Raw genomic sequence first — 52,004 nt, 5'->3', positions numbered from 1 at the left:
CAAAATGATCGCCGAAAACCCGATGTCCGGGCGCGGCTGCCATGCCGGGATCGCGAACGGGTTTTGACAGCGCCGGAGGTTCCGGCGAATGTCGCATTCGTGACGCGGCAGGGGGCAGGACCCGGAATGCAGGCAGACAATGAGGATCCGATCTCCTTGTGGGATCGTACCGCGCCGGCGGATGCGATTGCGGGGGGCATGGCGGCCTCGGCCGATCTGGCCATCGTCGGTGCCGGTTTCACCGGGCTTTCGGCGGCCCTGCACGCAGCCGAGCAGGGGCTGAGCGTGCAGGTGATCGAGGCGCGGCGGATCGGTCATGGCGGTTCGGGGCGCAATGTCGGGCTGGTCAATGCCGGCCTGTGGCTGCCCCCGGATCAGGTTCGCGCCGCCCTGGGCGAAGAGGCCGGAAGCCGCTTGATCGCCGGTCTGGGGGACGCGCCCGATCTGGTCTTTTCGCTGATCGAACGTCACGGCATCGCCTGCGAGGCGTCCCGAAACGGCACCATCCATGTGGCTCATTCGGCAGCCGGGCTGGCCGATCTGCGCGACCGCGCATGGCAATGGCAGCGTTTGGGCGCACCCGTCGAACTGCTGTCGGCCGCCGAGGCCGCGCGGCGGACCGGGACCCGCGCCTTTCACGGCGGATTGCTGGATCGCCGCGCCGGCACGATCAACCCGATGGGCTATGCGCGCGGTCTGGCGCGCGCCGCGCGCGCGGCCGGGGCGCGGATCGTGGAAAACGTCCGCGTAACGAAGCTGACGCGCGAGGGTCCGGCCTGGCGCTTGCGCAGCGATGCGGGCGAGATCAGGGCGGATTCGGTGATCCTGGCCACCAACGCCTACAGCGACGGCCTGTGGCCGGGACTGGCGCGAAGCTTCATCCCGATCCGGTTCTTTCAGCTTGCGACGGCGCCGCTGGGGGATCGGGCCCGTTCGATCCTGCCCGGCGGTGAGGGCGTGTGGGATACGGCGCGCGTCATGTTCTCGTTGCGGCGCGACGTGGCGGGGCGGCTGATCCTGGGGTCCATGGGATCGCTGATTGGCGGCGATGCGGGCCTGTCGCGGCGATGGGCGGCCCGGCGGCTGCGGGTCCTGTTTCCCGATCTGGGTCCGGTCGAATTCGAGGCGGGCTGGGACGGACGCATCGCCATGACCGGCGATCATCTGCCGCGCATCCTTTGCCCGGCCGAGGGGCTGTTCATTCCGATCGGCTATAACGGGCGAGGCATCGGTCCGGGCACGCATGTCGGACGCGGACTGGCCCGGCATCTGGCGGGCGGGGCGTTGTCGGATCTGCCTCTGGCGCCATCCGCGATGCCGGTGGCCCGGGGCGGCAGGGCGGTGGCGCGGTTCTGCGATGCGGCCTTTGCGGCTCATCAATTGTGGCGATCGCTGTGACCGGCGGGGCCGGGGCACGGGATGATGGACGCCGGGCGCGGGCTGACCTATGACGGATCGCGAAGTGTTGATAAGGGGTGGACGTGATGAAGATTGCCGTGGCCGGACTGGGATATGTCGGATTGTCGAACGCGGTTCTGCTGGCCCAGCGTCATCAGGTGGTGGCGCTGGACATCGATGCCGAGCGCGTCGCGTCGGTGCAGGCGCGGGTTTCGCCCATCGAGGATGACGAGATCGCGGAATTCTTCGCCGGCCGGGCGCTGAACCTGACGGCGACGACCGATCCGCGCGAAGCGATGTCCGGGGCCGATTACGTGATCGTGGCGACGCCCACCAATTACGATCCCCGCAGCAATTACTTCGACACGTCCTCGGTCGAACAGGTCGTGGCCATGGCGTGCGAGATGGCGCCCGATGCGACCATCGTCATCAAATCGACGATTCCCGTGGGCTTTACCCGCAGCATCCGCGACAGGTCGGGTTGCGAGCGGATTCTGTTCTCGCCGGAATTCCTGCGCGAGGGCAAGGCACTTTACGACAATCTCCATCCCAGCCGGATCGTGGTCGGCGACAGGACGGCGGCGGCGCGCCGTTTCGCCGACATGCTGGTGGCGGCGGCCGAGGACCGCGATGTGCCGGTCCTGCTGACCGATTCGACCGAGGCCGAGGCGATCAAGCTGTTCGCCAATACCTTCCTTGCCATGCGGGTCGCGTTCTTCAACGAACTGGACAGCTATGCGCTGAGCCACGATCTGGATCCGCGCGCGATCATCGAGGGGGTGTCGCTGGATCCACGGGTGGGCGATTACTACAACAACCCGTCCTTCGGCTATGGCGGTTATTGTCTGCCAAAGGATACCAAGCAGTTGCTGGCGAATTATGACAGCGTGCCGCAGAACCTGATCGCGGCCATCGTGGAATCGAACCGGACGCGCAAGGACTTCATCTCGGATCAGGTCCTGTCGCGGCGGCCCAAGGTCGTGGGGATCTACCGGCTGGTGATGAAGGAAGGCTCGGACAATTTCCGCGACAGCGCGATTCAGGGCATCATGAAGCGGATCAAGGCCAAGGGTGTCGAATGTATCGTCTACGAGCCGGCGCTGGATGCCGAACAATTCTTCAACTCGGCCGTGATCCGCGATCTGGAGGCATTCAAGGCCAAGGCCGACCTGATCATCGCCAATCGCCGCCATGACGATCTGGACGATGTGGCCGGCAGGGTCTTTACCCGCGATCTGCTGAGACGCGATACCTGAAACGATTTCAGCGGTCGCGCCAGGCATACCACGCATAGGCCGCGCGCAGCAGGTGGCGGCGCAGGCCGCCACCCTCGAACCGGGGCGGAGGACGGGCGAAAAAGCCGGGCAGATCCGCGGTCTGGTCCATCGCCAGCCGGGCCATCTGCTGCCCGGCGAAGCTGCCCATCGCGACGCCGTTGCCGTGATAGCCGAAGGCCGCAAAGGCGCCCGGCCAGGTGTCGATGGGGCCGGTGAAGGGCACCAGGCTGCGGGTCAGGCAGGCGAGGCCGGACCAGAAATGCGTCATCCCGACCTGACGCCAGGCCGGGAACATGGCCTGGAAATCCGCGATGATCCGGTGGCGGATGGCGCGATGGGTGCGGGGCGTCCAGGCAATGCCGCCGCGCATCCCGAACAGGAACCGGCGGTCGGGCAGCAGGCGGAAGTAATGCAGCAGGCTGCGGCTGTCGAAGGCCATCAGATCGGTGCTCCAGCCCTGCGCGGCGATCTGGGCATCGGTCAGCGGCCGCGTCACGATCACCGAGGACTGCACCGGCAGATAGCGGCCGCGCATCCAGTCCGGCAGGTCTTCCGCGGAATAGCCGTTCGTGGCCAGCAGCAGCCGGCGCGCGCGCAGGTGTCCGTATGGCGTGGCCAGCACATAACTGTCCCGCCGCCGCGCGATCCGCAGAACCGGGCTGTCGGCGTGAAGGCGCGCGCCGTGATCCTGCGCGGCATGGGCCAGGCCCAGCACATATTTCCGCGGGTTCAGCGCAAAGCCCAGGGGCAGCACCAAACCGCCGTGAAAGCCCGTGCCCGCGGCGCCCTCGGCGGGCAGATCGGCGGCGGGGATCAGGCGCGGCGTGATGCCATAATCGCGCGCGGCCAGCCCGGCCTCTTGCTGAAACGCGGCCCAGTCGCGCGGGCGATGCGCCAGTTGCAACTCGCCACCCCGCGAATGGGTGTCGGCGTCGATGCGGTGATCGTCCAGAACCGCGCGGACATGGGCGATGGCGGCCATCTCGGTGGTGCGATAACGGCGGTGCTCGGCCTCGCCATAGCGGCGGATCATCGCGTCACGGCCCAGCTTTGCGCCGCCGAGGCAGCAGAAGCCGCCATTGCGGCCCGAGGCGCCCCAGCCGGGCCGGTGCCGGTCCAGCACCGCCACATCCTGCCCCGACCGGGCCAGTTCCAGCGCCGCCGACAGCCCGGTGACGCCTGCCCCGATCACCGCGAAATCGGCCTGGGCCTCGCCGTGCAGGGCCGGATAGGTGCACGGATCATCCTGCGTGCCGGGCCAGAAACAGCCGTCCAGGGCGGCCGCGCCGTAGGCTGCGGGTTCATAGAGGCGCGACCGACTCATGCACGCACGCCGGCCAGTTCCTCTTGCCGCTGACGGATGATGGCGCGCTTTGACACCAGCGAGGCCGAGACGACGCCCACGGCCACGATGGAGATCATGATCGTGGACAGGGCGTTGATTTCGGGGCTGACGCCAAGGCGGACCGAGGAAAAGATGCGGATCGGCAGCGTGGTCGAGGACGGGCCGGCGGTGAACGAGGCGATCACCAGATCGTCCAGCGACAGGGTGAAGGCCAGAAGCCAGCCCGAGATCACCGCCGGCGTGATGATCGGCAGCGTCACCGACCGGAAGGCGTCGAAGGGCGTGCAGCCCAGATCCAGCGCGGCCTCTTCCAGCGAACGGTCGAAGGTCATCAGCCGCGACGAGACGACGACCGAGACATAGCACATGGAAAACGTCGTATGCGCCAGGACGATGGTGAAGATGCCGCGGTCAAGGTTGATGGCGATGAACAGCAGCAGCAGCGAAAGGCCGGTGATCACGTCGGGCATGACCAGTGGCGCGTAGATCATGCCGGAAAACAGCGTCCGCCCCGGAAAGCGCCCCGCCCGGACCAGCACATAGGCCGCCATCGTGCCCAGAACCGTCGCCAGCGTCGACGAGAAGAAGGCGACCCGCAGCGTCACCCAAGCCGCGTCCAGGAACTGCTGGTTGCCCATCAGAGAGACATACCACTGCGTCGAGAAGCCCGCCCAGACCGTGACCAGCTTCGAGGCGTTGAAGCTGTAGATGATCAGGATCAGCATCGGCAGATACAGGAAGGCGAAGCCCAGGCTCAGCGTGGTGACGTTGAACCAGCTCAGGCGGCGATTCATTGGCTGGCCTCCTGCTGGCGTTGTTGGTTGCGCTGGAACAGCACGATGGGAACGATCAGCAGAATCAGCAGGACCACCGCGACCGCAGAGGCCACCGGCCAGTCGCGGTTCGAGAAGAATTCCTCCCACAGGACCTTGCCGATCATCAGCGTGCGCGAGCCGCCCAGCAGCGAGGGAATCACGAATTCGCCTATGACCGGGATGAAGACCAGAAAACAGCCCGCGATGATGCCCGGCCGCGACAGCGGCAGCGTCACCAGCCAGAAGGCCGACAGCCGCGAACAGCCCAGATCCTCGGCCGCCTCGATCAGGGCGCCGTCCATCTTTTCCAGCGTGGCGTAGATCGGCAGGATCATGAAGGGCAGGTAGGTATAGACGATGCCTATATAGACGGCCGTCGTCGTGTTCATGATCTGGAGCGGCATGTCGATGATGCCGGTCCAGAGCAGGAACTGGTTCAGGAACCCCTCATTCGCAAGGATCCCGATCCACGCATAGACCCGGATCAGGAACGAGGTCCAGAAGGGCAGGATCACCAGCATCATCAGCGTGGGCCGCCATTCGTCGGGACTTTGCGCCATGCCGTAGGCGACGGGATAGCCGACCAGCAGCGTGATGAAGGTCGAGACGGCCGCGATCTGCAAGCTGGACAGATAGGACCGCCAATACAATTCGTCCTGGGTCAGCCAGATGAAATTCTCGAAATCGAGCTGGCCGAAGAATTCCTTGATCGACGCCCAGCCGCCCGACAGATCCAGCGTCGGCGTGTAGGGCGGAATCGCCACCGCCGTATCCGAAAGCGAGATTTTCAGCACGATCAGGAATGGCACCAGGAACAGCCCCAGCAGCCACAGATAGGGAATCGCGATCAGCAACAGGCGGCGCAGGTTCATGACTGCCTCCCTATTCGGTCAGGACGACGCCGGCGGTCTCGGTCCAGGACAGCCAGACCTCGTCGTCCCAGGTAAAGTCGCGCCGCGCCAGGCGTCGCGCATTGGTCATCTGGGCCGAGAATTTCTGCCCGCCCGGCAATTCCAGGTGATAGGTCGAGACATTGCCGAGATAGCCGATATCGACGATCCTGCCGCGAACCTGATTGGTGCGGTCGGGATCGGGTTCGGTTCCCACGACGATCTTTTCCGGCCGGATCGCGAAGGAGACGCGCTGTCCGTCCGGGATGTGGTCGGCTGCGGCGATGATCGGCTGCGCGCCTTCGGCGTAGTGGATCGACACCCGGCCCTCGCCGGCAGGCGAGGCATTGCCCTCGATGATGTTCACATCGCCGATGAAATCCGCGACATAGACGCTGTTCGGGTTCTCGTAGATGCCGGCGGGCGTGTCCACCTGGACGATGCGCCCGTGATCCATGACCGCGACGCGGCTGGCGACCGTCATCGCCTCTTCCTGATCGTGGGTGACGATGACGAAGGTCGTGCCGGTCTTTTCCTGAATGTCCATCAGCTCGAACTGCGTATCTTCGCGCAGCTTGCGGTCCAGGGCGCCCAGCGGTTCGTCCAGCAGCAACAGCTTGGGCGCCTTGGCCAGCGACCGGGCCAGCGCCACCCGCTGCCGCTGTCCGCCGGAAATCTGGTGCGGCTTGCGTCTGGCGAATTTCTCGAGCCGGGTCAGGCGCAGCATCTCGGTCACGCGCGCGGTAATCTCGTCCCGCGACATCTTCGATCGTTTCAGCCCGAAGGCGATGTTGTCCTCGACCGTCAGATGGGGAAACAGCGCATAGCTTTGGAACATCATGTTCACCGGCCGCTTGTTGGGCGGGATCGGCCCGACATCGACATCATCGACGGTGATCTTGCCTTCGCTGGGCGTCTCGAACCCTGCCAGCATCCGCATCAGCGTGGTCTTGCCGCAGCCCGAGGGGCCGAGAAGGGCGAAGAATTCCTTGCGGTAGATGTCCAGATCCAGGCTGTCGATGGCGGTGAAGGTCCCGAACCGCTTGGTGACGTTGCGGAACCGGATCAGCGGCACCTCGTTCGGATCGTCCCAGGGGGCGAAGACATTCTGCGGCTTGGACTGCGCCATCGAAACCTCTGACGGATGAGCGGCAAGGAATGCGCCGCGCCCGAACAGGGCGCGGCGGCGGCGTTCCGGATCAGGTGCCGGACTTGATCTTGGTCCAGAGCCGGGTGACGATCCGCTGCACCTTGGGGTCGTAGGGCGTGAAGGTGTAGAGGTTCTTCATCGTCTCGGCCGAAGGATAGATCGCCGGATCGCCGATCACGTCCTCGTTCAGGTATTGCTGCGACGCCTTGTTGCCGTTGGCGTAATAGACATAGTTCGACGCGGCCGCCATGTTCTGCGGATCCATCATGAAATTCAGAAACTTGAGCGCGCCGTCGGGATTGGGTGCATCGGCCGGGATGGCCATCTGGTCAAACCACATCAGCGCGCCTTCCTTGGGCGCGTTATAGGCGATCGTGATGCCGTTGTCGGCCTCGGCGGCGCGGTCGCGGGCCTGCAGGATGTCGCCCGACCAGCCGAAGGCCACGCAGATGTCGCCATTGGCCAGCGCGTTGATGTATTCCGAACTGTGGAACTTCGAGATATAGGGTCTGACCGGCATCAGCACCCCCTCGACCTTGGCGATCACGTCGGGATCCTTGCTGTCGGGATCCTCGCCTAGGAACTTCAGCGCCGCAGGGATCACCTCGGTCGGCGCGTCCAGAAACATGACGCCGCAGGAGGCCAGCTTCTCCATGTTCTCGGGCTTGAAGATCAGATCCAGGCTGTCGATCGGCGCATCCTCGCCCAGGGCCTGCCTGACCTTCTCGACATTCACGCCAAGCCCGGTCGTGCCCCACATGTAATTGATCGAATATTCGTTGCCGGGATCATATTTGGCCGTGCGTTCCTTGATCACGTCCCACAGGTTCACCGCGTTGGGCAGCTTGTCGTAATCCAGCTTCTGGAAAACGCCCGCCTGGATCTGGCGCTGAAGAAAGGATCCGGTCGGCACGACCACGTCATAGCCCGACGATCCCGCCAGCATCTTGGTTTCCAGCACCTCGTTGCTGTCGAAGACGTCGTAGATCAGATCGATTCCGGTTTCGTCCTCGAATTTCGCCAGCAGCGATTCGTCGATATAGTCGGACCAGTTGTAGACGCGGACCTCCTCGGCCTGCGCGGCGGTCCCGGCGGCGATAAGGGCGGCCAGCGGCATCCATGCCTTTTTCATTGCGAAACTCCCCTGTTGGTGGTTCTCATTGTCTTTCGCAGCCCAATTTGATCAAAAGCGAATGGGCGTCGCAACATGATAATCGGGACAGGTGGCGGCGATCCTGTCAAGACCAAGTCACCGGCCCGTTCGAAAAGAGGAATGCCCGGAATTTGAACAATCCCGAACCGAAGCCTCCGGAACATGTCCGCGTCCACCACCGCCTGCGCGAGATGATCCTGTCGGGCGACCTGGCGCCGGGCCAGCCGGTCACGATCCAGGGGCTGGTGGCGATGCTGGGCGCCGGCATGACCCCCGTGCGCGAGGCGATCCGGCGGCTGATCGCCGAGGGCGCCTTGCAATTTCAGGGCAACCGGCGGGTTTCGGTGCCGATCCTGTCCGAGGCCCAGATCGACGAATTGCTGTTCGCCCGCCTCGCCCTGGAACCCGAACTGGTGCGCCGCGCCGCGCCGCTGCTGACCACTGCCCAGATCGCCGGTCTGAACCGGATCGACGATGTTCTGAACCAGGCCATCGCCGGCGGCGACATCACCGGCTACATGATGCAGAACCACCGCTTTCACATGACGCTTTACGCCGCCTCGGCCTCGCAGGTCCTGCTGCCGCTGGTCGAGGCCCTGTGGCTGCGCGCCGCGCCATCGCTGCGGGTCATGTGCGGCCGATTCGGCACCCGCAACCTGCCCGATCTGCACCAGCAGGCGCTGGCTGCGCTGGCGCGCGGAGACGGGACGGCCGCCGGCGTGGCCATCGCCGGCGACATCAGGCAGGGGATGGAGAACGTTCGCGCCATCCTGCGCGAAAAGATTTGATCAAATCGGGTTGACGCCATTCGGCGAAGCTCTATCTTGTCCGCAAAGGGTCGCCATGCGCGGCCATTTTTTCGTTCCGATCCGCGTGCGAGGAGCCTGACGATGATCCAGAACCACCTGCCCACGGCCGAATTGCAGGCCATCGACGCGGCCCATCACATGCATCCCTTCACCGCCGGCGCGGAGCTGAGCGCGAAGGGCGCGCGCGTCATTACCCGCGCCGAGGGCGTGTTCCTGACAGACAGCGACGGGAACGAGATCCTGGACGGCATGGCCGGCCTGTGGTGCGTCAATATCGGCTATGGGCGCGAGGAATTGGTGCAGGCCGCCGCCGAACAGATGCGCCAGCTGCCGTTCTACAACACCTTCTTCCAGACGACCCACATTCCGGCGCTGAGCCTTGCCAAACGCCTGGCCGAGCTTGCGCCCGGCGATCTGAACCACGTCTTCTTCAACGGTTCGGGATCGGATTCCAACGACACCAACCTGCGGATCGTGCGGCACTTCTGGGCCGCGCAGGGCCAGCCCGAAAAGCAGGTCGTGATCTCGCGATGGAACGGCTATCACGGGTCCACCATGGGCGCGGCCAGCCTGGGCGGGATGAAGGGGATGCACGCGCAGGGCGGCCTGCCGATCCCCGGCATCGTCCATATAGACCAGCCGGACTGGTGGTCGGAAGGCGGCGACATGACGCCCGAGGAATTCGGCCTCGAACGCGCCCGCCAGCTTGAGGCGAAGATCGAGGAAATCGGCCCCGACAAGGTCGCGGCCTTCATCGCCGAGCCGGTGCAGGGTGCGGGCGGCGTGATCGTGCCGCCCGAAACCTACTGGCCCGAGATCAACCGCATCCTTGCCAAATACGACATCCTGCTGATCGCGGACGAGGTAATCTGCGGCTTCGGGCGGACCGGCAACTGGTTCGGCTCGCAGACGATGGGGATGACACCCGACATCATGACCATCGCAAAGGGCCTGACCTCGGGCTATGCGCCAATGGGCGGATCCATCCTGTCGGACCGGGTGGCGAAGGTCATCAACGAGACGGGTGAATTCGCCCATGGCTATACCTATTCCGCCCATCCCGTCGCCGCCGCCGTGGCGCTGGAAAACCTGCGCATCCTGGACGAGGATGGCATTGTCGATCGCGTGGCCAAGGTGACGGCGCCTTATCTGAAGGCCAGGTGGGAAAGCCTGACGGATCACCCGATGGTGGGCGAGGCCAAGATCGTCGGCATGATGGGGTCAATCGCGCTGACGCCGGACAAGGACAGCCGGGCGCGCTTTGCCGCGGATGCGGGGACCGTGGGGCTGATCTGCCGCGAACGCTGTTTCGCCAATAATCTGGTCATGCGCCATGTCGGCGACAGGATGATCATCTCGCCGCCGCTGGTCATCAGCGAATCCGAGATCGACCTGCTGATCGAACGGGCGCGAACCTCGATCGACCAGGCCTGCCAGCTGGTCCGGGAACAGGGGCTGTGGCAGGCCGCATGATCGGGCGCCTGCCGCGCCGAAGCCCGGCCCGCCTGCGGACCCTTGCGCCGTGGCGTGGGCGTGAGGATCGGTTCGACGCCGATGCCGTGCGACGCACCGTCATCTTCCTCGCGGGGCGCGGCGATTCTTCTGGAATGCCGCGACGGTTTCTGGTCAGAGAGGCGCAAAACCGGAACCCAAGCAGAAAAAGGCCGATGAGCATCCATCTTTATCCGAACGACCTGCCCGACGACGTGAACCTTGGCCCCGTTGTGGCCATCGACACCGAAACGATGGGGCTGGATCCTCGCCGCGACCGGTTGTGTCTGGTGCAGATGTCGGCGGGCGACGGCGATGCCCATCTTGTCCAGATCGAGCGCGGTCAGACCGAGGCTCCCAACCTGTGCCGGATCCTGACCGATCCCAAGGTGGTGAAGCTGTTCCATTTCGGCCGTTTCGACATCGCGGCGCTGGAAAACGCTTTCGGCGTCGTGACCTCGCCGGTCTGGTGCACCAAGATCGCCTCGAAGCTGGTGCGCACCTTCACCGACCGGCACGGGCTGAAATACCTGTTGAACGAACTGGCGGATGTCGATGTCAGCAAGCAGCAGCAGACCAGCGACTGGGGGCAGCCGGATCTGACGGACGCGCAACTGGAATACGCGGCCTCCGACGTCCTGCACCTGCACAAGCTGAAGGCCGCGCTTGAGGAACGGCTGAAGCGCGAGAACCGGATGGGGCTTGCGCAGGCCTGTTTCGATTTCCTGCCCGCCCGCGCCCATCTGGATCTGCTGGGCTGGGGGGATGAAAAGGACATCTTCCAGCACTAGATGGAAGACGACGGCCGGGGGCGCTTTCCCCCCGGACCCCCAACAGAGACGTGGCGACCAGAGCAGGGGTCAGGGGTTTGGCAGATTACATCGAGACCGCGCGGCGCGTGATCCGCACCGAGATCGCCGGGCTGGAGCGGCTGGCCGACGGACTTGGCGACAGTTTCCAGCGTGCAATCGAGGTGATCCTGAGCGCCCGAGGCCGGGTCATCGTCTCGGGCATGGGCAAGTCGGGCCATGTCGCGCGCAAGATCGCGGCGACACTGGCCTCCACCGGCACGCCGGCGCAATTCGTCCATCCGGCCGAGGCCAGTCACGGCGATCTGGGCATGGTGACGCAGGGCGATGCGGCGCTGATTCTGTCCAACAGCGGCGAAACGCCCGAACTGGCCGATCTGGTCGCGCATACCCGGCGGTTCGCCATCCCGCTGATCGCGGTCGCTTCGCGCCCCGAATCGACGCTGTTGCGGCAGGCGGATGTGGCCCTGGTCCTGCCCGCCGCCGAAGAGGCCTGCGGGCGCGGCATCGTGCCCACCACCTCGACCACGATGACGCTGGCCCTGGGCGATGCGCTGGCCGTTGCGCTGATGGAGCATCGTCAGTTCACGGCCGAGCATTTCCGGACCTTTCATCCGGGTGGCAAGCTGGGCGCGCTGTTGTCGAAGGTCGGCGATCTGATGCATTCCGACATGCCCCTGATCGGCGAAAGCGCACCGATGGCGGACGCGCTGCTGGTCATCAGCCAGAAGGGATATGGCGTGACCGGGGTCACGGACGGGTCCGGCGCCCTGGTCGGAATCATCACCGATGGCGACTTGCGGCGCCACATGCAGGGATTGCTGGACTACCGCGCCGACGAGGTGATGACCCGCGATCCGCGCACCATCGCCCCCGACGCCCTGGCCGAGGCGGCCCTGGCCGAGATGCAGGACCGCAAGATCACCTGTCTTTTCGCCGTCCGGGGCGGCAGGCCGGAAGGCATTCTGCATATCCACGACTGCCTGCGCGCCGGACTGGTCTAGGCGGATGGGGCGCACCCGCATCGTCCGCTGGCTGCGCGTGCTTCTGCCACTGGCGGCGCTGGCGATCCTGTCCACGCTGTTCCTGTTCTCGCGCCGACCCGAAGAGGATTCGCGCATTCCCTATGCCCAGCTCGATGCCGAACAGATGGCGCGCGAGCCGCGCCTCGTGGCGCCCGATTATACCGGCGTGACCGATGACGGTGCCGAATTGTCGCTGAGCGCCAGCGAGGCGACGCCGCCAGGCCAAGGGGCCGGCGCCGCGCGCGACGTGCGGCTGGACTGGCGGCGCAAGGACGGCCTGACCGCCGATCTGACCGCGCCCCGGGCCGGGCTTGCCGATGGCCTGATCGGACTGCGCGGCGGCGTGAGGATGACCACCTCGTCGGGCTGGCGGATGGATGCGCCCAGCGTCGATGCCGCGACTGACCGTTCGCTGATTCGCGCGACCGGCGGGGTCGAGGCCGAGGCGCCGTTCGGCAGCATCCGCGCAGACCGCATGGATCTGCAGCCAAAGCGCGAAGACGGGGCGGGCGCAGCGGTCTTGAATTTCTCGGGCTCCGTCCGTTTGATATACCAACCCTGAACCCCGGACGAGGATGCCCGCCATGCTGCGCCCCCTGACCATCGCCCTGACCCTCCTGGCCGCGCCCGCCCTGGCGCAGAACGTGGCCTTCGGCGGCATGACGGCCGACACCTCGGCCCCGGTCGAGGTCGCCGCCGACAATCTTGCCGTCGATCAGGCGGATGGCAGCGCGGTCTTCACCGGCAATGTGGTGATCGGCCAGGGCGAGATGCGGCTGGCCGCCGACAGCGTGACGGTAATCTATGCAGAGGGCGGGCAGAACCGGATCCAGGCGCTGAAGGCCCAGGGGAACGTGACCCTGACCTCGGGCAAGGATGCGGCACAGTCCGAAACGGCCGATTACGACGTTGCCAGTGGCAATATCGCGCTGGCCGGCGCGGTGGTGCTGAAACAGGGCCAGAACGTGCTGACCGGCGACCGCATGATCGTCAACCTTGCCGACGGCACCGCCAGGGTCGATGGCCGGGTGCGATCCGTGCTCCAGCCCGGCGGCAATTGATGGCGCGGGACACTCAGGTCAGGGCAGGCGGGCTGCGGGTCGCGGGGCTGCGCAAATCCTATCGCAACCGGCCGGTGATCCGCGATGTCTCGGTCACGCTGGACCGGGGCGAGGTGGTGGCGCTGCTGGGGCCGAACGGGTCCGGCAAGACGACCTGCTTCTACTGCATCGCGGGGCTGGTCGCGCCGGATGCCGGGCAGGTCATGATCGACGGCCGCGACGCGACCGCGCTGCCGATGTTCCGCCGTGCACGGATGGGCATCGGCTATCTGCCACAGGAAATGTCGATCTTTCGGGGCCTGACGGTCGAGCAGAACATCATGGCCGTGCTGGAGGTGACGCTGGACGATCCGCGCCACCGCCGCGACCGGCTGGAGGAGTTGCTGGGGGATTTCTCGATCGGTCATCTGCGCGGCGCGCCGGCCCTGGCCCTGTCGGGGGGCGAGCGGCGGCGATGCGAGATCGCGCGCTGTCTGGCCTCGGATCCCGGCTATCTGCTGCTGGACGAGCCCTTTGCGGGCGTCGATCCGATCGCGGTGGGCGAGATTCGCGGGCTGGTCCATGATCTGAAATCGCGCGGCATCGGGGTGCTGATCACCGATCACAACGTTCGCGAGACGCTGGGCATCGTGGATCGCGCCTATATCCTGCATGACGGCAACGTGCTGATGTCCGGCTCGACGCAGGAGATCGTTGCCGACGCGCGGGTCCGCAAGGTCTATCTGGGCGACAGCTTCAGCCTGGCCTGATTGCCGTTCCACGGGACGACCTTGAATGCGAAGTGGCGGACCCGCGATCCGGACTGCGCTTGCGCGGCGATTGCGGGCGGCTTTCGCCGCAAGACCCGGCCCCCGACAGCACGCTGCTCACCAGCTCGTGCGGCGCGGGTCGTCGGCGATCCTCCGCCGCCCCGTTGACAGCCAAGCCGCTCTGTCACCAAATGTTCAGGTGGCGGCACGGAATGCCGTCTCAAACCCGGGCCTGGCTTTCTGCGTCGGGCAGGCGTGTCAGACCGGGCAACCGAAGAGGAACGACGATGCGCTATACGATCAGCGGAAAACATATCGATGTGGGCGATGCCCTCAGCACTCATGTCGAGACGGAACTGGGCGAGACGGTGACCAAATATTCGCAGCGGCCCACCGATGCGACCGTCACCTTTTCCCGCGACGCGCATCAGTTCCTGTGCGATAGCGTCGTGCATCTGTCCACCGGCCTGACCGTGCAGGCGCGCGGGGCCGCGGTCGAGATTTATGATGCCTTCGAGGCCTGCCGCGAGAAGATGGACAAGCAGCTTCGCCGCTACAAGCGCCGTCTGAAGGATCATCACAAGGACCGCTCTGATCCGGTTGAATTCGGCCCCGCGGGCATGTATGTGCTGTCCGCCGACGAGGATGTGTGGGAGACGAAGGATAGCGGGCTTCAACCCATCATCATCGCCGAAATGGAGGCGCGTGTGCCCACGCTTTCGGTAGGGGATGCCGTGATGCAGATGGAACTGGCCGGAACGCCGCTGCTGGTGTTTCGCAACGAGAAACACGGCGGCGTCAACGTCGTCCACCGCCGCGACGACGGCAATGTGGGTTGGATCGATCCGCGCGGCAATGGCTGATCGTCGCCCGCGACATGGCTGAACCGACGGACCGCCCCCGGCGTTTTCGCGCGGGGGCGCATCCATTGAGAGAGACGCAAGCATCATGCAACTCAGCGAGATCCTGAAACCCGGCGCCGTTCGTTCTCTTGGGCAGGTCACCTCGAAGAAACGGCTGTTTCAGGAACTGGCCGATCTGGCCAATGCCGAATACAAGCTGAACATCTCGGAGGTTGTGGATGCTCTGCAGGAGCGCGAAAGCCTGGGGCCGACGGGTGTCGGCCATGGCGTCGCGCTGCCCCATGCCCGCCTGCACGGGCTGGACAACGTCGTGGGGCTGTTCCTGCGCCTCGAGAAACCGCTGGATTTCGACGCGGTGGACCGCCAGCCGGTCGATCTGATCTTTGCGCTTCTGGCCCCAGAATCCAGTGGCGTCGATCATCTGAAGGCGCTGGCGCTGGTCTCGCGGACGCTGCGCGACAACGATTTGCGCGCGAAGCTGCGTGCCAACGACGACGCGACCGCCCTGCATGCCGTTCTGTCGGCGGCTCAGGGAATCAAGGCCGCCTGACGGTTCCAATCGGTCTGTTCCGGTCCTATATTGATGGTCCAGAAGGCCAGAGGAGGGCCGGATCATGAACAAGCATGTCAGCGATCAACCCCGCAGCCAGAACGGAACGCGCCTGCGCGAATACGCACGCCAGGAACGCGAGGCCGGCACCCATCCCGCCATCAAGACCCTGCGCGCCCGCCCGAAGATGCGGGGTGACGAGAACCGCAAGACCGCCGAATTCCTGCGGATCGAACGGGATCAAACGGCCTAGCCGCGCAGGTCAGCCGGCCTCTGCGGGGCGCTGGATCAGATCCCGGAGATTGCCGTAGAGGTCGGCGAAAACCGCCGCGATGCCGCAATCCGCCAATCTCGGTTCGCGGATGATCCGGATGCCTGCCCGGCGCAGTCGGGCCAGGTCCGCGCGTAAATCGTCGGTTTCCAGAAAAAGAAAGACACGGCCGCCGGTCTGATCGCCGACGACCGCGTTCTGGGCGTCGCTGGTCGCGCGCGCCAGCAGCAAGGAAACGCCGCCACCCGACGGTTGCACCAGAACCCATCGCTTGTCCTGTTCCGGCTGATGGACACCTTCAAGCAGCCGGAAACCCAGGACATCGACATGGAACCCGATCGCCTCGTCATGATCGCGCACCACCAGCGCGAGATGGGCGTCGGTGATTCAAGCGCGGAGATTCAAGCGCGGACCAGCGTCTCGTAATCCTCGGCGATCTTGCGCGTGGTTTCGCCAACCTGGAAATGCCAGTCGCCGATCTGGCCGACCGGCGTCACCTCGGCGGCGGTCCCGGTCAGGAAACATTCCTGAAAACCTTCCAGTTCTTCCGGCCTGATCCGGCGCTCGTGAACCGAAACGCCGTTGTCCTTCAGCATCCCGATGATGGTCTGCCGCGTGATCCCGTTCAGGAAGCGGTCGGCCAGCGGCGTGTGCACCTCGCCATCCCTGATGAAGAAGATGTTGGCGCCGGTCGCCTCGGCGACGTAGCCTTCCCAATCCATGAACAGCGCGTCCGAACAGCCCTTGGCCTCGGCCGCGTGTTTGGACATGGTGCAGATCATGTAGAGGCCGGCCGCCTTGGCCGCGGTCGGGATCGTTTCCGGGCTGGGCCGCTTCCACTTGGCCACGTCCAGCTTGGCGCCCTGCCATTTCGCATCGCCGTAATAGCTGCCCCATTCCCAGGCGCAGACGGCCATCCGGACCGGGTTCCGCGCGGCCGAAACGCCCATGTCCGGACCCGACCCGCGCCACATCACCGCGCGCACATAGGCGTTGTCGAACCCGTTGGCCTTCAGCACGGCGTCCTTCGCTGCGTCGATTTCCTCGGCCGTATAGGGCGAGGTCATGTCCACCAGCCGTGCCGATTCGATCAGCCGCAAAGAATGTTCGTGCCCCTTGAAGATCTTGCCGTCATAGCAGCGTTCGCCCTCGAAGACCGAACTGGCGTAATGCAGCGCATGGGTCAGGACATGAACATTCGCGTCGCGCCATTCGACCAATTCGCCATCCATCCAGATCTTGCCGTCGCGATCGTCATATGCCGCCGTCATCATTTCCCTCCATCACGTCCGGAATTTGCGATTCTTGCGCCAGCCGTCCGGAAAGGGCCGTTTTGTTGCGCGAAGCCCTTGACGGCTAGCAATCGAATCTTGGAAAGTCAACAACGCTGCCCTATCAAGACGCAAACCGCCGAAAGGACGATCGAATGGCCGAGAAGCTGCGACTCCAGACCAAGGTCGGGGAAGATCTGCTGTTTCTCACCGATGATCAGTTGCGCAGGGGGATCGAGGCGATGTTCTTCGCCTATCGTGCCTTCACCGCCGATCCCGACCTGATTCTGACCGAACTGGATTACGGCCGCGCCCACCACCGCGCGCTGCATTTCATCAACCGCGATCCGGGCCTGACGGTGACCTCGTTGCTGGCAGTCCTGGGCGTGACCAAGCAATCGCTGAACCGGGTGCTGCGGACGCTGATCGCGGACGGGCTGGTCGAAAGCCGGGTCGGCCGCCGTGATCGGCGCGAACGGCAATTGTTCCTGACCGGCAAGGGAACGGCGCTGGAACGCCGCCTCTCCGAGGCGCAGCGGGTGCGGATGCGGACCGCCTATCGCAATGCCGGACCTCAGGCCGTGGCCGGTTTCCGGCAGGTTCTGGAAGCGATGATGGACCCCGAGACGCGGGCGCAGTATCAGGCGATGAAGGACCTGCCCGAGGACCGCTGAGCCCGATGACCCATCCTGCCGCCCATCTTCTGATCGTCGATGATGACGAACGTATCCGCGCGCTGCTGGGAAAGTTCCTGCGCAAGAACGACTTCATGGTCACGATGGCGCGCGACGCGACGCAGGCGCGGCGGCTGCTGGCGGGGCTGGAATTCGACCTGATCGTGCTGGACGTGATGATGCCCGGCGAGGACGGCATCTCGCTGACCCGCAGCCTGCGCGGTGCACTGGACACGCCGATCCTGCTGCTGACCGCGAGGGGCGAGACCGAGGATCGCATCGCCGGGCTGGAAAGCGGCGCCGACGATTATCTGGCCAAGCCTTTCGAGCCGCGCGAATTGCTGCTGCGCATCGCCGCGATCCTGCGCCGGGTGCCGGCGGCCGAAGCCTCTCAGCCGAAATTCCTGACGCTGGGGATGCTGCGCTACGATACCGACAAGGGTGAATTGTGGCAGGGCGATGCCCCGCTGCGGCTGACCGGAACCGAACAATCCCTGTTGCGCCGGCTGGCGGCGCGGGCCGGCCAGCCGGTCAGCCGGTCGGATCTGATCGAGGATCTGGGGCGCAGCGGCAATGGTGACGAGGCCGAGAACAGCGAACGCGCCATCGATGTCCAGATCACCCGCCTGCGCCGCAAGATCGAGCCCGATCCGAAAGAGCCGCGCTTTCTGCAAACTGTGCGCGGCACCGGCTACATGCTGGTCTGCGACTGACTTGTCCCGCCCGCGCGCGCGGCCTAGCCTGCGCGCGGATGGACGCGAACCCGACATATCACGGAATCGAGCTGGATGCCGAAACCGCGCTGGCGCTGCTGGAATGGCAGGCCGAGATGGGCGTGGACGAGCCGATCCTGGACGCGCCCCTGGACCGGTTCGACCTGGCCGCGCGCCCGAAACCGGCCACGGCCAAGCCACCGCTGCCGCCGCCGCTGCAGGCCCGGGCGCCGGGATCGTCGCCTCCGCAATCGACCGATGACGCCGCCGCCCGTCTGGCCGAGGCCGAGGCGCTGGCTGCAGGGGCCGGGACGCTGGCGGCGCTTGCGGCGGCGCAGGAGGCTTTCGACGGGATCGAATTGAAGAAGGGCGCTCGGAATTTCTGCTTCGCCGACGGCGATCCCGGGGCCCGCGTGATGATTCTGGGCGAGGCGCCGGGCGACGAGGAGGACCGTCAGGGTCGCCCCTTCGTCGGTCGCGCGGGGCAGTTGCTGGACCGGATGTTCGCCGCCATCGGGCTGTCCCGGACGGCGGTCGATGCGGCGCAGGCGCTGTATGTCGTCAACGTGCTGACCTGGCGTCCGCCGGGCAACCGCGACCCCAGCCCCGATGAAATCCTCGTGAGCATGCCTTTCGTGCGGCGTCATGTCGAACTGGCCGCGCCCGATCTGATCGTGCTGATGGGCAACATTCCCTGCCAGGCCGCCCTGGGCCGCCGGGGCATTCTGCGCCTGCGTGGGCAATGGGTTGAGGCTTTCGGCCGCCCCGCGCTGCCGATGACCCATCCGGCCTATCTGCTGCGCAACCCGGCCGCCAAGCGCGAGGCATGGGCGGATCTTCTGTCGCTGTCCGCGACGCTGGAAGGCCTTTCCGTTTAGGTTTCATTTCCGCATCATGGGTTAGGACGACCCTTCACAGACGGGATCCCCGCCGGATGCGCTTTCTCTTCCGCAGTCTTTCGGGGCTGTTCATCACCTTTCTGACCCTGGCCCTGCTGTTTCTGGCGGGCTTTCAGTTGTGGCAGGCGGTCGCCTCGCGCGGCGAGGACGGTGGACCGGGGCGCGGCGGCGGCGGCGAACAGGTCTATTCGGCGCGGTTGCTGACCCTCATCCCGCAACAGGTCCAGCCGGTGATGCGCGTCTTCGGCAGCATCGACTCGCGCAGGCGCCTGGAATTGCGGGCCGGCGCGGCGGGCCGGATCGTCTATCTGGACCCGAGCCTGCAAGAGGGCGGTCAGGTCGAGGCCGGGCAATTGCTGGTGCGGATCGATCCGTCCTCGGCGCAGGCGGCGCTGGACAACCAGATCGCCGCCCGCGACGACGCCGAGGCGACCTTGCGCGATGCCCGTCGCAACGTGCAGGTCGCGACCGATGATCTGGCGGCGGCCGAGCGGCAGGCCGAACTGCGCCGCGCGGCGGTCGATCGCCAGGAATCGCTGGCCACGCGGGGGCTTGGCACCAGCGCCGACCGCGAAACGGCACAGCTGGCGGCATCATCGGCCGAACAGGCCGTGATCGCGGGCCGCTCCGCCCTGGCCAGCGCCGAAAGCGCGGTCACCGCGGCCCAGAACGCGCTGCGCCGATCCGAGATCGACCTGTCCGAGGCTCGCCGCGCTCTGGCCGATACCACGATCACCGCGGGCTTTTCCGGCCGCGTCACCGCCGTCACCGCGGTCGAGGGTGGCCTGGTCAGCCTGAACGAACAACTGGCCGAGATCATCGACCCGGACGCATTGGAGGCGCAGGTGCCCCTGTCGCTGGATCAGTTCTCGCGGCTTGTGGACGAGGATGGCAGGCTGGACGGGACGGCGGCGATGATCGTGCTGGACGGCTCGGCCGGGCGGCTGACGGCCGAGGCGCAGATCGACCGCGCGGCGGCCTCGGTCGCGGAGGGTGCGTCCGGCCGCGTGGTCTATGCCAGGATCATCCGGGGCGGCGCGACCTTGCGTCCGGGCGATTTCGTCAGCGTCGAGATCGCCGAACCCGCGCTGGCCGATGCCGCCATCATCCCAGCCATCGCGATCGGTGCGGATGGCGGCGTCCTGGTCGCCGATGATCAGGGCCGCCTGACCGCGACGCCGGTCGAGATCCTGCGGCGGCAGGGAAATGACGTGGTGATCCGCGTCTCGGACGAGCTGGCGGGCGCGCGGATCGTGGCCGAACGTGCGCCGCAACTGGGCACCGGGATTCTGGTCCGTGACAGCCAGGCCGAGGCCCCGTCCGACGAGCCACGGGCACCCGCCACGGATCAGAGCGCCCGGAACCGGCGCGGGGCCGGCAATGGCTGAGCGTCGCGGTTTCCTGTCGATCTTCACCCGCCACCGGACGCTGGCCAATCTGATCCTGATGGTGATGGTGGTCGGCGGTCTGTATTCCGCGCCCAGGATCCGCGCGCAGTTCTTTCCCGATACCGTCGTTCAGGAAATCGACGTGCGGGTGCAGTGGGACGGCGCCGGACCCGAGGATGTGGACCGTTCCGTGGTGGCGGTGCTGGAACCCTCGCTGATGGGGGTCGAGGGCGTGGCCAACGTCACCTCGCGCGCGGTGCAGGGATCGGCCGAGATCGAGATCGAGTTCGAACCGGGCTGGGACATGGCGCGCGCCAATTCCGACGTGGAAACCGCCATTGCCAGCGCCGGCGATCTGCCCGAAGGCGCGGAAGACCCCGAAACGGTGCGATCCTCCTGGCGCGACAGGGTCGCCGATGTGGTGATCTCGGGACCGGTCGGACTGGACCAGCTGTCGCGGATCACCGACGATTTCAGCAACCGCCTTTACGCCGCCGGGATCACCCGGCTCAGCATCACGGGTCTGGCCGCCCCCGAGACGCTGGTCGAGGTGCGGATGGCCGATCTGGTCCGGTACGACATCACGCTGGAACAGATCGCCGCAGCCGTCGGCGCAGCGGCCTCGGCCAGCCCGGCGGGCGACGTGTCGTCCGGCGCCGCGCGGGTGCGCACCGGCGCCGAGACGCGCGATCCGGCCGCCGTCGCGGCCCTGGCGCTGAAGGCCCAGCCGGACGGAACGACCCTGACCGTGGGCGATGTCGCCGATGTGCGGCAATCGGGCATGGATCGCAACACGGCCTATTATGTCGGCGGCAATCCGGCGGTGATCGTGCAGGTCCAGCGCAGCGCCGCCGGCGACGCGATCGGGATGCAGCGCAGCGTCGAGGACATCGTGGCCCGGATGACGCCCGCACTGCCCGGCGGCGTCACCATGGAACTGGTGCGGGCACGGGCCGAACTGATCGCGGCACGGCTGGAATTGTTGCTGGACAATGCCGTTCTGGGCCTTGGGCTGGTGCTGGCGCTGCTGTTTCTGTTCCTCAATGCCCGCACCGCGATCTGGGTGGCGGCGGGGATTCCGGCCTCGCTGGCGGCGGCGGTGGGGCTGATGTATGCGACCGGCATGACGCTGAACATGATCTCGTTGTTCGCGCTGATCCTGACGCTGGGCATCATCGTGGACGACGCGATCGTGGTGGGAGAACATGCCGATTATCGCGCCCGCAAGCTGGGCGAGCCCGCGGTCGTCGCGGCGGAACGCGCGGCGGGGCGAATGGCCGCGCCGGTCGTGTCGTCTTCGCTGACCACGATCATCGCCTTTGCCGGGCTGATGTTCATCGGCGGTCATTTCGGCGAACTGATCTCGGATATTCCGATGACGGTGATCCTGGTTCTGGCCGCATCCCTGATCGAATGTTTCCTGGTCCTGCCCAGCCACATGGCCCATGCCCTGACCCGCACGGCGCGGCGCAACTGGTACGACCGCCCCTCGAAGCTGGTCAATCGCGGGCTGGACTGGTTCGTGGCTCGCCTGCTGCGACCGCTGATCCGCTGGGCGATGGTGCTGCGCTATCCGGTTCTGGCCGCGACGACGGCGATGTTCGCCTGGTCGGCCAGCGCGCTGGTCACCGGGCAGGTGCCCTGGCGCTTTTTCGACGCGCCCGAACGGGGCAGCGTGGCGGGAAACTTTGCCATGCTGCCCGGCGCCACGCGCGAGGATACGATCCGGGTGATGGGACTGGTACAGGACGCGGTCGATCGCGTCGGCGCCGAATACGAAACCAGATACGGCGCCAACCCGATCACCCATGCGATGACCATGGTCGGCGGAAATTCCGGCCGTCCGCTGCCCGGCGCCGACACCAAGGACACGGATCTGCTGGGCGCGGTGCAACTGGAACTGATCGAGCCGGATGTGCGGCCCTATTCCAGCTTCGACTTCGTGGCTGCGCTGCAAGAGGCCATGCCCAGCGATCCCCGGCTGGAGACGATCAGCTTTCGCGGCTTCCGATCGGGTCCGGGCGGGGATGCGATCTCGGTCCGCATGACGGGGGCGGAGGCACAGCGCCTGAAGGACGCGGCCGAGGCGCTGAAGCTGCGCCTGTCGGGCTTTGCCGAAGTCTCGGCGCTGGAAGACAGCATGTCCTATGACAAGGACGAGTTGAACCTGCGGCTGACTGCGCAGGGCGAGGCCCTGGGCTTCACGACCGACAGCCTGGCACGGCAATTGCGCCAGCGCCTGGCGGGCATCGAGGCCGCGACCTTTCCGGTGGGCACCCGCACCGGCGCAATCCGCGTGGAACTGCCCGAGAACGAACGCCAGGGCGATTTTCTGGACCGGATGATGATGCGCACGCTGTCGGGGCAGTGGGTGCCGCTGGGCGATATCGTGACGGTGGGCACAGAGGCGGGCTTTTCCGTGATCCGGCGCGAGAACGGCGAAAGGATGATCTCGGTCACCGGCGATATTTCGGGCGATGATCCGGCGCGCGCGGCGCAGATCACGCAGGCGCTGGAAACCGAGATCATGCCGCAGATCGCGGCCGAATTCGGCATCAATTACGAGACCACAGGCCTGGCCGAGCAGGAACGCGATTTCCTGGGCGACGCGGTCGTCGGTTTCGCGCTTGCGCTGACCGGGATCTACATGGTGCTGGCCTGGATCTTTGCCAGCTGGAGCCGGCCGCTGGTGGTGATGTCGGTGATCCCCTTCGGACTGGTCGGCGCGGTCTGGGGCCATGCCCTGTGGTCGCTGCCCCTGTCGATGTTCTCGATCGTGGGTCTGATCGGGATGTCGGGAATCATCATCAACGATTCGATCGTCCTGATCTCGACCATCGACGAATATGCGAGGGATCGTGGTCTCCGGCCCGCCATTGTCGATGCCGTCTGCGACCGCTTCCGTCCGGTCCTGCTGACCACCGCGACGACCGTTCTGGGTCTGGCGCCGTTGCTCTACGAGCGTTCGTCCCAGGCGCTGTTCCTGAAACCCACGGTGGTGACGCTTGCCTATGGCCTTGGCTTTGGCATGGTCGTCGTGCTTCTGGTGGTGCCCGCGGTTCTGGGTATCGGCGAGGATATCGGCCGCGCCCGCACGGGTTTCCGGCGCGGGCTGCGCAGCCCCGGCCTGCGCTGGCCGGTGCGGCTGGCGGCCGGGCTGGCGGCACTGGCCTTCGTGGCGATCCTGCTGCCGGTCACGCTGTTGCCCGCCATGAAAATCGCGCTGCCCGGCTGGTGGCCGGTCGCGTCCTCGGCCTGGATGGCGCTTGGCTGGTATGCCCTGGCGCTGCTGATCATCGCCCTGGGTGCCGGGCTGGCGATGCTTGGCCTTGCGGGGCGCGGCCTTGCCTCGCGACGGCGCCCGACGGCGTGAGGATCGCTGCTGGCCGGCCGTGGCCTGGGGTCACGTTTGCGCGCAGGACTTGCAACGATCCCGCCAAGCACCGATCTTGAGCGTGAAGGAGATTCGATGAGCGAATTCGACAACGATCCCGGCGATCCCGGCGAAGCCAATCTGACCGGCAAGGTCCTGATCGCCATGCCGGGGATGGCCGATCCGCGTTTTCAGCGATCCGTGGTGCTGGTCTGTGCCCATTCCGAGGAAGGCGCGATGGGGCTGGTGCTGAACCGGCCGTTGCCCGAAATCGGCTTCGGTGACCTTCTTGAGCAGCTCGGTATCGAGGCCGACGAGGACGCCCGCCCGATCGAGGTCCGTTTCGGCGGCCCGGTCGAGCCCGGCCGCGGCTTCGTGCTGCACAAGGTGCCCGAACACGGCAATGATCCCGAGGGCCGGCTGCGCATCGGCGGTGCCATCGCCATGACCACGACCCGCGACATTCTCGAGGATCTGGCCCATGGTCAGGGCCCGGAATCGGCCGTCCTGGCCCTGGGCTATGCCGGCTGGGGACCGGGGCAGCTGGAAGACGAGATGCTGCAGAACGGCTGGCTGACCGGCGAGGGCAGAGAGGATCTGATCTTCGGCGCGGATCACGACGGCAAGTGGCAATCCGCGCTGCGCGCGCAGGGAATCGACCCCTCGCTGCTATCGGCAGCGGCCGGGCGTGCCTAGGGGCGTCGGCCGCGCCGCGTGATGCGAGGAAAGGGCCGAGAGGGACCGGCGATGTCCGCCTGACGGTCAGAAATCGGGAAAGAACCTGTCCGAGGGCGTGAAAATCTCGAACCCCTGGGAGGTCACGCCGATGGAATGCTCGAACTGCGCCGACAGCGATTTGTCGCGCGTCACGGCTGTCCAGTCGTCGGCCAGAACCTTGGTATCGGGGCGCCCCAGGTTGACCATCGGCTCGATGGTGAAGAACATGCCTTCCTCCAGCACCGGGCCCTTGCCGGCGCGGCCGAAATGCAGCACGTTCGGCGGCGCATGAAAGACGCGGCCCAGCCCGTGCCCGCAGAAATCGCGCACGACAGACATGCGCTGGCCTTCGGCATGGGCCTGAATGGCCGCGCCGATATCGCCGAAGGTGGCGCCGGGGCGGACCGCCTCGATCCCCTTCATCAGCGAATCGTAGGTGACCTGGATCAGTCTTTGCGCCTTGATCGAGGGTGTGCCGGCCACATACATGCGGCTGCTGTCGCCATACCAGCCATCCACGATCACGGTCACGTCGATATTCAGGATATCACCGTTCTGCAGCACCTTGTCGCCCGGAATCCCGTGGCAGACGACATGATTCACGCTGATGCAGCTTGCATGCTGATAGCCGCGATAGCCGATCGTGGCCGAGGTCGCGCCCATCTCTTCGATCCGCCGGCGGATGAAATCGTCCAGCGCGCCGGTGGTCACGCCCGGTTCGACCATCACGCCGACCTCATCGAGGATCTGGGCCGTCATCGCGCCGGCCTTGCGCATTCCGGCGAAATCTGCCGGGACGTGAATGCGGATGCCTTCTCGTGTGATGTGGCTTTCGTCCATCGCGGATCCTTTCTGATGGCGCATAGATAGACCCGAGCGGCCCCTTGTTCCAGCCCCGCGCGCGGGCTTAGAACGTCACGGCATCCTTCGGAGGACGGCATATGCAATCGGATAATCCAAGCGCGGCGATCCTGGTCATCGGGGACGAGATCCTGTCGGGCCGCACGCGCGAGGGCAACGCGCATCATCTGGCCCAGGTGCTGACGGCGACCGGGTTTGACCTGCGCGAGATACGAATCGTGGCCGACGATCAGGATCAGATCGTGGAGGCCGTGCGGGCACTGGACAAAAGCCTTGGCGGCGCCTTCGATCTGCTGTTCACCTCGGGCGGGATCGGTCCGACCCATGACGACATCACCGCCGATTCCGTCGCGATCGCCCATGGCACCACGGCCGAGGTCAACGAAGCCGCGCGCGCGCTGTTGCAGGAACGCTGCGAACGGATGGGAACGGAACTGACGCTCAACCGGCTGCGCATGGCGCGCATCCCGCTGGGCGCGACGCTGATCGACAACGCCGTCTCGGCAGCGCCGGGCTTTTCCATCGGAAACACGCATGTCATGGCCGGCGTACCCGAGGTGTTTCGCGGCATGGTGGACTGGCTGATCCCCCGATTGGCCGCCGGGCGCCCGGTGCGGTCCGAGACGGTCGAGGTCCGGCGCGGCGAAAGCGATGTGGCCGAGGAGCTGAAGGCGGTCGCGGCCGAATTCCCCGATGTCTCGATGGGATCCTATCCCTATCACGATGAACGGGGCTGGGGCACCAACCTGGTCGTGCGCGGGCTGGACGCGGATCGCGTCGCCGTGGCCATGGCCGAGTTGAAGCGGCGGCTGTCGCTGTGATGGACGCCGCCCTGGCCGAGGCTTTCGAGATCAGTTGGCCGGCATCCGAATATGCCGATGCGGGCGGTTTCCGGGTCGGGCGCGGCCTGGGCGCGGGCGGCCGGGTCAGTTCGGCCCGCGCCGTGGGCGCGTGGCGTGGCGATCACATCGACGCTGCCATCGCCATCCATCGGGGCTGGGATCAGCGGCCGGTCTTCCGGGTTGCCGATGACGATGCGGCGCTGGCCGGGGCGCTGGAATCGCGGGGATTTCGTCGCGAGACGCCCACCGCGGTGATGGCGACCGCCACCCGGGCCCTCACCGACATCGCGATTCCGTCGGTGACCACCTTCACCCTGTGGCCGCCGCTGGCGATCCAGCGCGAAATCTGGGCTGCGGGCAATATCGGACCTGCCCGGCAGGCGGTGATCGAGCGGGTGGCGCAGCCCAAGACCACGATCCTCGGCCGGACCTCGGATCGCGCGGCGGGGGCAGCCTTCGTGGCGGTCCATGACCGGATCGCGATGGTGCATTGCGTCGAGGTTCTGGGCGCGTGGCGGCAGCGCGGTCTGGCCGGCTGGATGATGCGGCAGGCGGCCTTCTGGGCCGACGCTCAGGGGGCATCGCGGCTGGCTCTGGCGGTCAGCCGGCCGAACATGTCGGCGATGGCGCTTTACCGAAAGCTGGGATTTCGCGAGGTGGCGGGTTATGGCTATTTCGCCCCGCCATCGGAGCGGGCCGATCTGATCGCGGCGGCGATGAGCGCGGGAACCTCGGCGGCAAGTCCGATCGGATCGAGGCGCGGGCCGGTGAACCCCGCCTGATCCAGGGCCCGAGGCAGATCGTCGGTCACATGTTCCGCCCTCAGCGCGAAGAAGGGCAGGTGCACGGCGCGGTCCAGATCGCGCGCGGCATCGGCAAGCCACGGGGCCTGTTCGACGAAGCCCGTCACCACGCGGGCGAAATGCGGCGCGATCTGCGCCGCGATCGCGGTGGTGATGGCAAAGCTGGCCGGCGAGCGTTGCGAGCCATGGGCGCTGAGCAGCAGCGTCGTCTCGGACGGGGTCCAGCCCTCGTCGGCGGCGGCAGCAAGCGCGATCCGCACGATCAGCGCAGGCAGGGCCGGATCGGCTCCGAAGGGGGGCAGGACGCGGGCGCCGGCGGCCCCGGCGCGGTCCAGCCGGCGCGGCAATTCGGTGCGCGTGAACCACCCCTCGGCCATGAACATCGGATAGATCAGGCTGTCCGGTTCGCAGGTTTCGGCCAGCGCGCCGGGCATCGCCAGCGTTGCCCCCCGGACTTCGCAACCGGGATCGTTGCGAGCGACGGCGGCCGCGAGATCCTCGATCGCGCGCTGCTGCGGCACGGGATCGCCCGGCTGCCCATGCGAGACGATGACCGCTCGCGCCTCCGTCATTGGCGGAAATGTCGCGCCAAGGCGTCGGGCATGTCGAATTCCGTCAAAGCGCGGGCGCGGCCTTCGGGCGACATCTTCTTCGCGGTCCTTTCGATGATGCGCGGCATCTTGTCGTCGGGTTGTTCCGCCATGAAATCGCCCAGATACCAGCGGATGAAGGTGAAGCAGATCACGTCCTCCAGGGCCTGAACCTCGGGGTCGCGCTTCAGTCCCTGCTTGGTCAGCATCCTGCGGGCACGGTCGATCTGGTCGTCGTCATAGCCCGCGTCCTGCATGATCCCGGCGATGCGGTCGGCATGGCGGCGGCCCTGTTCCTGCCGCCATCGCAGATAGCCCGCGCGATCCATCGGATAGGCGTCGCGGGGCAATGTCCAGCGTTCGACATGCTGGCCGCGGCAGGCGATGCGCAGGGGTTCCGACGCTTCCGGAAACAGGCGCTGCTGTTCCTCGGTCATCCGCTGGCCATAGAGAAGATTGGCCGGTTTCCCGTTCTCGAGGCCGGGATCCCTTGCATTCGCCGCGTCGATGGCGCTGAAGGCCTTGTCGAGCCGTGTGGTCATGCGCTTTCTCCGTGTTCTCGGCCAGTTTCAACCGTCTTCGGCCGCGTTTGCAAGCGGCGATGATGGCGCGCGGCGACCGTGGTCGGGGCCGCCACGCGCCGGAAATGCCTCAGATCAGGCGGAAGTCGGGTGGAACCTCGTCCCTGCCGTCAAGGATCAGCCGGGCCATGACCCGGGCGATCATCGGCGCCATGCCGAAGCCGATCTTGAACCCGCCATTGGCGACATAATGTCCAGAGCGGCCGGGCCAGGCGCCCAACAGCGGCGCCCGCGATCCGGCGCGCGGGCGGATCCCTGCCCAGCATTCGAGGATCGGGGCGTCGCGAAGGCCGGGGCAGATTGCGCGGGCGCGGACCACCAGCCCGTCGCACCGATCATCCGGATCAGGATGCGTGAAATCATTTTCCGTGGTTGAGCCGACCGCCGTCGTGCCATCGGCCTGGGGCACGACGTGCAGCCCGTCGGCAAAGATCTGTGCCGCCTCGGGGGCGGCATGGCCCAGCAGGACCGACTGCCCCTTGACGCCCTTGCCGACAGGGCGGTCCAGGGCTTGCGACAGATGCGCCAGCCCTTCGGCGCCGGTCGCCCAGAGGATGGGGCCGGTCTGGGGCCGGACCGACGTGCCTTCGCTGATCCGGCCACCGCTTGCCCGGATCGCATGGGCCAGCGCCTGCAGCGCGGCCCGGGGGTTCAGCCGCGCGGACAGCCCGTCTTCCAGCCACAGGCCCGAGGGGCTGTCAGGGATCAGGCTGGTCGCCGGGGCCTGCGTGATCCGCATCGCCATCGCGGCCGGCCAGCGGATCGCCGAGGCATCGAGGCGCGCCTCCAGCAGTTCGGCGGCCCCCTCCGCCAGGGGCTGGACCCGCCCGGTTCGCGCAAAGCCCGCGCAACGCCCCGAAGCGGTCTCGACCGCGCGCCAGAAATCATCGGCCATCAGCAGGCTGTCCAGCTGGAACTGTTTTTTCCGGTTCCAGTTTTCGGGCGCATGCGGCGCCAGCGCACCGACATGGCCGCCCGAGGATCCGGCCCCGATGCGGCGGGCCTCGATCACATGGACCCTGGCGCCCCGGCGTGCCATTTCCCAGGCGCAGGACAGGCCGAAAATCCCCGCCCCCATGATCGTGACGCTTGCCAAGACGCGAGCCTTTCCCCTAGTTCGGCGCATGGGTGATCTAGACGAAATCACGCCGGGCAGCCAGCCGGGACTGGATTGGCGCGAGGGGGGCGTGCCGGTCTCGACACGCTTTGACGATCCCTATTTCAGCCTGGCCGGCGGGTTGGCGGAAACGCGCCACGTCTTTCTGGCGGGCAACGATCTGCCCGCGCGTCTGCGCCCCGGTTTCCACATTGCCGAACTGGGCTTCGGGACCGGGCTGAACTGCCTCGCGCTGGCCAGGGTGGCGCAGGTGCCGATGCGAATGACCAGCTTCGAGGCGTTTCCGATGGCGCCGGAGCAGATGGCGCGCGCCCATGCGGCCTTTCCCGAATTGGCCGCGCTGGCGGCCGATCTGCGCGCGGGTCTGTCGGACGGCACGGCGATCCGCGTCGGCGCGGTCGAATTGCAGCTGGTGATCGGGGATGCGCGCGAAACGCTGCCGCGATGGCAGGGCTGCGCGGATGCTTGGTTCCTGGACGGGTTTTCGCCCGCGAAGAACCCCGAGATGTGGTCCGCCGCGCTGATGGCCGAGGTCGGCCGGCACACATCGCCGGACGGCAGCTTCGCCACCTATACCGCGGCGGGATCGGTGCGCCGCGCGCTGACGGCCGCCGGTTTCGCGGTCCGGCGTCAGCCCGGTTTCGGCACCAAGCGGCACATGATCGCGGGGCGGCGCGTCCCGGACTGATGCGCGCGCGGGTTGCCGCCGGGGCGGCTGGCGGGATAAGGCTGGGGCACCCTTGCGAAAGGCATCCGCGGACGTGAGCAAGCCCGATACGACATCCATGTTGTTCCGCCGCTTCTGGTCGGATTACCTCTATGTCCATCGTGGGCGGATGCTGGCGGCCTTCGCGCTGATGACGATCGAGGGCTCGACGCTGGCGCTGATCTCCTGGATGCTGAAGCCGCTGTTCGACCGGGTCTTCATCGGCAAGGAAACCGGGGCGATCTGGTGGGTCGGCACGGCGATCTTCGCGATCTTTCTGACCCGCGCGATCACCCTGGTCTCCAGCCGGGCGCTGCTGAGCCGGATCTCGCTGGACATCTCGACGCTGATGCAGACCAACCTGCTGGCCCATATCCTGACGCTGGACGGCCGCTTTTTCCGCGAGAACGCGCCGGGCGCGATGATCGAACGAATCCAGGGCGACACGCAGGCCGTTCAGGGCATCTGGGCCACGCTGCTGACCGGGGCCACGCGGGACGCGATCTCGCTGGTGATGCTGTTCGGCGTCACCTTGACCATCGATCCGGTCTGGACCCTGGCCGCGCTGATCGGCGCGCCGATCCTGATCGCGCCGGCGGCCGTCGTGCAACGCTATATCCGCCGCAAGATGCGCCAGAATCGCGTCAGCGCCAGCGCGCGCGCGACCCGGCTGGACGAGATCCTGCATGGCATCGCCTCGATCCGGCTGAACCGGGCCGAGGCCGACCAGACCCGACGCTTTTCCACGATCGTCCGCCGCATCCGGCAAGAGCAGGTCAAGCTGGCCGCGACCTCCAGCGTGATCCCGGCGCTGACCGATATTGTCACCGGCATCGGTTTCGTCGCCGTGCTGTCGCTGGGCGGCAAGGAGGTGATGGAGGGAAGCCGCAGCGTCGGCGATTTCATGTCCTTCTTCACCGCGCTTGCGCTGGCCTTCCAGCCGATGCGTCGGCTGGGCGGGCTGGCCGGAAGCTGGCAGACGGCGGCGGCCAGCCTGGAACGGGTCTATCAGGTCTTTGACACCAGGCCGACGGTTGTATCGGGCACGCGGACCGCGCCGCCCGATGACTGCGACATCCGGCTGTCGGATGTCTGGCTGTCCTATGACGGGCAGATGATCCTGCACGGATTGTCCTTCGCGGCCGAGGCGGGGCGAACGACGGCGCTGGTCGGTCCTTCGGGGGCGGGCAAATCGACGGTGTTCAACCTTCTGACACGGATGGTCGATCCCGACCGCGGCGAGGTGCTGCTGGGCGGTGTGCCGGTTGCGGATTACGACCTGGGCGTGCTGCGCGACCAGTTCTCGACGGTTTCGCAAGAGGCGGCGCTGTTCGACGAAAGCCTGCGCGACAACATGCTGATGGGCCGGCCCGATGCGTCCGAGGACGATCTTCGCCGTGCGATGGATGCAGCCCATGTCACCGATTTCGTCGATGCCGAAAAGCGCGGACTGGACAGCGCCGCGGGGCCAAGGGGGTCGTCGCTGTCGGGTGGCCAGCGTCAGCGCATCGCCATTGCCCGCGCCGTCCTGCGCGACGCCCCGATCCTGCTTCTGGACGAGGCGACCAGCGCGCTGGACACCGCCAGCGAACGGCTGGTGCAGGATGCGCTGGACAGGCTGGCGCGCGGGCGCACGACGCTGGTCATCGCGCATCGGCTGTCCACGATCCGCAATGCCGACAAGATCGTCGTGATCGAGGCTGGCCGGGTTGTGGAACAGGGTAGTCATGACCAGTTGATGGCAAGGCGCGGCGCCTATGCCCGCCTTGTCGCGCTGCAATTCGGAGAGAAACAATGAGCCGCCAGATCATCCGTGTGACCGGCGAGGATCGGCTGGATTTCCTGCAGGATCTGGTCACGAACGACGTGACCCGCGCACCCTGCTGGGCCGCGCTGCTGACGCCGCAGGGCAAGTATCTGGCGGATTTCCTGATCCTGTCCGATGGTGACGCGCTGCTGCTGGATGTCGATGCGGGGCTGGCCGAGGATCTGCTGCGGCGGCTGGGCATGTACAAGCTGCGCTCGAAGGTCGCGCTGGAGGCGGTGGCGATGCCGATCGCGCGCGGCACCGGCCCTGCGCCCGATGGCGCCATCGCCGATCCGCGCCACGACGCTTTGGGCTGGCGCCTTTACGGCCAGCGGGGCGATGACGGCAGCGACTGGGACGCGATCCGCGTCGCCCATTGCATCCCCGAAAGCCTGATCGAACTGATCCCGAACGAGACTTTCATCCTCGAGGCCGGATTCCAGCGTCTGCACGGCGTCGATTTCCGCAAGGGCTGCTATGTCGGTCAGGAAGTCACCGCGCGGATGAAGCACAAGACCGAATTGCGCAAGGGTCTGATCACCCTGCGCGTCGAGGGCGAAGCCCCGGTCGGCACCGCCATCACCCGCGAGGGGCGCGAAGTCGGCACCCTGTTTACCCAATCGGGCGGTCGCGGCATCGCCCATGTCCGCTTCGACCGGCTGGGCGCGGGGATGGAGGCAGGCCCGGCCCGAATCGTCGCCGAATGAGCGTCGGGGCCGGCATGGCCCCCGACGCGCAGCCACCGCTGCGCAAGATCATCCATATCGACATGGATGCCTTCTATGCCTCGGTCGAGCAGCGCGACGATCCGGAATTGCGCGGCAAGCCGGTCGCTGTGGGCGGCGGTTCGATGCGCGGGGTGGTGGCGGCGGCCAGCTACGAGGCGCGGGTCTTCGGGATCCGCTCGGCCATGCCCTCGGTCACGGCGCGCAGGCTGTGCCCCGATCTGATCTTCGTAAGGCCCCGGTTCGAGATCTATCGCGACATCTCGGGCCAGATCCGCGACATCTTTGCCGATTACACGCCGCTGATCGAGCCCCTGTCGCTGGACGAGGCCTATCTGGACGTGACCGACCACCTCTGGCCCGGCCAGACGGCGACGCAGGTGGCCCGCGAGATCCGCGCCCGCATCCGCGAGGCAACCGCGCTGACCGCCAGCGCCGGGGTCAGCTACAACAAGTTTCTGGCCAAGCTGGCCTCGGACCAGAACAAGCCCGACGGGCTTTGTGTGATCACGCCCGATCGGGGACCGGATTTCGTGCTGGCCCTGCCGGTGGGCAAGTTTCACGGCATCGGCCCGGCGACGGCGGGCAAGATGCGCGCGATGGGGATCGAGACCGGCGCCGATCTGCGGGCGCAGGACCTTGATTTCCTGACCCGGCGTTTCGGCAAGTCGGGGCGCTATTACTGGAACATCTCGCGCGGCATCGATCACCGGCAGGTCCGGTCCGACCGCATCCGAAAATCCGTCGGGGCCGAAAACACCTATTTCACCGACCTGATGGACCTGGCCCAGGCGCATGACGCACTGGCGCCCCTGGCCGGTAAGGTCTGGCGCCATGTCAGCCGCCATGGCTTGCGGGGACGGACGGTGACGCTGAAGGTCAAGTTTTCGGATTTTCAGCAGATCACACGGGCGCGGACCCTGCCGCGCGCCGTGGGATCCGAGGCCGAGATGCTGTCCATCGCCCGCGAACTGGCCGGCGCTGTCCTGCCCGATCCGCGCGGCGCCCGGCTGTTGGGGATCACGCTGTCGGGTTTCGATCGTGACGAAGATAGCGATCCGGTGCAGCTGAACCTGTTCGGGTAGAAATCGGCATGCCACCGCGCCGGGCGGCGTCCCGACCCTCCGACAGGGCGCGCCATCCTGCCGGACAGGGCCCGGGAAGTCCGATCCTCACCCGGTCAGGACGTGGCGCGCGTCAGGCCCGTTCGCTGTATTCGAAGACCTCGGTATTCACCACGATATCCTCGCCCTCGCCCACGAAGGGCGGGATCATGATGCGAACGCCGTTGTCCAGCATCGCGGGCTTGTAGCTGTTGGCGGCGGTCTGGCCCTTCACCACCGGCTCGGTCTCGGCGACCTTGCAGACGACCTTCTGCGGGATCGAGACCGAAAGCGCCTCGTCGCCGTAATATTCGATGGTCGCGGTCATGCCGTCCTGCAGGAAGGGGCGACGATCGCCCAGCAATTCGGCGTCCAGTTCGGTCTGCTCGAAGGTCTGGCTGTCCATGAAGACCAGCTTGCCGTCCATTTCATACAGGAATTGCTGATCTTTCTGGTCCAGCCGGACACGCTCGACCTTGTCCTCGCTGCGGAAACGTTCGTTCAGCTTGCGGCCGTCGCGAAGATTTTTCAACTCGACCTGGGCGAAGGCGCCGCCCTTTCCCGGCTTGACGTGATTGACCTTCACGGCGGCCCAGAGGCCGCCGTCATGTTCCAGCACATTGCCGGGCCGGATTTCGTTGCCGTTGATCTTGGGCATGGGATTCTCTTGACGGATGATGAGAGGTTCGCGCCGTCCAGACGTTGAATGGCGTTGAAGCGCCCCTATATCGGGACAGGCCGTGGCTGGCAACCGGAACGGTATGCGGGCGTTGTCAAGCTGATATCCGTGGCGGAAGGCCGCCGCCGTCCGGCGGGCCGTCGAAATTTTGCGTGTTTTTGCCCGCCTTGCAGGCTACGCATGGCTGTCATGCAGTCGAAGTAATATCGAATCGGGGTCAGGATGGTCTAAGCCAAACGGCACCGTCGGAGAAACGGAAGAAAAAACGAAGGGTTGACCCAGAGTCTTCCCGCAAGGGCCTCGGTGGTATCATCGGGCCAGAGGAAATGGACGAACGATATGCGCGATTTTGTTGACGGCTCGGCTTTCAATTTCGAGCAGGGCCAGCGTGCCCGCAAGCTGTTTGCGGCGGTGGTTCTGGCTGCTTTGGATGACGCCATTGCAGATGACAAGAAATACGGCAACGGCCCCGAGCAGATCGCCCGGTGGGCGCGTTCGCGCGACGGACGCGAGGTTCTGTCCTGCGCCGGGATCGACCCGAACGAGCGGGTCGTCAAGGGATTGATGGACTTCGTCTCGAAGGGCGTCCGGACCTCGGTGGCGCTGTCGCGCGAGGAAAGCGAACGGCGCATGGCCGCCGAGGCCGAGGCCGAGGCGGCGTGACCCCTCTGCGGATCGCTCGCAGACAAGACTGAAACCGCACGGATCGGTAACAAGGCCCCCGCCATCTGCGGGGGTTTTCCATTTTCCTGCGGACCGGGTGCGACGGCTGGTGGCCGGCGCAGCCGGTTCCAGCGCTGTATCCGGCGTGCAGGACAGGGCCGGGCCGGCGACCGGCGCCGGCTTCCGTGGCGGCCTGACCGGCCTGGCCGCAGCGCGGTCGCAAAACGAAACCCCGCCGGAATGACGGGGTTCGTCGGCTTTCAGGCGGGCCGCGATGGCCGCCGCGTCGCGGACATCGCTTCGGTCAGCGCTTGCGGAACAACTGCCAGCCGCCGGCGACAGCCATCGCGGCGATTGCGGCCTTGACCAGCGCGCCGGCCAGGAACGGCATCACCGCCAGCGCGGCGGCCTCGGACAGGGATTTGCCCAGCACCAGCGACAGCGCCAGGGCGCCCGGCACGAACAGCATCAGTCCCGGCACGAGACCGGCGACAAACAGGCGCAGGAAGCCGCGGTCCAGCCCGCGTTCGACCAGCCAGCCGGTCAGCCAGGCCATGCCGACAAAGCCCCACAGGAAGCCCGCCGTCGGCCCCATCAGCGGCGCGATCCCGCCCGAGGCATTGGCAAAGACCGGCAGGCCCACGGCGCCTTCGGCCAGATAGGCCAGCATCGTCGCCGCCGCCAGACGCGAGCCATAGGTCAGCCCGATCAGCGTGATGGCCAGAGTCTGCAAGGTCATCGGCACCGGCCACATCGGTACGCTGGCCTGGGCGGACAACGCGACCAGAGCCGAGCCGGCCAGAACCAGCAGGATGTTCGTTCGGGTCGAGCGGGCCGGCAGCGCGGCTTGGGTCAATGTCATGGCGGGGCCTCTTCCTGGTGCGAAATTCGTGGCCGAATGTTCACGCAGCGGGCGCGAAAGTCAATCGGCCGGTCGGCGAAAGGGTCTTGCGCGGGCACCGCTCTTTTGCGAAAGGCTGCCGCCATGACACAGGATCAGACCACCGAGGAAACAGGCAGGATCGCGCTGGTGACAGGCGCGTCGCGCGGTCTTGGCGCGGCCCTGGCCGAGGGGCTGGCCCGGCGCGGATTTCATGTGCTGGCCGTGGCCCGGACCGTGGGCGGCCTGGAAGAGCTGGACGACCGCATCCGGGCCTCGGGCGGCAGCGCGACGCTGGCGCCGATGGATGTGACCGACGCGGCGGCGATGCAGCAGATGGTGCAGGCCGTGGCCGAACGATGGGGCGGTCTGGATCTGTGGGCACATTGTGCGATCCACGCCGCACCGCTGTCGCCGGCGCCGCATATCGACGGCAAGGATTGGTCGAAATCGCTGCTGGCCAATGTCGAGGTCGTGCGCGGCCTGATCGCCCTGATCGAGCCGCTGCTGCGCATACGCCAGAGCACCGCCCTGTTCTTCGACGATCCTCGCGCCGGACAGAAATTCTTCGGCGCCTACGGCGCGACGAAGGCCGCGCAGATCGCGCTGGTGCGAAGCTGGCAGGCCGAGAACGCAGCGATCGGCCCGCGCGTGGTCATCGCGGAACCGGCCGCGATGCCGACCGCCACCCGCGGACGGTTCTTTCCCGGAGAGGATCGCGCGGTGCTGACGTCCTGTCGCCACGAGGCCGAGCGGATCCTGGACGCGCTGTAGCCCCGCGTCCCGCGACCGCCGGGGGACCTTGCGTCCCCCGGACCCCCTGCAAGGTATTTGGAAAGAGGGCGAGGTCAGGCGATCGGGGCCGTGGCCCGGTCCAGCCATGCGCCCGTGTCCTCGTCGAGCAGCGGCGACAACGTTTCGCGGACCTGCGCGTGATAGCCATCCAGCCACCGGGCCTCGGCCGGTGACAGCGCGGCGCGGTCGATGCAGCGCGTGTCTATGGGGCAGAGTGTGATCGTCTCGAACCCCAGCATGGTGCGGCCTTCCTCGGACGGGGCCTCGATCACGGCGATCAGGTTTTCGAGACGGATGCCGAAGCTGCCCTCGCGGTAATAGCCCGGCTCGTTGGACAGGATCATGCCGGGCTCCAGCGCGATGTCACTGGTCCGGCTGATCCGGGCCGGGCCTTCATGGACGCACAGCGCGGCGCCGACGCCATGGCCGGTGCCATGGTCGTAATCCAGCCCCTGTTGCCACAGGAATTGCCGCGCCAGCGCGTCCAGATGCGCGCCCGCCACGCCCCTGGGAAAGCGCGCCCGGCTAAGCGCGATCAACCCGCGCAATACGGCGGTATAGGGGGCGACGGCGTCGGGCGGAGGCTGGCCCAGCGGCAGCGTGCGGGTGATGTCGGTGGTTCCGTCGGGATACTGGCCGCCCGAATCGATCAGCAGCATCGTGCCGGTCGAGAGGCGGCGATTGGTGGTCTCGGTCACGCGGTAATGGACGATGGCGCCGTTGGGGCCCGCGCCGCAGATCGTGTCGAAGCTGATATCCGTGATGCCCTGGTCGGATCGCAGGGATTCGAGTTTTCGGACGACATCGATTTCCGTCAGCGACGCCGGATCCCGCGCCTCCAACCATGCCAGCAGCCGCACCATCGCCACGCCGTCGCGCAGATGCGCCTGGCGCATTCCGTGGAGTTCGGCGGAATTCTTGCGGGCCTTGGGCAGGATCGCCGGGTCCGGGGCGCGGGCGATATCGGTTCCGGCCTGTTCCAGCAGGCGGAAGACGGCCTCGGGCGCCGTTGCGGGGTCGAGGCGCACCGGGCCTTCGAGGTCCAGCAGGGCGGCGGACAGGCTCTCGGGGTGCAGAATCGAAACCGCGTTGCCAAGCGTCGTCCGCAAGCCGTCGTCGAATTTCGCCGGATCGGCGAACAGCGCCAGATGGCCGTCATCGGACAGGACGGCAAAGCCTTGCACCACGGGGTTCCTTGGCAAATCCTTGCCGCGGATGTTCAGAAGCCAGGAAATCGAATCGGGCAGCGACAGAAAGGCCGCCGCCTGACCGTCCTTGCGCAGCGCGGCAGCCAGACGGGCGCGTTTGCCGGCGGCGCTTTCGCCCGCCAGTGCCTCGTCATGGGCACGGGCCCGGCCGACGGGCGGGGCAGGGCGGTCGGTCCAGACGGCATCGAGCGGGTTGCGGTCCATCGCGATCAGGCCGATGCCGCTGTCGGCAAGCCCCTTTTCCATCGTCTCGATTTCCTTGCGCGTGTGCAGCCAGGGATCGAAGCCGGCCCGCCCTCCGGCCGGCAGGGCGTCGCGCAGCCAGTCCGAGGGCCTCGTATCAGGCCAGGGGACAGGGGTGAAATGCGCCGGATCGACCTGCGATTTCACCTGCACCCGGTAGCGGCCGTCGACGAAAACACCGGCCTTGTCCGCCGTAACGATGGCGAAGCCCGCGCTGCCGGTGAAGCCTGTCAGCCAGGCTAGCCGCGCATCGGCTTCGGCCACATATTCGCCCTGATGCGAATCGGCGCGTGGCACGATGAAGGCATCGAGACAGGCGGCCTTCATCCGCTGCCGCAGCGCGGCCAGCCGGCCTGCGTGATCGCCGCCACCGGCCCGGTCGTCAAAGGACTGAAAGCTCACAATTCGATCGCCTTCATCACTTCGGGTTCGATCACCATGACCCCCGGCAGATCCGCCACCAGCGCCTCGGCCGATTGTTCAAGCAGGGGGAAGGTCTTGTAATGACAGGGAATCACGGTCTTGAAGGCGAAATAGCGCCTCGCAGCATAGGCCGCCCGCTTCATGTCCATGGTGAAATGTCCGCCCGCGCAGAGGATGCCGATATCGGGCTTGTGGTAATCGCCCATCCATTCCATGTCGGCCATGATGTCGGTATCGCCGCTGACATAGATCACCTGCCCCTCGCCGGCGATCATGTAGCCCGATTCGTGGCCCGCATAGATCGGCCCGTCCGCCCCGTCCAGCGAACTGGAATGGGCCGCGTTCACCATCGTCACCTTTGCCCGGCCCAGATCGACGGTGCCGCCCTTGTTGAAGCCGATCCCGTCGATTCCGTGATGCGTGCTCCAGCCGTTGATCAGGTCATAGATGCCAGCGACCGGTATTTTCAGCTCTTTCGCAATGGCCAGCGTGTCGCCGGAATGATCGCCGTGCCCGTGGGTCAGCAGGATGTGGGTCGCGCCCTGAATGGCCGCGTCACGGCCGTTTTCGGGAAAGACCGGATTTCCCGACAGCCAGGGGTCGATGAGGATCACGGCATCCTCGATTTCAAGGCGAAAGCCGGAATGTCCAAGCCAGGTCAGTTTCATCGAGACCTCCTTTGCGATGTCGGTCGAAGCCTAGCGGCGCCTTGTCCGACTGACCAGAGCGGGCGCGGCTGTTGATTTCCTCTGGCCGACCGCTTACGCGCACGAACCAGTGCCGGTCCCGCGCGGCTCGCCGACGACAGGATGGGCCGCCACGGCAAGGAGAGGAGCGGATGACGATCTTCGTCTCGGGCGATTCCAATTCGGTCCGTCGCGATGGCTGGGTCGCCGGATTGATCGCCCATCCCGACACGCCGGCCGAGGTGCGCAACATCTCGATCGGCGGCGCGCCCTCGCATATGAGCTTGCTGCGGGCGATGCGCGAAACCGGCATGGGGCGCGGCGACGTCCTTATCTGGGCCTATGGCATCAACGACGCGCTCTATATCCGGAATGCCGGCTATACGGTTGACGAGATGATCGGGGTCTTGCGTCAGATCATTGCGATCTGCGCGGATCGCGGCGTCGTCTTCGCGCCGATGATCTTCCAGCCGCGCCGACCCTCGCAAATCCGGCGGAAATCGCCCTATCGTGCCGCGCTGCACGATCTGTTCGGGGCAAGCGGCATCCCCTATTTCGATGTCGATGAAGCCTATCTCGCCGTCCATCCCGACAGCGCGACGCTGCCAGTGGAGTTTTACCAGGACTATCTGCATTACGCGAATGATCCGGCGGTTTTCGGCCACATCGTCGCCGGGGCGCTGGATCTGATCCGGCGCGGCAGGGTGCCCCACCATCCCGGCGCCGATCTGCCCTCGATCCGCCTCGTGACGGATTTTCCGGGGGCCGGGCGGGGCGTTCTGGAAAACAGCGCCGTGGGACGCGTCACGACGTGGGATCCGGGTCCGGACGGCGTTCAGGTCCGGCTGCCCGGCCCCGGCAGGATTGTCGGGCTGTTCGTGACCACGACGCGGCAGGGCGGGGTCTGGAACCTGACGTTCCAGGGCGCGTCCGATCAGGTTTCGGTGGCCTTCGCCGACCGGGATTTCAATCGCACGATGCTGAAATTCATCTCTCCGGAAGCCGTGACCGGGCGCTCTTTCGCGCATGACGGCCCGGAGATCCTGCGGATCGGCTGGTCGGACGAACCGGGCAGGGTGCTGGCCGATTTCTGGTTCCTGTCCGAACCCGATCCGCAGGATCGTTCGGGTCGCGAAGCGCGGCTGGTCGCCGTCATGACCGAAAATCGTGGACAATGCCGCGAAGGCGGAACGGGATGCGCCTGACCCGCGGCTAGACCGGGGCCGCGTCGTCCAGCCGCAACCGCAATCTTTCGCGCCCGCCCCAGGTGGACAATTCCAACTTGCCCGCCAGATGAAAGCGCCGGCCCTTCGCACCGATCAGCGCGGGCCCGAGGGGGCCGTTCATCGCGCCCCAGGCCACGGCCTCCAGCGAGGGGCCGCCCGGGCTGCGGAAGGACAGCCGCAGATGGCTGTCGCCCATGGTCGCGGCGCTGTCGATCAACTGGTCGGCAAAGGCGAAACGGGGCGCCGGGGCGGCCTGGCCATAGGGTCCGGCATCTTCGAGTTGGCGGAACATCTGCGGCGTGGCCCCCGCGCCCTCCAGCAGCCCCGAAACGCGCAGGTCGCGGCTGCCGCTGCGCTGCGACAGATCGCGCTCGATCAGGTCGGCCAGCCGTGCCATCGCGTCGGGAATACGGGCGGCCTCGACCGTCAGACCGGCGGCCATCGCGTGCCCGCCACCTTTCAGCAGCAGGCCCTCCTGCGCCAGCCGCTGGACCGCACGGCCCAGGTCGACGCCGGGAACCGAACGGGCCGATCCCTTTCCGATTCCGCCCTCGATCCCGATCACGACCGAGGGCAGGTCGCTGGCCTCCTTGACCCGCGCCGCGACGATGCCCACGACGCCCGGATGCCAGCCATCGCCGGCCGCCCATGACAGGCGCGCATCGCCGCGCGCCTCGACCTGGGCCAAGGCTTCGTCGCGCACCGCCGCCTCGATCGCGCGGCGATCGCGGTTCAGCCCGTCCAGATCCGCGGCCAGCCGCCCGGCCTCGACGGGATCGGTCGCCGACAGGCACAGCGCGCCCAGATCGGCGCGCCCGACGCGCCCCCCGGCATTGATCCGTGGGCCCAGAAGGAAACCCAGGTGAAAGCTGTTGGGCGGCCCGTCCAGCCGCGCCACGTCGGACAGCGCAACCAGTCCCGGCCGCTGTCGCCGTGCCATGATCGCCAGCCCGGTCCTCACGAAAGCCCGGTTGACCCCCACCAGGGGCGCCACGTCGGCCACCGTCGCCAGCGCCACCAGATCCAGCATCGACAGCAGATCGGGCTCGGGCCGGCCCATCCGGCGCAGCACGCGCCCGGCCTGAACCAGCGTCAGGAAGACCACGCCGGCGGCGCAGAGATGGCCCAGCGATCCGTCCTCGTCCGCCCGGTTCGGGTTCACCACGGCCAGCGCGGGGGGCAGGGTCTCGCCGCCCAGATGGTGGTCCAGCACGATCACGTCGCGGCGCCCGGCGGCGGCAAGCGCATCATGGCTCAGCGTGCCGCAATCGACACAGATGATCAGATCATGCGCGGCGGCCAGTGCCTCGATCGCCGGCGCGTTCGGACCATAGCCCTCGTCGATCCGGTCGGGGACATAGAGGGTCGCGTCCCGGCCCTGTCGCCGCAGCCAGTCCAGCAGCAGCGCGGCCGAGGTGCCGCCATCGACATCGTAATCGGCGAAGATCGCGATCCGCTGTCCGCCGACAGCAGCCGCCACGATCCGCTCGGCCGCCGTCTCCATGTCGCGCAGGGTCAAGGGATCGGGAAGAAGATCGCGCAGCCTCGGCGTCAGAAAGGCCTCGTGGGCGCCGGCCTCGATTCCGCGTTCGGCCAGAACCCGCGCCACCGCCAGCGGCAGGGCGGACTTCTGCGCCAGCCCCTCGGCCAGCCGCTCCAACGCGGCATCCGGACCGATCCAGCGCCGCCCGCTCAGCGATTGCTCGATCCCCAGAAACGCCACGCGGCTCCTTTCGACTTGCAGAAATCCTCCCCAGGCGGGCCCGGGGCCGGGCGGCGCGGCCTACCTTACCGGGTTGCGATACAGCATCCGCCTGACCGAGCCGGTCTTGGACCGCATCAGGATCGTCTCGGTCTCGATATAGCCGGGCCGGGTGTGAACGCCGCGCACGATCGAGCCGTTCGTCACCCCGGTCGCGGCGAAGATCACGTCCGCCGTCACCAGATCGTCGCGGGTATAGATGCGGTCGAAATCGCTGATCCCGGCCTTGCGTGCGCGGCCGCGCTCGTCCTCGTTGCGAAACAGCAGCCGACCCCACATCTGTCCGCCCATGCATTTCAGCGCCGATGCGGCCAGAACCCCCTCGGGGGCGCCGCCGGAGCCCATATACATGTCGATCCCGGTCAATTCGGCCTCGGCGGTGTGGATGACCCCCGCCACGTCGCCATCGGTGATCAGCCGGATCGCGGCGCCCGTCTCGCGAACCTCGGCGATCATTTCCTCGTGGCGCGGACGCTCGAGGATGCAGACGGTGATGTCGCTGTCGCGGCAGGCCCGCGCACGGGCCAGCGCCCGAACCCGTTCGGCCGGGCTCATCCGGAGGCTGACCACATCCTTGTCATAGCCCGGCCCGATGGCCAGCTTGTCCATGTAGACGTCAGGCGCATGAAGCAGGGTTCCACGCGGCGCCATCGCGATCACCGTCAGCGCGTTCGGCATGTCCTTGGCGGTCAGCGTCGTGCCCTCCAGCGGGTCCAGCGCGATATCCACCTGCGGCCCCTGACCGGTGCCGACCTCTTCGCCGATATACAGCATCGGCGCCTCGTCGCGCTCGCCCTCGCCGATGACGACCACGCCCCTGATGTCCAGCATGTTCAGCTGATCGCGCATGGCATTGACGGCGGCCTGATCAGCGGCCTTTTCGTCGCCGCGCCCGATCAGCAGGGCCGAGGCATGGGCCGCCGCCTCACTGACGCGGGCCAATCCCAGGGACAGCATGCGGTCGTTGAAATCCCCGGGCGCATTCATGATCGGTTCCTCGTCACCTGCCTCGTCGCTGGGCTTCTACGCGGCGCTCGCCGGGCGGGCAAGCCTTGACGGCGCTAACAGCGCTCAGGCCTCGGCCAGATCCAGCGACAGGGCGTGGATCCGCGGCACGATATCGCCCAGCGTGCGGTGAACAAGCCGGTGCCGCTCGATCCGGCTCAGCCCGGCAAAGGCGGCCGCGGTCATTCGGATGTGAAAATGACTCTCGCCGCCCTCGCGAAAACCCGCATGTCCGCGATGGGATTCGCTGTCGTCCACGATCTCCAGCCGTTCGGGGCGCAGAGCTTCCAGCCTGTTGCGCATCTCGTCCGCGATCATCCGCACATCCTTTCGTCAAGACCTTTCATGTCGCCCGAAATAGCCTAAACTGCCGCCTCCGAGTCGCAAAGGTGCCCGAGAATGAGCAGCAAAGACCCCTTCGGATTCGACATTTCGGCCGCGAAGGACAAGAAGCGCAAGAACAAGGGACGCCGCGGCATGTCGGGCGCCTTCGAAACCTCGACCCGCATCTGCGAACGGGAAGGATGTGACGAGGCGGGGCAATACCGGGCGCCCAAGAACCCGCGCAACCTTGATGATTATTTCTGGTTCTGCAAGGAACATGTGCGGGAATACAACGCCAACTGGAACTATTTCCAGGGCCAGTCGGAAGAGGAATTCCAGCAGTTCATCGACAATGCGACGGTCTGGGAAAGGCCGACGAAACCCTTCGGCCGCGCCGCCGAGGAACAGAAATGGGCTCGCCACGGCGTCAGCGACCCGCACGAGATCCTGGGTGCCAACGGCACCGCGCCCGAGGCCCGCGCCCGGGTCGCGGCCCGCAAACTGCCGCCGGCCGAACGCAAGGCGCTGGAAATCCTTGAAGCCCGCGACGGCTGGTCACGGACCGAAATTCGCCGCCAGTACAAGTCGCTGGTCAAGGATCTGCATCCGGACATGAATGGCGGTGACCGCTCGGACGAGGATCGTCTGGCCGAGGTCGTCTGGGCCTGGGATCAGGTCAAGGACAGCCGGTATTTCCGCGACTGAGGCGGATCACGCCGCGCCGGTCCCTCGCCCTCTTTCCAAATACCTCCGGGGGGGGCGCGTCAGCGACGGGGGGCGGCGCCCCCCTTGCGACGGAACAGCCGGGGCGCGGCGGCCGCCATCAGCAGCACCAGCGCCACCAGCACCACCACCGGCATCGAGCCCCACCTGATCCAGACGGTCGGCGGCAGCGCGCCGGGCAGCTTGGCGTCGATCTTGCCGGCGACGCCAAGGCCAAGGGACTGGCGAACCGCGCCGCGGGCATCGATCACGGCGCTGACGCCGGTATTGGCCGCGCGCATCATCGGCAATCCGGATTCGATGCTGCGCAGGCGGGCCTGGGCAAGATGCTGATACGGACCCAGGAAGCGGCCGAACCAGCCGTCATTCGTGGCCTGCAACAACCATGCCGGACGATTGTCCAGACCGCGAAGATGCTGGGGAAAGATCGCCTCGTAGCAGATCAGGGGCTGAAAGGGCGGCAGCTTGCCGGCCTGCATCGAGGCCGGGCCGGAGCCGGACGAATAGCCGCGTCCCGATTGCGCTGCAAAGGCCGAGATGCCGAACCTTGCCAGCGCATCGCCCCAGGGAATGTATTCGCCAAAGGGCACCAGGTGGAACTTGTCGTAGACCGCTTCGGGTCTGCCCTGCGCGTCCAGCGCGACGAGACTGTTGAAATAGCGGCCGCCCTCTCGCCGCTGGATGCCGGTGACCAATGGGGCACCCGCTGACCCGGCCAGGACCGGCAGCACGCCCTCGGCATCGTTCAGCAGGAAATTCACCGCCGTCTCGGGCCAGATCACAAGATCGCGGGGGCCCGGCTCGGCCGACAGATCCAGCAGGCGGCGGAAAAAGACCGCGGACCATTCCGGGTCCCATTTCAGCTTTTGTTCGGCATCGGGCTGGACGATCCGGATGGTGAAATCGGTATCGGGCGGCAGGGGGCGCGACAGCCGGTTCAGGCCCAGAGCCCAAAGCCCGCCGGTTGCAAGGATTGCCAGCCCGATGCCCGGCAGGAAACCGGTCGCGCGGCGTTCGAAGGGTCGCCACAGCGCTGCGGGCAGGACGGCAAGCGCCATCGTTATCGCCGACAGCCCGATGGCGCCCGTGCTCGAGGCGATCTGCGCAATCGGGGTCGAGATCCAGGTATGCCCGACCAGGTTCCAGGGCAGGCCGGTGAAAAGCCAGCCGCGCAGCCAGTCCGACAGAACCAGCGCCGCCGCGATGGTCAGGCTGCGGCTGCGCCAGCCGGGTGCGGCAAGTGCGGCCAGCCAGCCGGGAATGGCCCAGAACAGGGCGCCGCCAAGCGCCATCAGGATCAGCGCGAAAGGCGCCATCCAGCCATAGATCTCGGGTTCGACCAGGAAAGGCTCGACGATCCAGCTCATGCCCAGGCCGAACCAGCCCAGCCCCGCCGCCAGCAGATGCCAGAACGCGGCCTGCGGGTTGGCGCGGCAGGCGCGCCAGATCAGGATCGCGAAGGCCACCGGAGCCAGCCCCCAGACATCGAAGGGCGCAAGGCCCAGCGACGCGATCATGCCAAGCGCCAGATCGGGCAGAAGCTGGCGCAGCGGCGGTCGCCGGCCAGAGCGCAGGCGCGGCGGGGTCAGGCGGTCGCGCATCGTCGAGGCTCAGGCGTCAGCGTCGGCATTGTCCCCGGTTGCGGGGGCATCGGCCTTCTTGCGGCGGGGCCGCCTGGGCTTGGGCATGGGCGTCTCCTCGGCCCCGGGCTTGGCCGGCTCGGCCTCGGCCTCTGCGGCAGGGTCGGCCTTCTTGCGGCGACTGCGGGCCGGTTTCGCGGCCGCGTCGCTGTCCGCGGCGCCGGTATCGTCCTCGGCCGCGCTGTCCTTCTTTGCGGTCTTGGCGCGGCTGCGGCGCGGTTTTGGCGCGTCCGCCGCCGCCTCGGCGGTCTCGGACTTGGCGGCCGCAGCCTTGCGACGGGTTTTCCTCGGCTTGTCGTCCGGCGTTTCTGCCTGTGCCTCGGCGGGGGCTTCGGCCGCCGCGGGTGTCTCGGCCGGCGTTTCGACCATGGCCTCCGTCGGCGGCGCCGATTCCTCCGGCTGCTCGGGCGACGCGGGCCCGGTCGCCGTCTCGGCCTCGGCGGTCGAGGATTTGCGGCGCCGGCTGCGCTTTGGCCGGGGCTGTTCCTGCGGTTTCCCGGCATCGTCGTCGCTGGTTGCCGGGGGCTCGTCACGGGTGGCGCTGTCCAGCGCCGACCGGATCGGCACCAGCATGAAGTCCGGAACGTGATCGCCCATGCCCTGCACCGGCTGGCCGCGATCCTCGCCGCGGCCCCTGCGTCCTCCGCGCCGGTCGTCGCGCCGGTCCTGCTGGCCGGATTGTTCGCGGCGTTCGGGCTGCTGCGGTGCGGTTTCGGCCTCTGGCGCGCGCGTCTTCTCGGGTTGATCGACGCGCGGGCTGTCCTCGCGCGGGCGATCCTCGCCGCCGCGACGGCTGCGGCTTCGGCCGCGCCCCCCGCGACCGCGGTCGTCGCCATCCCTGCGAGACGAGGATGGCGCCGCGTCCGTCAGCGAAAATCCCGTTGGCGCCTCGGCGCGCGGCAGGCTTTGCTTTACCAGGCTTTCGATGGCCGAAAGATATTTCTCGTCCGAGGGCGTGGCGAGGCTGATGGCGGTGCCCTGACGGCCCGCCCGGCCGGTGCGGCCGATGCGATGGATATAATCCTCGGCATGGCTGGGCAGATCGAAATTGAACACATGGCTGACCGCCGGAATGTCCAGCCCGCGTGCCGCCACGTCCGAGGCGACCAGCAGTTTCAGGCTGCCGTCGCGGAAACTGTCCAGGGTCCGGGTGCGGTGGCTCTGTTCCAGATCGCCGTGGATCGGGGCGGCATCATAGCCGTATTTGGCCAGCGACTTGGCGACGATGTCCACATCGGTCTTGCGGTTGCAGAAGATGATCGCGTTCTTCAGCCCGCCGGTTTCGGTCGCGAGACCCTCGGCATCGATCAGGGCGCGCAGCAATTCGCGCTTCTGCTTGGCGGCCTGATCCTTGCGGGTGGGCGTGAACTGGATCAGCTTCTGGGTGATGGTTTCGCTGGCGGTGGCCTGGCGGGCAACCTCGATCCGTTCGGGGGCGTGCAGGAAGGTGTTGGTGATCCGTTCGATCTCGGGCGCCATCGTGGCGCTGAAGAACAGCGTCTGGCGGGTGAAGGGGGTCAGTTGGAAGATGCGTTCGATATCGGGGATGAAGCCCATGTCCAGCATCCGGTCAGCCTCGTCCACGACCATGATCTGCACGCCGGTCAACAGCAGCTTGCCGCGTTCGTGATGGTCCAGCAGGCGGCCCGGCGTGGCGATCAGCACATCGACGCCGCGATCGATCAGCTTGTCCTGTTCGGCAAAGCTGACGCCGCCGATCAGCAAGGCCTTGGTCAGCTTGGTGTGCTTGGCATAGGTATCGAAATTTTCGGCCACCTGCGCGGCCAGTTCGCGCGTCGGGCACAAGACCAACGACCGCGGCATCCGCGCGCGGGCCCGACCACGACCCAGCAGCGTGATCATCGGCAGGGTGAAGCTGGCAGTCTTGCCGGTGCCGGTCTGGGCGATGCCCAGAACGTCGCGGCCTTCCAGCGCGGGCGGAATGGCCCCTTCCTGGATGGGTGTCGGGTTCTCGTAGCCGGCCTCTTCGATGGCCTTCAGAACCTTGGGGTCGATTTTCAGATCGGAGAATTTCGTCATGCGGGGGCTTTCCATTGGCCGCGCCAATCGCGCGCCGCGTTCCATGCCGTGCGCCCGAATGGCGCATCAGTCGGCTGTCATGGGACGCAGTTCCGCACGCCCCTTCGGTCGTTCCGCCGGATGCGGACCCGCCTCGCCTAAACCAACCGGGCAGGAAGGTCAATCTTTCCGGCCGAAAACCTGCCACAATGGCAGTCGACAGGGAACCTTTCGGCCGGCAGACGCTTGGACGCGGGACACCGGCGCACAGAACGAGGGACAGGAATGGAGATGGACGTGACCGGCGGGCTGAGCCCGATCCAGGCCTTCGCCGTGGTCGGTATCGCGGGGGTGGGCGCGCAATGGCTGGCATGGCGGTTCCGCCTGCCCGCGATCGTGCTGATGCTGGCCGCCGGGTTGCTGCTGGGCCCGGTCACGGGAATTTTCGTGCCGGCCCGCGATATCGGCGATCTGATCAAGCCGATGATCGCGCTGGCCGTTGCCGTGATCCTGTTCGAGGGGGGCCTGACGCTGAGCCTGAAAAAGCTGGCCGATGCCCGGCCGGGCGTCAGGCGGCTGGTCTATATCGGGGCGCCGCTGGGCTGGATCCTGTCGTCGCTTGCGCTGGTTTTCGGTGCCGGGCTGGGCTGGGAATCGGCCATCGTCTTCGGCGGGGTCATGATCGTCACCGGACCCACGGTCATCGCGCCCCTGCTGCGACAGGCCAGGCTGACCTCGCGGCCGGCGCAGGTCCTGCAATGGGAAGGCATCGTCAACGACCCGATCGGCGCCCTTGTCGGCGTCATCGCGCTGGAAATCGTGCTGGTCTATCGCACCGGTGTCACCGCCGGCGAGGCCATCGGACAACTGGTTCTGGGCGTCGGCTTCGCGGCGCTGATCGGGGCCGTGGCGGGCTACATGCTGGTGCAGGCCTTCCGGCGCGGCTGGGTGCCCGAATACATGAAGGTTCCGCTGCTTTTCGTCGCCGTGCTGGCGATCTTCGCGGTATCGGACACGCTGTTGCAGGAAAGCGGGCTGCTGGCGGTGACGGTCATGGGGCTGGTCGTCGCGAATGCCGATCTGCCCAGCTATCACGAACTGCACCGCTTCAAGGAACATGCGACGATCCTGCTGGTTTCGGGGGTGTTCATCCTTCTTGCGGCGGGTGTGGAATTCGACACGCTGGCGCAACTGAACTGGCTGCGCGCGGGCATCTTCGTCGCGCTGGTGGTGCTGGTGGCGCGGCCGCTGACGGTCCTGATCTCGCTGATCGGATCGAACCTGACCCTGCCCGAACGGTTTCTGATCGCCCTGACCGGGCCGCGCGGGGTGGTGCTGGTCGCCGTCTCGGGCATCTTCGGCGAGAATCTGGTATCGGCGGGGATCGACGACGGCGCGCAGATCGCGCCGCTGGCCTTCGTGCTGGTGCTGGTGACGGTCGTGCTGCACGGCTTCACCCTTGCGCCGCTGGCGCGGCGGCTGGGTCTGACCTCGGGCGAGAAGCCGGGCCTGATGATCGTCGGCGGCTCGCTGTTCGCGACGGGCCTGGCAAAGGCGCTGGAAAAGGCCGAGGTGAACGTGCTGATCACCGACACCAACCGCGATCATCTGCGCACCGCGCGGGCCCAGAACATTCCCACCTTCTATGGCGACATTCTGGGCGAGGCGGCGGAAAGCAACGTCGAGTTCATCACCTATTCGGGGATCCTCTCGGCATCCGACAACGACGCCTACAACACGCTGGTCGCCACCGATCTCGCACCGGAATTCGGTCGCGAGGCGATCTGGCAGCTTGCCCGCCACAAGGAAGATCGCGCCCGGCATGCGCTGCCCTCGCAACTGGGCGGGCAGACCATCGACGGCAACCGCACGCTGGCCGAGTATCTGGAACTTCTGGCCGAGGGCTGGATTTTCCGCACCACGCGCCTGACCGAGGAATACCGGCTGGACGACTGGCGTGCGGTGCGCGAGGGCGCGATCCCGCTGGCGGTCGTGCAGGACGGCAAGCTGTGGTTCGTCACCGATCCCGACAGCGATGTCGTGGACAAGGCGGGGGTGCGGATCGTGTCGCTTCTGCCGCCCGACATCGCCGACCAGATCGCGCGCGAGAACGAGGCGCAGGCCAAACCGCAGGAAAAGGCCCGCCGGATCGCCCGCGACGAGGCCGAGGCCGTCAAGCGCGGTCAGGGCAATGGCAGCGTCAAGGGCGGCGAATCGGGGCAGGAGGCCGAAGAGCTGCGCGAGGATATGCAAGATGATTCCGAACTGATCGAGACCCAGGGCAAGGTCGCCGATCCGGACAGCGATGAGGATCACAGCAGCCAGCCCGATCCGGATGCGGCGCTGGAGGACGAGGAACGGCCGAAAGACCGAAAGGATCGGGATTCGCAGGACTGACGATCCGACCGGGCGGGCATTCCCGTCCCGGTCGCGGATCCCCCGACCGCAATCCCGGCGCGGCGGGTGTCGTCCGGCCGCGCATCGCCCCCTGACCGGGACCGGTGGGCGCGTTTCCGATGCCGGGATCGCCGACAGATGCCCCTGCTTCCTGGCGCGCTTCGGCCACCGCTGTTGACCTTCCATATCCGCAGGCGATAACCGGCAGGCTGAATGTCAGGAAGCCGATCATGAACCTTTTCACCGATCTTCGCGGTATCGTCATCGAGGCGCTGGACCAGATGGCCGGGGCGGGCGAAGTGCCTGCCGGTCTCGACACCGCCAATGTCACGGTCGAGCCGCCGCGCGATCCGGCCCATGGCGACATGGCGACCAATGCCGCGATGGTGCTGGCCAAGCCCGCCGGCATGAAGCCGCGCGAGATCGCCGAAAAACTGGCCGCCCGGCTGACCGATCCCCGCATCGCAGGCGCCGAGGTGGCGGGACCGGGCTTTCTGAACCTGCGCCTCGCGCCCTCGGTCTGGCAGGGTGTGGTCAGGACGGCAATCCGCGCGGGCCGCGATTTCGGCCGTTCCGGCATCGGCGCGGGCCACAAGGTCAATGTCGAATTCGTCAGCGCCAACCCGACCGGCCCGATGCATGTGGGCCATGTCCGCGGCGCGGTCTTTGGCGACGCGCTGGCCAATCTGCTGGCCTTTTCCGGCCACGAGGTGACACGCGAATATTACATCAACGACGGCGGCGCGCAGGTCGATGTGCTGGCCCGCTCGGCCTATGAGCGTTACCGCGAGGCCAATGGGCTGGAACCGGAAATCCGCGAAGGGTTGTATCCCGGCGATTACCTGATTGCGGTTGGCGAGGCGCTGAAGGACAGATACGGCGACAGCCTGCTGGAGCGCCCCGAGGAGGAATGGCTGGCCGAGGTGCGCGATTTCGCGACCGAGGCGATGATGGGGATGATCCGCCAGGATCTGGCCCTGCTGGGCGTCCGGATGGACATCTATTCCAGCGAAAAGGCGCTTTACGGCAGCGGCAGGATCGAGGCGGCGATCAAGCGCCTGGACAGCTTGGGCCTGATCTATCGCGGCGTGCTGGAGCCGCCCAAGGGCCGACTGCCCGAGGATTGGGAGGCGCGCGAACAACTGCTTTTCAGATCGACCGCCCATGGCGACGACGTGGATCGGCCGATCCAGAAATCGGATGGCGCCTGGACCTATTTCGCCCCCGACATCGCCTATCACTGGGACAAGATCGACCGGGGCTTCGATCAGTTGATCGACGTGTTCGGCGCCGATCACGGCGGCTATGTCAAGCGGATGAACGCCGCGGTGAAGGCATTGTCGAACGGCCGCGTGCCGCTGGACATCAAGCTGATCCAGCTGGTCAAGCTGTTCCGGAACGGCGAGCCCTTCAAGATGTCCAAGCGGGCGGGCACCTTCGTCACCCTGCGCGATGTCGTCGAAGAGGCAGGTTCGGATGTGACCCGTTTCATCATGCTGACGCGC

The 52,004-nt window shown here is 66.9% G+C and carries 50 protein-coding genes (1 of these 50 running past the window's edge); 30 read left to right on the top strand and 20 right to left on the bottom strand.

Going from position 1 to position 52,004, the window contains the following annotated elements:
* Positions 1-126 precede the first annotated feature (126 nt).
* Both B4A72_RS06770 and B4A72_RS06765 read left to right on the top strand, forming a co-directional pair.
* Positions 127-1,398: an NAD(P)/FAD-dependent oxidoreductase gene (locus B4A72_RS06770; protein ID WP_292957965.1), complete on the top strand. Its 1,272-nt coding sequence runs from the start codon at positions 127-129 to the stop codon at positions 1,396-1,398.
* An 86-nt stretch (positions 1,399-1,484) separates the two neighbouring features.
* Positions 1,485-2,654 carry a nucleotide sugar dehydrogenase gene (locus tag B4A72_RS06765; protein ID WP_292957963.1) on the top strand — a complete coding sequence of 390 codons (1,170 nt, stop codon included), beginning with the start codon at positions 1,485-1,487 and terminating at the stop codon, positions 2,652-2,654.
* Between the two features lie 7 nt (positions 2,655-2,661).
* On the opposite strand, the gene B4A72_RS06760 is transcribed toward B4A72_RS06765, so the two are convergent.
* From B4A72_RS06760 to B4A72_RS06740, 5 genes are all read right to left on the bottom strand, one after another.
* Positions 2,662-3,999 carry an NAD(P)/FAD-dependent oxidoreductase gene (locus tag B4A72_RS06760; protein ID WP_292957961.1) on the bottom strand — a complete coding sequence of 446 codons (1,338 nt, stop codon included), beginning with the start codon at positions 3,997-3,999 and terminating at the stop codon, positions 2,662-2,664.
* The gene (locus B4A72_RS06755) at positions 3,996-4,814 is read right to left on the bottom strand and encodes an ABC transporter permease (protein WP_292957959.1); all 819 of its coding nucleotides are present in this window, start codon (positions 4,812-4,814) and stop codon (positions 3,996-3,998) included. Before B4A72_RS06755 ends, B4A72_RS06760 begins: the two co-directional genes overlap by 4 nt.
* Entirely contained in the window at positions 4,811-5,701 is an 891-nt protein-coding gene (locus B4A72_RS06750) for an ABC transporter permease subunit (protein ID WP_292957979.1), read from the bottom strand. The genes B4A72_RS06755 and B4A72_RS06750 overlap by 4 nt, the downstream gene beginning before the upstream one ends.
* A gap of 16 nt (positions 5,702-5,717) precedes the next feature.
* Positions 5,718-6,854 (bottom strand): ABC transporter ATP-binding protein, encoded by a 1,137-nt coding sequence (locus B4A72_RS06745; RefSeq protein ID WP_292978247.1) that lies wholly within the window; start codon positions 6,852-6,854, stop codon positions 5,718-5,720.
* A 70-nt stretch (positions 6,855-6,924) separates the two neighbouring features.
* Positions 6,925-8,007: a polyamine ABC transporter substrate-binding protein gene (locus B4A72_RS06740; RefSeq protein ID WP_292957955.1), complete on the bottom strand. Its 1,083-nt coding sequence runs from the start codon at positions 8,005-8,007 to the stop codon at positions 6,925-6,927.
* A gap of 152 nt (positions 8,008-8,159) precedes the next feature.
* Here B4A72_RS06740 and B4A72_RS06735 point away from each other — a divergent pair, with 152 nt between their 5' ends.
* The 10 genes from B4A72_RS06735 (at position 8,160) to B4A72_RS06690 (ending at position 15,638) form a co-directional block, all read left to right on the top strand.
* A complete protein-coding gene (locus B4A72_RS06735; protein ID WP_292957953.1) occupies positions 8,160-8,816 on the top strand; it encodes a GntR family transcriptional regulator in 657 nt (218 codons plus the stop codon).
* A 96-nt stretch (positions 8,817-8,912) separates the two neighbouring features.
* On the top strand, positions 8,913-10,310 hold the full coding sequence (locus B4A72_RS06730) for an aspartate aminotransferase family protein (protein WP_292957977.1): 1,398 nt from the start codon (positions 8,913-8,915) through the stop codon (positions 10,308-10,310).
* Positions 10,311-10,504: 194 nt separating this feature from the next.
* Complete coding sequence (locus tag B4A72_RS06725; RefSeq protein ID WP_292957951.1) at positions 10,505-11,119, top strand: ribonuclease D; 615 nt, start codon at positions 10,505-10,507, stop codon at positions 11,117-11,119.
* Positions 11,120-11,196: 77 nt separating this feature from the next.
* Positions 11,197-12,141 carry a KpsF/GutQ family sugar-phosphate isomerase gene (locus B4A72_RS06720; protein WP_292957949.1) on the top strand — a complete coding sequence of 315 codons (945 nt, stop codon included), beginning with the start codon at positions 11,197-11,199 and terminating at the stop codon, positions 12,139-12,141.
* A 4-nt stretch (positions 12,142-12,145) separates the two neighbouring features.
* Entirely contained in the window at positions 12,146-12,724 is a 579-nt protein-coding gene (locus B4A72_RS06715) for a hypothetical protein (protein WP_292957947.1), read from the top strand.
* 22 nt (positions 12,725-12,746) lie between these two features.
* Positions 12,747-13,223: a lipopolysaccharide transport periplasmic protein LptA gene (gene lptA, locus B4A72_RS06710; RefSeq protein WP_292957945.1), complete on the top strand. Its 477-nt coding sequence runs from the start codon at positions 12,747-12,749 to the stop codon at positions 13,221-13,223.
* Positions 13,223-13,972 (top strand): LPS export ABC transporter ATP-binding protein, encoded by a 750-nt coding sequence (lptB, locus tag B4A72_RS06705; RefSeq protein WP_292957943.1) that lies wholly within the window; start codon positions 13,223-13,225, stop codon positions 13,970-13,972. The genes lptA and lptB overlap by 1 nt, the downstream gene beginning before the upstream one ends.
* 287 nt (positions 13,973-14,259) lie before the next feature.
* Positions 14,260-14,835 carry a ribosome hibernation-promoting factor, HPF/YfiA family gene (gene hpf / locus B4A72_RS06700; RefSeq protein WP_292957941.1) on the top strand — a complete coding sequence of 192 codons (576 nt, stop codon included), beginning with the start codon at positions 14,260-14,262 and terminating at the stop codon, positions 14,833-14,835.
* An 85-nt stretch (positions 14,836-14,920) separates the two neighbouring features.
* Entirely contained in the window at positions 14,921-15,385 is a 465-nt protein-coding gene (locus tag B4A72_RS06695) for a PTS sugar transporter subunit IIA (RefSeq protein WP_292957939.1), read from the top strand.
* A 64-nt stretch (positions 15,386-15,449) separates the two neighbouring features.
* Complete coding sequence (locus B4A72_RS06690; RefSeq protein ID WP_292957938.1) at positions 15,450-15,638, top strand: hypothetical protein; 189 nt, start codon at positions 15,450-15,452, stop codon at positions 15,636-15,638.
* 9 nt (positions 15,639-15,647) lie between these two features.
* Here the strand turns inward: B4A72_RS06690 and B4A72_RS06685 are convergent, their stop codons facing one another.
* A complete protein-coding gene (locus B4A72_RS06685) occupies positions 15,648-16,043 on the bottom strand; it encodes a VOC family protein (protein WP_292957975.1) in 396 nt (131 codons plus the stop codon).
* 14 nt (positions 16,044-16,057) lie between these two features.
* The gene (locus B4A72_RS06680) at positions 16,058-16,927 is read right to left on the bottom strand and encodes a branched-chain amino acid aminotransferase (RefSeq protein ID WP_292957936.1); all 870 of its coding nucleotides are present in this window, start codon (positions 16,925-16,927) and stop codon (positions 16,058-16,060) included.
* A gap of 155 nt (positions 16,928-17,082) precedes the next feature.
* Here B4A72_RS06680 and B4A72_RS06675 point away from each other — a divergent pair, with 155 nt between their 5' ends.
* The 6 genes from B4A72_RS06675 to B4A72_RS06650 all read left to right on the top strand — a co-directional run bounded on the left by B4A72_RS06675 (position 17,083) and on the right by B4A72_RS06650 (position 24,670).
* Positions 17,083-17,601 (top strand): MarR family winged helix-turn-helix transcriptional regulator, encoded by a 519-nt coding sequence (locus tag B4A72_RS06675; protein ID WP_292957934.1) that lies wholly within the window; start codon positions 17,083-17,085, stop codon positions 17,599-17,601.
* Between the two features lie 5 nt (positions 17,602-17,606).
* Positions 17,607-18,314, top strand: a complete 708-nt coding sequence (locus B4A72_RS06670; protein ID WP_292957932.1) for a response regulator — start codon at positions 17,607-17,609, stop codon at positions 18,312-18,314.
* A 38-nt stretch (positions 18,315-18,352) separates the two neighbouring features.
* Positions 18,353-19,192 carry a uracil-DNA glycosylase gene (locus B4A72_RS06665; RefSeq protein ID WP_292957930.1) on the top strand — a complete coding sequence of 280 codons (840 nt, stop codon included), beginning with the start codon at positions 18,353-18,355 and terminating at the stop codon, positions 19,190-19,192.
* Positions 19,193-19,248: 56 nt separating this feature from the next.
* On the top strand, positions 19,249-20,601 hold the full coding sequence (locus B4A72_RS06660; RefSeq protein ID WP_292957928.1) for an efflux RND transporter periplasmic adaptor subunit: 1,353 nt from the start codon (positions 19,249-19,251) through the stop codon (positions 20,599-20,601).
* On the top strand, positions 20,594-23,974 hold the full coding sequence (locus B4A72_RS06655; protein ID WP_292957927.1) for an efflux RND transporter permease subunit: 3,381 nt from the start codon (positions 20,594-20,596) through the stop codon (positions 23,972-23,974). The genes B4A72_RS06660 and B4A72_RS06655 overlap by 8 nt, the downstream gene beginning before the upstream one ends.
* A gap of 96 nt (positions 23,975-24,070) precedes the next feature.
* Positions 24,071-24,670, top strand: coding sequence for a YqgE/AlgH family protein (locus B4A72_RS06650; RefSeq protein WP_292957926.1), 600 nt, complete (start codon positions 24,071-24,073; stop codon positions 24,668-24,670).
* Positions 24,671-24,736: 66 nt separating this feature from the next.
* Here B4A72_RS06650 and map read toward each other — a convergent pair whose 3' ends face one another.
* The gene (gene map, locus B4A72_RS06645) at positions 24,737-25,531 is read right to left on the bottom strand and encodes a type I methionyl aminopeptidase (protein ID WP_292957925.1); all 795 of its coding nucleotides are present in this window, start codon (positions 25,529-25,531) and stop codon (positions 24,737-24,739) included.
* A gap of 101 nt (positions 25,532-25,632) precedes the next feature.
* Between map and B4A72_RS06640 the strand changes: the two genes are divergently transcribed.
* Complete coding sequence (locus tag B4A72_RS06640) at positions 25,633-26,373, top strand: competence/damage-inducible protein A (protein WP_292957924.1); 741 nt, start codon at positions 25,633-25,635, stop codon at positions 26,371-26,373.
* Entirely contained in the window at positions 26,373-27,176 is an 804-nt protein-coding gene (locus B4A72_RS06635; protein WP_292957922.1) for a GNAT family N-acetyltransferase, read from the top strand. The genes B4A72_RS06640 and B4A72_RS06635 overlap by 1 nt, the downstream gene beginning before the upstream one ends.
* Here the strand turns inward: B4A72_RS06635 and B4A72_RS06630 are convergent.
* The 3 genes from B4A72_RS06630 to B4A72_RS06620 form a co-directional block, all read right to left on the bottom strand.
* Positions 27,065-27,769: a sirohydrochlorin chelatase gene (locus tag B4A72_RS06630; RefSeq protein ID WP_292957920.1), complete on the bottom strand. Its 705-nt coding sequence runs from the start codon at positions 27,767-27,769 to the stop codon at positions 27,065-27,067. The genes B4A72_RS06635 and B4A72_RS06630 overlap by 112 nt on opposite strands.
* Positions 27,766-28,329: a DUF4202 domain-containing protein gene (locus B4A72_RS06625; protein ID WP_292957918.1), complete on the bottom strand. Its 564-nt coding sequence runs from the start codon at positions 28,327-28,329 to the stop codon at positions 27,766-27,768. The genes B4A72_RS06630 and B4A72_RS06625 overlap by 4 nt, the downstream gene beginning before the upstream one ends.
* A 109-nt stretch (positions 28,330-28,438) precedes the next feature.
* Entirely contained in the window at positions 28,439-29,494 is a 1,056-nt protein-coding gene (locus B4A72_RS06620; RefSeq protein ID WP_292957916.1) for an NAD(P)/FAD-dependent oxidoreductase, read from the bottom strand.
* On the opposite strand from B4A72_RS06620, the gene mnmD reads away from it, so the two are divergent.
* The 4 genes from mnmD (at position 29,493) to dinB (ending at position 33,808) form a co-directional block, all read left to right on the top strand.
* Entirely contained in the window at positions 29,493-30,173 is a 681-nt protein-coding gene (gene mnmD, locus B4A72_RS06615) for a tRNA (5-methylaminomethyl-2-thiouridine)(34)-methyltransferase MnmD (RefSeq protein ID WP_292957913.1), read from the top strand. The genes B4A72_RS06620 and mnmD overlap by 2 nt on opposite strands.
* A 97-nt stretch (positions 30,174-30,270) precedes the next feature.
* Positions 30,271-31,989 (top strand): ABC transporter ATP-binding protein, encoded by a 1,719-nt coding sequence (locus tag B4A72_RS06610; RefSeq protein WP_292978250.1) that lies wholly within the window; start codon positions 30,271-30,273, stop codon positions 31,987-31,989.
* On the top strand, positions 31,986-32,705 hold the full coding sequence (locus B4A72_RS06605; RefSeq protein ID WP_292957910.1) for a YgfZ/GcvT domain-containing protein: 720 nt from the start codon (positions 31,986-31,988) through the stop codon (positions 32,703-32,705). Before B4A72_RS06610 ends, B4A72_RS06605 begins: the two co-directional genes overlap by 4 nt.
* Positions 32,702-33,808: a DNA polymerase IV gene (gene dinB / locus B4A72_RS06600; RefSeq protein ID WP_292957907.1), complete on the top strand. Its 1,107-nt coding sequence runs from the start codon at positions 32,702-32,704 to the stop codon at positions 33,806-33,808. The genes B4A72_RS06605 and dinB overlap by 4 nt, the downstream gene beginning before the upstream one ends.
* A gap of 112 nt (positions 33,809-33,920) precedes the next feature.
* On the opposite strand, the gene efp is transcribed toward dinB, so the two are convergent.
* On the bottom strand, positions 33,921-34,484 hold the full coding sequence (efp, locus tag B4A72_RS06595) for an elongation factor P (protein WP_292957904.1): 564 nt from the start codon (positions 34,482-34,484) through the stop codon (positions 33,921-33,923).
* A gap of 360 nt (positions 34,485-34,844) precedes the next feature.
* Here efp and B4A72_RS06590 point away from each other — a divergent pair, with 360 nt between their 5' ends.
* The gene (locus B4A72_RS06590) at positions 34,845-35,168 is read left to right on the top strand and encodes a DUF6280 family protein (protein ID WP_292957901.1); all 324 of its coding nucleotides are present in this window, start codon (positions 34,845-34,847) and stop codon (positions 35,166-35,168) included.
* Between the two features lie 304 nt (positions 35,169-35,472).
* Here the strand turns inward: B4A72_RS06590 and B4A72_RS06585 are convergent, their stop codons facing one another.
* Positions 35,473-36,030 carry a biotin transporter BioY gene (locus B4A72_RS06585; RefSeq protein WP_292978246.1) on the bottom strand — a complete coding sequence of 186 codons (558 nt, stop codon included), beginning with the start codon at positions 36,028-36,030 and terminating at the stop codon, positions 35,473-35,475.
* A gap of 123 nt (positions 36,031-36,153) precedes the next feature.
* On the opposite strand from B4A72_RS06585, the gene B4A72_RS06580 reads away from it, so the two are divergent.
* Entirely contained in the window at positions 36,154-36,822 is a 669-nt protein-coding gene (locus B4A72_RS06580) for an SDR family NAD(P)-dependent oxidoreductase (protein WP_292957895.1), read from the top strand.
* Positions 36,823-36,896: 74 nt separating this feature from the next.
* Here the strand turns inward: B4A72_RS06580 and B4A72_RS06575 are convergent, their stop codons facing one another.
* Together B4A72_RS06575 and B4A72_RS06570 are read right to left on the bottom strand one after the other, a co-directional pair.
* The gene (locus B4A72_RS06575; RefSeq protein ID WP_292978245.1) at positions 36,897-38,696 is read right to left on the bottom strand and encodes an aminopeptidase P family protein; all 1,800 of its coding nucleotides are present in this window, start codon (positions 38,694-38,696) and stop codon (positions 36,897-36,899) included.
* Positions 38,693-39,385, bottom strand: a complete 693-nt coding sequence (locus B4A72_RS06570; protein ID WP_292957889.1) for a metal-dependent hydrolase — start codon at positions 39,383-39,385, stop codon at positions 38,693-38,695. The genes B4A72_RS06575 and B4A72_RS06570 overlap by 4 nt, the downstream gene beginning before the upstream one ends.
* Positions 39,386-39,555: 170 nt before the next feature.
* Between B4A72_RS06570 and B4A72_RS06565 the strand changes: the two genes are divergently transcribed.
* Positions 39,556-40,608 (top strand): SGNH/GDSL hydrolase family protein, encoded by a 1,053-nt coding sequence (locus B4A72_RS06565; protein ID WP_292957886.1) that lies wholly within the window; start codon positions 39,556-39,558, stop codon positions 40,606-40,608.
* Positions 40,609-40,615: 7 nt separating this feature from the next.
* Here B4A72_RS06565 and recJ read toward each other — a convergent pair whose 3' ends face one another.
* The 3 genes from recJ to B4A72_RS06550 form a co-directional block, all read right to left on the bottom strand.
* The gene (gene recJ, locus B4A72_RS06560; RefSeq protein ID WP_292957883.1) at positions 40,616-42,352 is read right to left on the bottom strand and encodes a single-stranded-DNA-specific exonuclease RecJ; all 1,737 of its coding nucleotides are present in this window, start codon (positions 42,350-42,352) and stop codon (positions 40,616-40,618) included.
* Positions 42,353-42,412: 60 nt separating this feature from the next.
* Entirely contained in the window at positions 42,413-43,378 is a 966-nt protein-coding gene (glpX, locus tag B4A72_RS06555; protein ID WP_292957880.1) for a class II fructose-bisphosphatase, read from the bottom strand.
* 84 nt (positions 43,379-43,462) lie between these two features.
* A complete protein-coding gene (locus B4A72_RS06550; RefSeq protein WP_292957876.1) occupies positions 43,463-43,714 on the bottom strand; it encodes a BolA family protein in 252 nt (83 codons plus the stop codon).
* 81 nt (positions 43,715-43,795) lie between these two features.
* On the opposite strand from B4A72_RS06550, the gene B4A72_RS06545 reads away from it, so the two are divergent.
* Positions 43,796-44,425: a J domain-containing protein gene (locus tag B4A72_RS06545; RefSeq protein ID WP_292957873.1), complete on the top strand. Its 630-nt coding sequence runs from the start codon at positions 43,796-43,798 to the stop codon at positions 44,423-44,425.
* Between the two features lie 59 nt (positions 44,426-44,484).
* Here B4A72_RS06545 and lnt read toward each other — a convergent pair whose 3' ends face one another.
* A complete protein-coding gene (gene lnt / locus B4A72_RS06540) occupies positions 44,485-46,044 on the bottom strand; it encodes an apolipoprotein N-acyltransferase (RefSeq protein ID WP_292957871.1) in 1,560 nt (519 codons plus the stop codon).
* 9 nt (positions 46,045-46,053) lie between these two features.
* Entirely contained in the window at positions 46,054-48,123 is a 2,070-nt protein-coding gene (locus B4A72_RS06535) for a DEAD/DEAH box helicase (protein WP_414692491.1), read from the bottom strand.
* A gap of 264 nt (positions 48,124-48,387) precedes the next feature.
* Between B4A72_RS06535 and B4A72_RS06530 the strand changes: the two genes are divergently transcribed.
* Together B4A72_RS06530 and argS are read left to right on the top strand one after the other, a co-directional pair.
* Positions 48,388-50,499 carry a cation:proton antiporter gene (locus B4A72_RS06530; protein WP_292957869.1) on the top strand — a complete coding sequence of 704 codons (2,112 nt, stop codon included), beginning with the start codon at positions 48,388-48,390 and terminating at the stop codon, positions 50,497-50,499.
* Between the two features lie 230 nt (positions 50,500-50,729).
* Positions 50,730-52,004 carry the 5' portion of an arginine--tRNA ligase gene (gene argS / locus B4A72_RS06525; protein WP_292957866.1) on the top strand. Its footprint extends 468 nt past the window's final position, so the window shows 1,275 of its 1,743 coding nt (coding positions 1-1,275); the start codon lies at positions 50,730-50,732; the stop codon falls past the right edge of the window.

Source organism: Paracoccus sp. UBA5162 (assembly GCF_002413585.1).
In the GTDB taxonomy this organism is placed as follows: Bacteria; Pseudomonadota; Alphaproteobacteria; order Rhodobacterales; family Rhodobacteraceae; genus Paracoccus.
Note: the sequence above shows the minus strand (reverse complement) of the source record. Positions and strands in the feature narration are given on the sequence as shown.

What these genes read in the sequence shown, in the direction of transcription:
- B4A72_RS06550 (WP_292957876.1), bottom strand. Translation starts at nt 43,714, where the DNA reads ATGATCGCGGACGAGATGCGCAACAGGCTGGAAGCTCTGCGCCCCGAA.
- B4A72_RS06695 (WP_292957939.1), top strand. Translation starts at nt 14,921, where the DNA reads ATGCAACTCAGCGAGATCCTGAAACCCGGCGCCGTTCGTTCTCTTGGG.
- B4A72_RS06665 (WP_292957930.1), top strand. Translation starts at nt 18,353, where the DNA reads ATGGACGCGAACCCGACATATCACGGAATCGAGCTGGATGCCGAAACC.
- B4A72_RS06715 (WP_292957947.1), top strand. Translation starts at nt 12,146, where the DNA reads ATGGGGCGCACCCGCATCGTCCGCTGGCTGCGCGTGCTTCTGCCACTG.
- B4A72_RS06640 (WP_292957924.1), top strand. Translation starts at nt 25,633, where the DNA reads ATGCAATCGGATAATCCAAGCGCGGCGATCCTGGTCATCGGGGACGAG.
- B4A72_RS06605 (WP_292957910.1), top strand. Translation starts at nt 31,986, where the DNA reads ATGAGCCGCCAGATCATCCGTGTGACCGGCGAGGATCGGCTGGATTTC.
- B4A72_RS06630 (WP_292957920.1), bottom strand. Translation starts at nt 27,769, where the DNA reads ATGACGGAGGCGCGAGCGGTCATCGTCTCGCATGGGCAGCCGGGCGAT.
- B4A72_RS06680 (WP_292957936.1), bottom strand. Translation starts at nt 16,927, where the DNA reads ATGACGGCGGCATATGACGATCGCGACGGCAAGATCTGGATGGATGGC.
- B4A72_RS06675 (WP_292957934.1), top strand. Translation starts at nt 17,083, where the DNA reads ATGGCCGAGAAGCTGCGACTCCAGACCAAGGTCGGGGAAGATCTGCTG.
- B4A72_RS06770 (WP_292957965.1), top strand. Translation starts at nt 127, where the DNA reads ATGCAGGCAGACAATGAGGATCCGATCTCCTTGTGGGATCGTACCGCG.
- dinB (WP_292957907.1), top strand. Translation starts at nt 32,702, where the DNA reads ATGAGCGTCGGGGCCGGCATGGCCCCCGACGCGCAGCCACCGCTGCGC.
- B4A72_RS06690 (WP_292957938.1), top strand. Translation starts at nt 15,450, where the DNA reads ATGAACAAGCATGTCAGCGATCAACCCCGCAGCCAGAACGGAACGCGC.
- B4A72_RS06580 (WP_292957895.1), top strand. Translation starts at nt 36,154, where the DNA reads ATGACACAGGATCAGACCACCGAGGAAACAGGCAGGATCGCGCTGGTG.
- B4A72_RS06635 (WP_292957922.1), top strand. Translation starts at nt 26,373, where the DNA reads ATGGACGCCGCCCTGGCCGAGGCTTTCGAGATCAGTTGGCCGGCATCC.
- B4A72_RS06745 (WP_292978247.1), bottom strand. Translation starts at nt 6,854, where the DNA reads ATGGCGCAGTCCAAGCCGCAGAATGTCTTCGCCCCCTGGGACGATCCG.
- B4A72_RS06590 (WP_292957901.1), top strand. Translation starts at nt 34,845, where the DNA reads ATGCGCGATTTTGTTGACGGCTCGGCTTTCAATTTCGAGCAGGGCCAG.
- B4A72_RS06655 (WP_292957927.1), top strand. Translation starts at nt 20,594, where the DNA reads ATGGCTGAGCGTCGCGGTTTCCTGTCGATCTTCACCCGCCACCGGACG.
- B4A72_RS06610 (WP_292978250.1), top strand. Translation starts at nt 30,271, where the DNA reads ATGTTGTTCCGCCGCTTCTGGTCGGATTACCTCTATGTCCATCGTGGG.
- B4A72_RS06545 (WP_292957873.1), top strand. Translation starts at nt 43,796, where the DNA reads ATGAGCAGCAAAGACCCCTTCGGATTCGACATTTCGGCCGCGAAGGAC.
- glpX (WP_292957880.1), bottom strand. Translation starts at nt 43,378, where the DNA reads ATGAATGCGCCCGGGGATTTCAACGACCGCATGCTGTCCCTGGGATTG.
- lnt (WP_292957871.1), bottom strand. Translation starts at nt 46,044, where the DNA reads ATGCGCGACCGCCTGACCCCGCCGCGCCTGCGCTCTGGCCGGCGACCG.
- lptB (WP_292957943.1), top strand. Translation starts at nt 13,223, where the DNA reads ATGGCGCGGGACACTCAGGTCAGGGCAGGCGGGCTGCGGGTCGCGGGG.
- mnmD (WP_292957913.1), top strand. Translation starts at nt 29,493, where the DNA reads ATGGGTGATCTAGACGAAATCACGCCGGGCAGCCAGCCGGGACTGGAT.
- efp (WP_292957904.1), bottom strand. Translation starts at nt 34,484, where the DNA reads ATGCCCAAGATCAACGGCAACGAAATCCGGCCCGGCAATGTGCTGGAA.
- B4A72_RS06660 (WP_292957928.1), top strand. Translation starts at nt 19,249, where the DNA reads ATGCGCTTTCTCTTCCGCAGTCTTTCGGGGCTGTTCATCACCTTTCTG.
- B4A72_RS06725 (WP_292957951.1), top strand. Translation starts at nt 10,505, where the DNA reads ATGAGCATCCATCTTTATCCGAACGACCTGCCCGACGACGTGAACCTT.
- B4A72_RS06760 (WP_292957961.1), bottom strand. Translation starts at nt 3,999, where the DNA reads ATGAGTCGGTCGCGCCTCTATGAACCCGCAGCCTACGGCGCGGCCGCC.
- B4A72_RS06670 (WP_292957932.1), top strand. Translation starts at nt 17,607, where the DNA reads ATGACCCATCCTGCCGCCCATCTTCTGATCGTCGATGATGACGAACGT.
- B4A72_RS06565 (WP_292957886.1), top strand. Translation starts at nt 39,556, where the DNA reads ATGACGATCTTCGTCTCGGGCGATTCCAATTCGGTCCGTCGCGATGGC.
- B4A72_RS06755 (WP_292957959.1), bottom strand. Translation starts at nt 4,814, where the DNA reads ATGAATCGCCGCCTGAGCTGGTTCAACGTCACCACGCTGAGCCTGGGC.
- B4A72_RS06740 (WP_292957955.1), bottom strand. Translation starts at nt 8,007, where the DNA reads ATGAAAAAGGCATGGATGCCGCTGGCCGCCCTTATCGCCGCCGGGACC.
- B4A72_RS06765 (WP_292957963.1), top strand. Translation starts at nt 1,485, where the DNA reads ATGAAGATTGCCGTGGCCGGACTGGGATATGTCGGATTGTCGAACGCG.
- B4A72_RS06620 (WP_292957916.1), bottom strand. Translation starts at nt 29,494, where the DNA reads ATGCGCCGAACTAGGGGAAAGGCTCGCGTCTTGGCAAGCGTCACGATC.
- B4A72_RS06585 (WP_292978246.1), bottom strand. Translation starts at nt 36,030, where the DNA reads ATGACATTGACCCAAGCCGCGCTGCCGGCCCGCTCGACCCGAACGAAC.
- hpf (WP_292957941.1), top strand. Translation starts at nt 14,260, where the DNA reads ATGCGCTATACGATCAGCGGAAAACATATCGATGTGGGCGATGCCCTC.
- B4A72_RS06650 (WP_292957926.1), top strand. Translation starts at nt 24,071, where the DNA reads ATGAGCGAATTCGACAACGATCCCGGCGATCCCGGCGAAGCCAATCTG.
- B4A72_RS06535 (WP_414692491.1), bottom strand. Translation starts at nt 48,123, where the DNA reads ATGACGAAATTCTCCGATCTGAAAATCGACCCCAAGGTTCTGAAGGCC.
- map (WP_292957925.1), bottom strand. Translation starts at nt 25,531, where the DNA reads ATGGACGAAAGCCACATCACACGAGAAGGCATCCGCATTCACGTCCCG.
- lptA (WP_292957945.1), top strand. Translation starts at nt 12,747, where the DNA reads ATGCTGCGCCCCCTGACCATCGCCCTGACCCTCCTGGCCGCGCCCGCC.
- B4A72_RS06625 (WP_292957918.1), bottom strand. Translation starts at nt 28,329, where the DNA reads ATGACCACACGGCTCGACAAGGCCTTCAGCGCCATCGACGCGGCGAAT.
- B4A72_RS06530 (WP_292957869.1), top strand. Translation starts at nt 48,388, where the DNA reads ATGGAGATGGACGTGACCGGCGGGCTGAGCCCGATCCAGGCCTTCGCC.
- B4A72_RS06570 (WP_292957889.1), bottom strand. Translation starts at nt 39,385, where the DNA reads ATGAAACTGACCTGGCTTGGACATTCCGGCTTTCGCCTTGAAATCGAG.